Genomic DNA, 56,107 nt, shown 5'->3' with positions numbered 1-56,107 from the left:
GGATGCCGAGGGCCGCTACACCTTCTGCGGCCGCGCCGACGACATGTTCAAGGTCTCCGGCATCTGGGTCTCGCCGTTCGAGGTCGAGAGCGCGCTGATTACGCATCCAGCCGTGCTGGAAGCCGCGGTCGTGCCCGAAGCCGATCCGGAAGGTCTGCTGAAGCCGAAGGCCTTCGTCGTGCTGCGCCCCGGCGCGACGACGACGGGCCTGCAGGAGATGCTCAAGGACCACGTCAAGCAGAAGATCGGCCCATGGAAATATCCGCGCTGGATCGACGTGGTGGACTCGCTGCCGAAGACGGCGACGGGCAAGATCCAGCGGTTCAAGCTGCGGGACGGGACGAATTGACAACAGGTCGTCATGGCCGGGCAAAAGTGCGAAGCGCGTCTTGAGCAAAGCGTCCCGGCCATCCACGCGCGACCGCGATTGAGGAGCGACGTGGATGCCCGGGTCAAGCCCGGGCATGACGACGGAGAAGGACGGACGAAGAAATGACTCTCACTCCCACCGGCTTCCTCAGCATCGGCAACGCCAGCCTCGAATACAAATGGCTGGCGCCGCAATCCGCCGATGCACCCACCATCGTCATGCTGCACGAAGGCCTCGGCTCCGTCGGCCTCTGGGGCGACTTCCCCGAGAAGCTGCAGCAAGCCACCTCCGCCGGCATCTTCGCCTATTCTCGCGCGGGCTATGGCCAGTCGAGCAAGGTCGCGTTGCCGCGGCCGCTCGACTACATGCAGCGCGAGGCCCTGGACGTGCTGCCGAAGGTGCTCGATGCGATCGGCTTCAGGCGCGGCCTGCTGCTCGGCCATTCCGACGGCGCGTCGATCGCGACGATCTATGCCGGCGCGCATCAGGATCATCGCCTGAACGGCCTCATGCTGATCGCGCCGCATTTCATCGTCGAGGACATCTCGGTGAAGTCGATTGCGGACATCAAGACCACCTTCGAGACCACCGACCTGAAGGCAAAGCTCGCGCGCTGGCACAAGGACGTCGACAACGCCTTCTACGGCTGGAATGCCGCCTGGCTCGATCCGAAATTCCGCGACTGGGATATCTCGGAATATCTCGCCTATATCCGCGTCCCCGTCATGATCCTGCAGGGCGCGGACGACCAATATGGGACATTGCGTCAGGTCGAGATCGCGCAGCAAGAATGCTATTGCCCGGTCGATTTGAAAGTCATTTCAGGCGCGGCGCATTCTCCCCACCGCGAAGCTCCGGGACAGACGCTTGACGCGATTGAGCAATTTGCAGCAGCTTCGCTGCGCGAAGACATGAAACAAAATGCATGTTCGGTCGCTTAACGGGTAGACGCGCGCGAAAATGTGCATTATTGTGCATCTAACACGACAGCCAAAACGCGTAATCAAGCTCAAGGGTGGCCCATGGCCGGGGAAGATCGGCGCCTCGCAGGCGGCGCGACATTCATCGATTTCCAGACCGAGCCGTCCCGCTACCGGCACTGGAAGCTCGCGATCGACGGTGACGTCGCTACCCTGACCATGGACGTCGATGAGAACGGCGGCCTGTTCGAGGGCTATCTGCTCAAGCTCAATTCCTACGATCTCGGCGTCGACATCGAGCTTGCCGACGCGGTCCAGCGCCTGCGCTTCGAGCACCCCGAGGTGAAGGTCGTGGTGATGCGCTCGGCCAAGAACCGCGTGTTCTGCGCCGGCGCCAACATCCGCATGCTCGCGGGCTCGACGCATGCCCACAAGGTCAATTTCTGCAAGTTCACCAACGAGACCCGCAACGGCATGGAAGACTCGTCGGAGAATTCCGGCCAGCGCTTCATCACCGTCGTGAACGGCTCGGCCGCCGGCGGCGGCTATGAGCTCGCGCTCGCCACCGACTACATCATGCTCGCCGATGACGGCGCGTCCGCCGTCGCCTTGCCCGAAGTGCCGCTGCTCGCCGTGCTGCCGGGCACCGGCGGCCTCACGCGTGTGGTCGACAAGCGCAAGGTGCGCCGCGATCACGCCGATTTCTTCTGCACCATCGAAGAAGGCGTGAAGGGCAAGCGCGCCGTGCAATGGCGCCTGGTCGACGAGATCGCGCCGAACAGCAAGCTCGAAGGCAAGGTTGCCGAGCGCGCGAGGGAATTCGCCGAGGCCTCGAAGCGCAAGGGCAGCGGCAAGGGCATCGCGCTGACGCCGCTCAAGCGCATCATCGATGAGACCAGCATCCGCTATGGCTTTGTCAGCGTCGACATCGACCGCGCGGCACGCATCGCCACGATCTCGATCAAGGCGCCTGAAGCCGCGCCGCCCGCTGACATCGACGGCATGATGGCGCAGGGTGTCGCGTTCTGGCCGCTCCAGGTCGCGCGCGAACTCGATGACGCCATCCTGCATCTGCGCATCAACGAGCTCGAGATCGCCATGCTGGTGTTCAAGAGCCATGGCGACCGCGCCCATGTGCTCGCCTGCGACGCCTTCCTCGAAGCCAACAAGGCGCACTGGCTGGTCAACGAAATCAGGCATTACTGGAAGCGCGTCTTGAAGCGCATCGACGTCACCTCGCGCACGCTGGTGACGCTGGTCGAGCCCGGCTCCTGCTTCGCCGGCACGCTCGCCGAACTCGTCTTCGCCGCCGACCGCTCCTACATGCTGATCGGCACGCGCCAGGGCGACAACCGCCCGCCGCCGTCGATCGAACTGTCAGCGCTGAATTTTGGCCCTTATCCGATGAGCCATGGCCTGACGCGGCTTCAGTCGCGCTTCCAGGCCGATCCAGCCGATGTGGAACGCGCGGAAGCCACGATGGGCACCGCGTTGGACGCCGAGCAGGCCGAAGAGCTCGGTCTCGTCACCTTCGCGCTCGACGACATCGACTGGGACGACGAGGTCCGCGTATTCCTGGAGGAGCGCGCCAGCTTCTCGCCCGACAGCCTCACCGGCATGGAAGCGAACCTGCGCTTCGTCGGCCCCGAGACGATGGAATCGAAAATCTTCTCGCGCCTCACCGCGTGGCAGAACTGGATCTTCCAGCGCCCGAACGCGGTCGGTGAGGAAGGCGCGCTGCGCCGCTACGGCAGCGGCCAGAAGCCGAAATTCGATATGACGCGAGTCTAGCGAGTGGGGAGTGGCGAAGGGCGAATAGGGATTTCCATTCGCTACTCGCCACTCGCCATTCGCACCCTTTAAACGAGTAAGTCCCCCACGGGAGGTCCTCCATGAACATCATGAACGTCGACTACTCGACCAAGATTCCGAACAACGTCAATCTGGCCGAAGACCGCCAGGTGCTCAAGGCGCTGGAAGGCTGGCATCCCGGCTACATGGACTGGTGGAAAGACATGGGGCCGGAAGGCTTCCAGGAATCGCTGGTGTACTTGCGGACCGCCTATTCGGTCGATCCGCGCGGCTGGGCCAAGTTCGACTACGTGCGGATGCCCGAGTATCGCTGGGGCATTCTCCTTGCTCCCCAGGAAGAGAGCCGCGTCGTGCCGTTCGGCGAGCATTTTGGCGAGCCGGCCTGGCAGGAAGTCCCGGGTGAATATCGCGCCATGCTGCGCCGTCTGATCGTGATCCAGGGCGACACCGAGCCTGCCTCCGTGGAGCAGCAGCGCCACCTCGGCAAGACCGCGCCCTCGCTATACGACATGCGCAACCTGTTCCAGGTCAATGTCGAGGAAGGCCGTCACCTCTGGGCGATGGTGTACCTGCTGCAAAAGTACTTTGGCCGCGACGGACGTGAAGAGGCTGACGATTTGTTGCGCCGCCGCTCGGGTGACGCTGATTCGCCACGCATGCTGGGCGCCTTCAACGAGGCGACGCCGGACTGGCTGTCCTTCTTCATGTTCACCTATTTCACCGACCGCGACGGCAAGATGCAGCTGCACTCGCTAGCGCAGTCCGGCTTCGATCCCCTGTCGCGCACCTGCCGCTTCATGCTGACGGAAGAAGCGCACCACATGTTCGTCGGCGAGACCGGCATCACCCGCGTCGTGCAGCGCACCTGCGATGCGATGCGGGAAGCCGGCATCACCGATCCCACCGACATCGCGAAGGTCCGCGCGCTCGGCGTGATCGATCTGCCGACCATCCAGAAGAAGCTGAACCTGCACTATACGCTGTCGCTCGATCTGTTTGGCTCGGAAGTCTCGACCAACGCGGCGAACGCCTTTAACACCGGCATCAAGGGCCGCTATCACGAGACCCAGATCGACGACGATCATCAGCTCAAGAACGCGACCTATCCGGTGCTGAAGTTCATCGATGGCGAGATCAAGCTGGTGGACGAGCCGGCGCTGACCGCGCTCAACATGCGCCTGCGCGACGATTACAGCCAGGATTGCGTCAAGGGCATGCTGCGCTGGAACAAGGTGATCTCGACCTCCGGCTATCAATTCCAGCTCAAGCTGCCCAACGTCGCATTCCATCGCCATATCGGCGAGTTCAAGAGCATCCACGCGACGCCGGATGGTCTTCTGATCGACGACGCCACCTGGGCTAAGCGCAAGGACGAATGGCTGCCATCGACCGCCGACGGCGACTTCATCACCTCGCTGATGCAGCCCGTCACTGAGACCGGCCAGTTCGCCTCCTGGATCTCGCCGCCGAAAGTCGGCATCGACAACAAGCCCGGCGATTTCGAGTATGTGAGGATCGAGTCGTAAGGGCTGCCAGCGAGGCGCGACGGCCGCGCTACATACTCACCTGTCGTCCCGGCCTTGTGCGCAATTGCGCACTAGGCCGGGACGGCACTGGAGTGTGAGGTGAGGGCGTCGTGCTGACGCGCCCCCGCCTACCCCGCGATCTCCAGGCCCGCGTTCGCGTACACCACGCCGCCATCCACCGCGATGGTGTTGCCGACCACGTAGTCACCGGCGCGCGAGGCGAGATAGATCGCTACGCCGGCCATGTCCTCGTCGGTTCCGATCCGCCGCGCCGGAATGCGCTTGGCGACCTCGTCCGAATGGTCGCGCGCAGCCCGGTTCATGTCGGACTTGAACGCGCCGGGCGCGATCGCGGTGACGTTGATGTTGTCCTTGATCAGTTTCGTCGCCATGCGCCGCGTCAAATGGATCACCGCGGCCTTGCTCGCAGCATAGGAGTAGGTCTCGCCGGGATTGACGAAGATGCCGTCGACCGAGGCAATGTTGATGACCTTGGCGGGCCGCTCATGCGAAGCCGCCGCGCGCAGCGGCTTGGCCAGCGCCTTGGTCAGGAAGAACAGCGACTTGACGTTGAGATCCATCACCTTGTCCCAGCCGCTTTCGGGGAATTCATCGAACTCCGCGCCCCAGGCAGCCCCGGCATTGTTGACGAGGATGTCGAGCTTCGGCTCCAGCTTGATGATTTCGCCAGCGAGCCTGTCGCAGCCGTCGACGGTCGAGATGTCGATCGGCAGTGCGATGCACTCTCCGTCATACTGTGCGGAGAGCTCGTTCGCGGTCGCCTCGCAAGGCCCGGCCTTGCGCGCGGTGATGTAGACCTTCGCGGCCCCTGCGCTGAGAAATCCCGCCGCGATCATCTTGCCGATGCCGCGCGAACCGCCGGTCACCAGCGCGACGCGGCCTTTGAGCGAGAACAGATCGTTGAACATGGTGCCTCCCTTGGTTTGCGCCGGTTGTGAGCGGGGTGGGGAGGGGAGTCAAGGAAGGCGCCGCATCATCGTCCTGGCTTTCGCCAGGACCACGTCTGAGTTCGGGCAGCGAAGACGGAGAGATTTAAGCCGCCGCGATCCTGCGGAAGCCGTTCCACATCGCGGTCGCGGCGCCCGAGGTCAGCACCGGCAGAATCCGCGTGTCCTGGTAATTGCCGTTGAGCGAGACCCGTGGCAGCGCGGTCATGTGGCCGGCGTTTTCGGCGAACAGCATGCCGGGTCGCGTCGTCACCGCGGTCTTGAAACCGGCGGATGCAGCGAGCACGAATTCACGCTCGCCCGCCGCCTCGCGATCGCCATAGGGATAGGCAAGATGCTGGACATTGCGGCCGAGTGCCTGCTCGATCCGGGCGCGGCTCACGGCCATCTCCTGCGTGGCGATCGCTTCGCTTTGCTTGGCGAGATTGCAATGGCTGACAGAATGCGCGCCGATCGTGACCAGGGGATCGGCGGCAAATGTCTTCACCTCGTCCCAGGACAGGCAGAGGCTGCGGCACAGCGCGGCCATGTCGACGCCGTACTTCGTGCAGAGCGCCTCGATCTCGCGCTTGAGATCGTGCTCGCCGGGCAATGCGCGCAACCAGTCGTGCAGACGGTCGAACGCCGCCTGCTTGGCGGCTGGCGTCGTCGCATCGAGCCGCAGCGCGGCATTGCCGATTGTCACCTCGATCTGCTCGGTCTTGGCGATCACGGCCTCCAGCGCCTCCCACCACAGCCGACCCGTGCCCTCCGCGAAATCGCTGGCGACATAGACCGCCAGAGGCGCGTCAAATTCGCGCAGAACCGGCAGCGCAAAATCGAGATTGTCGCGATAGCCATCGTCGAGCGTGAAGGCGGCGAAGCGGCGGTCGAACCGGCGCTGCACCAGCCGCTCATGCAACTCGTCCATGCTGACGATGTCGATCTCACGCGAGCGCAGATGGCACAGGGTCGCGCGCAGGAATTCGGGGGTGACTTCGAGATGCCGGTTCGGCTGAAACGCTGCGACGCGGGCCGGCCGCACGTGATGCAGCATGAAAATGGCGCCGACGCCCGACAAAAGCGGGCGCAACAGGTGGTGGGCGCCGCTGAAATAGAGTGCTTCCAGTCCGGCGCGGATGACGTTGTTACGAAGTTGTTTCATGACCCGCTGGCGGACTTTGGCATTCCGCCTTCAACTTACGGAAGAACCCTTGAAGAAAAAGTTATTCCAATTGTCCACGCCCGGCCTTCGGAAGGGCGTCATTTCCGGTTTGACAGCCCGCCAAGGGTTTGTTTTGTCTCCGGTTCCAGAGTTCGGGTCGTCGAATGCAGAAGCTTTTCAGGTGGGCCAGCAAATGGTGGCCGGGGCTCATCCCCTTGGCCGTCATGTGGGGATTTGCGGCCTGGAATAACACTTTGCCGGTCGAGGCGGACCTTTCCGCCCGCAGCTCGGCGGCGCTAAAGGATACCGTTCTGGACAAGACCCGGATCGCGGTGGACGGCCGCGACGTCGGCCTGGCTGCGGAGGCCTTTTCCGAGGAGGGGCGCCGCGACGCTGTTGTGGCGGTCGAGACCGTGCCCGGCGTGCGCCTGGTCGACGACCGGACCCGCCTCGTGCCCGAGGCAAAGCCCTTCGTCTGGAACGCCGAACGCGATGTGGTGCGGGTCACGCTGTCGGGCTCCGCGCCCCTGCCGTCGATGAAGGGCCGCCTGACGGAAGCGGCCCGCAAGGAGGTCGCCGGTACCGAGGTGGCCGATCAGATGGGTTTGGCGCGCGGCGCACCGCTGCGGTTCGAGGCGGCTGCGATGCTGCTGCTCGACCAGATCGGCAAGCTCAAGGACGGCAAGATCACGATCACAGACACCAAAGTCACTCTGTCGGGCATGGCGCGCGATCTCGGCGGCCGCGAAGCGGTCGCAGCGGCGCTGAAAAACCTGCCCGAGGGCTTTTCGATCGCCGCCAACGACGTCAAGGCGCCGCCTTACGTCTTCCAGGCCTACAAGGATCCGGTGGCCGCGACGGTGACGCTGACCGGCTATGTGCCCGACAACAATGTCCACGCGGCCATCGCCACCAGCGCGTCGCGGAAATTCTTCAACGAAAAGGTCGTCGACAATCTCAAGGCCAGCGTCGGCGCGCCCGGCGCCTTCAGTCCCGCCGTGGTCGCAGCGCTCGGCGCGCTGTCGCGACTGTCGACCGGCACGCTCGTTGTGTCCGACCGCGAGGTGAAGCTGTCGGGCGATGCGCTCTATGAAGGTGCCGCCAACGACATCCGCGCAGGCCTCGGCAAGGACTTTCCGAAAAACTGGCAATACAAGCCGGAAATCACGGTGAAACCCGCAGCCGGTCCGGTCGACGGCACCGTGTGCCAGCAATTGTTCTCCGAGCTCTTGGCCAAGGCCAAGATTCGCTTCGGGGCGAAGCGCGCCGAGATCGATCCGGATTCCGCCGGCATTCTCGATCATCTGATCGAGACGGCATTGCGATGTCCTACCACCAATATCGAGGTCGCCGGGCATACCGATGCCGACGGCGAGGATTCCTTCAACCAGGCACTCTCGGAGAAGCGCGCGCAGGCGGTGATCGACTATCTGGTCAAGGCCGGCCTGCCTGCCAGCCGCTTCACCGCGGTCGGCTACGGCAGCACGCAGCCGGTTGCCGGCAATGACAGCGAAGACGCCAAGGCGCAGAACCGCCGCATCGAATTTCTGGTGAGGTGACGATGCCCTATCTCGTCTCGTTCCATCTGGGCTGGCTGATCAGCTCGCTGCTGCTCGGCTTCTGCATGGGCTGGATCTCGGTGGTCCAACGCGGCAACGGCACCTCGAAGGTGACCGCGCGCTGGCTCGCCGTGCTTGTTGCCGGCCTGGTCGCGGCATCACTCGCGCATGTGGTCCCCGGCCGCTTCGGCTACTGGCTCGACCTCGGCCTGATCATGTTCGCCTGCTACCTCGTCGGCGGCGCCATCGGCGCCTGGCTGCGCGACCGGGTGGTCTCGCGCACCGCGCCGCCTGCCGTTCTGTGATGTTGCCGTGCACACTGACTGCGGACGTCAGGAGCACGGCTGCGCGGCCTTCCCGGCCCATCGAAAACCGTGAACAAACGCTCCGGCCACCCCTCTTTCAACAGGCGGGGGCGGCCCATAGATTGACGTCGGCTTAAGCCGTGACGGAACATTGTGCGGTCGAAATCATCAAAACTTCATGGCCACTGCGCAGGATTGCCATGGAGATTCGCGTCACTCTTGCCGCCGAAAGCGCCAAACCGTGCATCAGGAGCCCGCAACCCTGCCTAAAATATTGAAGGCACGAGTTTTTGTTCGAATTGCCGAATTCCACTCCGCCCGGAAACGCGCTAGTGGAGGGATAGCGGGTATGCGCGATGCCGGGACCGGCAGCGAGGGTTCGTCGGGTGCCTGCGTGTCGCCCGCCTGTTCGCTGGCCACCCTGGCCGCTGAAGCGTTGTTCGAGGTCTAGATGCTGGAAGCCATACGCAGGGCGATGTCGTTTCTGCGCCAGAAGCAAATCCTGCATAAGCTTGGAGTTGTGATCAGCGTCGCGGTCATCGGCATCGCTTGCTATGTGCTCTACCACATGCTGCGCGGCATCGATGTCAACGAAGTCCTCGAGGCGATCAAGAGCACCGAGCCGAGCCAGATTGCGCTGGCGGCTTTGTTCGTCGCCGCGGGCTATTTCACGCTGACCTTCTACGACCTGTTCGCCGTGCGCGCGATCGGCCACCCCCACGTGCCCTATCGCATCAACGCGCTCGCCGCCTTCACCAGCTATTCGATCGGCCACAATGTCGGCGCCAGCGTCTTCACCGGCGGCGCGGTGCGCTACCGCATCTATTCCGCCTACGGCCTGAACGCGATCGATGTCGCAAAGATCTGCTTCCTCGCGGGCCTGACCTTCTGGCTCGGCAATGCCGCGGTGCTGGGCCTCGGCATCTCCTATCATCCGGAGGCCGCGGCCTCGATCGACATGCTTCCGCCCTGGCTGAACCGGATGCTGGCGATGATGATCATCGTCGGGCTGGTCGCTTACGTGGTCTGGGTCTGGACCCAGCCGCGGATGGTCGGCCGCGGGCCCTGGACCGTGATGCTGCCGGGCGGCCCGCTGACCCTGCTCCAGATCGCGATCGGCATCATCGATCTCGGCTTCTGCGCGCTCGCGATGTACGTGCTGGTCCCGGACGAGCCCAATCTCGGCTTCGTGGTGGTCGCGGTGATCTTCGTCTCGGCCACGCTGCTCGGCTTTGCCAGCCATTCGCCCGGAGGCCTTGGTGTGTTCGACGCGGCGATGCTGGTCGGGCTCTGGCAGATGGACCGGGAGGAGCTGCTGGGTGGGATGCTGCTGTTCCGCGTCCTCTATTATCTGTCCCCTTTCGTCATTTCTGTAATCTTGCTGACGTTTCGCGAAGTTATCATCGGCGCACGATCGAAACGCCTGCAGCAGGCGGCGCTCAAGCTCGACCCCGGCCCCGCACCTGAAGCCGCTTACGTGAGAAAGCGCAGCGACAGCGGCGCCTGACCGGCGCAAGGTCCTTTGGAGAAGCCCGCCCCGATGGCGATCGACGCCCCATCTTCTCCCTCCTCCCAGCCCTGGTCCGACCGGCTGCGGCACTCGACCGTCATCCTGATCGCCGCGGCGCTCGCGCTGTCGGTGGTGGTCTCGCTGGGCGAATTGTCGGCGCTGCATGCGATCGCGGTGTTGCTCTGCATCGCGGCCGCAGCGCTGATCCCGTGGCGCCTGCACGATACCGCCGCCTCGCGCGAAGAGACCCGCGGCGTCAACCCGGTTGAGAGCGCGGCGGTGGCCGCTGTTATCGCCGGCATGCCCGATCCCGCGGTGCTGCTCGACCGCGCCGGCCGCGTCATCCATCTCAACGCCGCAGCCGCCCAGCTCGCGCCGGCGCTGCGCCGGAATGAGCTCGCTCAGTTCGCGCTGCGCTCGCCCGAGATCATCACGGCGCTGCGCGAGTCGATCGCGACCACCGAGCCGCGGCGCGCCACCTATCTCGACCATGTCCCGGTCGATCGCTGGATGGAGCTGACCATCACGCCGGTGCCGGTGCCGACCGCCTTCGGCGGCGCCGACAAATGCATGCTGATGACCTTCCACGACCAGACGCCGCTGCGCCGGGTCGAGGAGATGCGGGCCGATTTCGTCGCCAATGCCAGTCACGAGCTGCGCACCCCGCTGGCCGCGCTGTCCGGCTTCATCGACACGCTCCAGGGCCAGGCCAAGGACGATCCCAAGGCGCGCGAGCGCTTCCTCGGCATCATGCACAACCAGGCCACCCGGATGGCGCGTCTGATCGACGATCTGCTGTCGCTGTCGCGGGTGGAGCTGTCGGCCCATGTGCGGCCCGACACCCTGGTCGACCTGCTGCCGATCATCTTGCAGGTCGCCGACGGGCTCGAGCCGCTGGCCCGGGAACGCCAGGTCGAGGTCGAGACCCAGCTGCCTGAGACCCCGGTGCTGATCGCGGGCGACCGTGAGGAGCTGCTCCGCCTGTTCGAGAATTTGATCGAGAACGCGCTCAAATACGGCGCCTCGGGCGGTCGTGTCATCGTGTCGCTGACGTCCAGTTCCGCCCCTGATGGAACTCAGGAAATCCGGGTCTTGGTCCGGGATTTCGGCCCCGGCATCGCGCCGGAACATTTGCCGCGGCTGACGGAGCGGTTCTACCGGGTCGATGTCGGCGACAGCCGCTCGCAGGGCGGCACCGGCCTCGGATTATCGCTGGTGAAACATATTCTTAACCGCCATCGCGGCCGGCTTTTGATCGAAAGCGTGCCCAAGCAGGGCGCCACTTTCGCTGCCTGTTTCCCCCAGAGCAAGCCTGCGGCTCTGAGCTAAATTCCAGCGATTTCAGCTGCTTAACACTGTCATCCGACTGTCACCAAACCTTCGTAAAAGCTCAGCTGTCCGCTCCTAAAGGGGCGGCACGGGGAGCGCGATCGGGCGCGGATGGCGCTTCGCTCCCCTGTATGGAGACCAGCATGAATTTCCTCAAAACACTCGTCGCTGCTGGCATGGTCGCCGCATCGACGACGGCGGCCTTTGCTGCCGACATCACCGGTGCCGGTGCGACGTTCCCGTTCCCGATCTATTCCAAATGGGCCGATGCCTACAAGAAGGAGACCGGCAACGGTCTGAACTACCAGTCGATCGGCTCCGGTGGCGGCATCAAGCAGATCCAGGCCAAGACCGTTACCTTCGGCGCGAGCGACGCGCCGCTCAAGGCCGAGCAGCTCGAGAAGGACGGCCTCGTCCAGTGGCCGATGGTGATGGGTGCCATCGTTCCCGTGGTCAACATCGAGGGCGTGAAGCCCGGTGAGATGGTGTTCGACGGCGAGACGCTGGCCAGCATCTATCTCGGCAAGATCACCAAATGGGACGACGCCGCGATCAAGAAGCTGAACCCGAACGTGAAGCTGCCCTCGGAGGCCATCACCGTGGTCCGCCGTTCGGACGGTTCGGGCACCACCTTCAACTTCACCAACTACCTCGCCAAGGCCAGCGCGGACTGGAAGAGCAAGGTCGGTGAGGGTACCGCCGTCGAGTGGCCGGTTGGCGTCGGCGCCAAGGGCAACGAAGGCGTGTCCGGCAACATCAGCCAGACCAAGAACTCGATCGGCTATGTCGAGTACGCCTATGCCAAGCAGAACAAGCTGACCTACACCGGTCTCGTCAACAAGGCCGGCAAGCCGGTGCAGCCGACCGTCGAAGCGTTCCAGGCGGCCGCCGCCAACGCCGACTGGGCCAAGGCTCCCGGCTACTACGTCATCCTGACCGACCAGCCCGGCGAGAAGTCGTGGCCGATCACGGCGGCAACCTTCATCCTCATGCACAAGGACGCCACCGACAAGGCGGCCTCGCAGGAAGCCATCAAGTTCTTCCGCTGGGCCTTCAAGAGCGGCGGCAAGGCGGCTGAAGAGCTCGACTACATCCCGATGCCGGACCCGGTCGTTCAGCTGATCGAGAAGACCTGGGCTGCCGACATCAAGAGCTAGGCTCGCGACGCTCGTGCCCCGGATGCGCTGCGCCGCATCCGGGGCACGGACCAACAAAAAACGTATACTATTTGGTACAGGGGACCGGCGTGGCAGAGATGGCCGTTCAGAGCGATGTAATCGACGACGCCGGACCGTATGATCGCGCCAAGGCCTTGAGCGCGTTCAAGCTCGGCGACGTCACCTTCTACTGGATCACGCGGCTCTCCGCGATCTCGGTGCTTCTGATCCTTGGCGGCATCATCATTTCGCTGATCGTCGGCGCCTTCCCGGCGATGAAGGAATTCGGGATCTCCTTCCTGTGGACGCAGCGCTGGGCGCCGTCCGCCGATCCGCCCGTGCTCGGCGCGCACGGGCCGATGTACGGCACGCTCGTCACCTCCTTCATCGCGATGCTGATCGCCATTCCCGTGGGTCTCGGCATTGCGATCTTCCTCACCGAGCTCTGCCCGCAATGGCTGCGCCGCCCGATCGGCATGGCGATCGAGCTGCTCGCCGGCATCCCCTCGATCATCTACGGCATGTGGGGCTTCTTCGTGTTGGGGCCGTTCCTCGCCAACACGTTCCAGCCCTTCATGATCAAGATTTTCGACGGCGTGCCCGTGCTGGGCGCGATCTTCGCGGGTCCCCCGTCCTATCTCAGCCTGTTCAATGCCGCGTTGATCCTCGCCATCATGGTGCTGCCCTTCATCACCTCGATTTCGGTCGACGTGTTCAAGACGGTGCCGCCGGTGCTGAAGGAAGCCGCCTACGGCGTCGGCTGCACCACCTGGGAGGTCGTCCGCAGCGTGGTGATCCCCTACACCCGCGTCGGCGTCATCGGCGGCGTCATGCTGGCGCTGGGCCGCGCGCTCGGCGAGACCATGGCGGTGACCTTCATTATCGGCAACTCGTTCCGGATCTCGTCGTCGATCTTCGCGCCGGGCACCACGATCTCGGCGGCGATCGCATCCGAGTTCGCCGAGAGCGACGGCCTGCACCAGTCCGGCCTGATCCTGCTCGGCCTCCTGCTGTTCGTGCTGACCTTCTTCGTGCTCGCGGCGGCGCGGCTGATGCTGATGCGGCTGGAAAAGAAGGCGGGGAACTGACGCCATGAATCCGATCTATTCACGCCGCCGCCGCAAGGACATCGTCGTCCGCGGGCTCTGCATCGCCGCAACCGCCTTCGGTGTCACCTGGCTCGCGCTGATCCTGATTACGCTGCTCTACAACGGACTGGCCGGACTCAATGTCCAGCTGTTCACCGAGAACACGCCGCCACCGGGATCGAACGAGGGCGGACTGCTCAACGCCATCGTCGGCTCTCTGATCATGACCGTGATCGGCGTCGGCATCGGCGCGCCGCTCGGCATGTTCGCCGGCACCTATCTCGCCGAATACGGCCGCAATGACCGGCTGACCTCGGTGATCCGCTTCATCAACGACATCCTGCTCTCGGCACCCTCGATCATCATCGGCCTGTTCATCTACGGCGCGGTGGTGGTGCCGATGCGCGGCTTCTCGGCGATCGCGGGCTCGCTCGCGCTCGCGGTCATCGTGATCCCGGTGGTGCTGCGTACGACCGAGGACATGCTGCTGCTGGTGCCGAACGCGTTGCGCGAGGCGGCCTCGGCGCTCGGCCTGCCGCGTTCGCTGGTGATCAAGCGGATCGCTTATCGCGCTGCCCGTTCGGGCCTCATCACCGGCGTGCTGCTCGCGACCGCCCGCGTCGCCGGTGAAACCGCGCCGCTGCTGTTCACCGCGCTGTCGAACCAGTTCTTCAGCCTCGGCCTGAACAAGACGATGGCGAACCTGCCGGTGACCATCAACAACTTCGTGCAGAGCCCCTATGCCTATTGGAAGCAGCTGGCCTGGAGCGGCGCGCTGCTCATCACCCTGACCGTTCTTGCCCTTAATATTTTCGCGCGCATCCTTGGCGCCGAGAGGACCGCAAAATGAGTGATCTTTCCGTATCGATGAGCGCGTCAGGTGGACTGCCGCACGCGGCAGTGCTGCCGGAGGCGCCCCCCAAGGTGACCGTGCGCAACCTGAACTTCTATTACGGCGAGCACCATGCGCTGAAGAACATCAACCTGACGCTCGGCGCCAACCGTGTCACGGCGTTCATCGGTCCGTCAGGCTGCGGCAAGTCGACCCTGCTGCGCATCTTCAACCGGATGTACGACCTCTATCCCGGTCAGCGCGCCACCGGTCAGCTCATGCTCGACCAGACCAACATCCTCGACGGCAAGCTGGACCTCAATCTGCTGCGCGCCCGCGTCGGCATGGTATTCCAGAAGCCCACGCCGTTCCCGATGACGATCTACGAGAACATCGCGTTCGGCATCCGTCTCTATGAGAAGATCTCGAAGTCCGAGATGGACGGCCGCGTCGAGAAGGCGCTGCGCGGCGGCGCGCTGTGGAACGAGGTCAAGGACAAGCTCAACGCCTCCGGCCTGTCGCTCTCCGGCGGCCAGCAGCAGCGCCTCTGCATCGCCCGCACCGTCGCGGTGCGGCCCGAGGTGATCCTGTTCGACGAACCCTGTTCGGCGCTCGACCCGATCTCGACCGCCAAGGTCGAGGAGCTGATCCAGGAGCTGTCCGAGGATTACACGATCGCGATCGTCACCCACAACATGCAGCAGGCGGCGCGCGTCTCCGACAAGACCGCCTTCATGTATCTCGGCGAGTTGATCGAGTTCGACGACACCAGCAAGATCTTCACGTCGCCGTCCGACCGGCGCACGCAGGATTACATCACCGGCCGGTTCGGCTAGGAGACGCGACATGGGTTCTGAACATACCGCAAAGGCCTTCGACACCGACCTCCAGGAACTCACGCGCCTGGTCGCCGAGATGGGGGGTATCGCCGAGCGCATGATCGTCGAGTCCGTCGACGCATTGATCCGCCGCGACGTCCCGCTCGGCCAGCGCGTCGTCGCCATCGACACCGAGCTCGACGCGCTGCAGAAGCGCATCGAGGAGCGCGCGGTGTTGACCATCGCCCGCCGCCAGCCGATGGCGGTCGATCTGCGCGAGATCGTCGGCGCCATGCGCGTCGCGACCGATCTCGAGCGCATCGGCGACCTCGCCAAGAACATGGGCAAGCGCGTCGCAGCGCTGGAGACGGACTTCCATCCACTCAAGCTGTTCCGTGGCCTCGAGCACATGACCGACCTCGTGCAGCAGCAGGTCAAGTCGGTGCTGGACGCTTATGCCGCGCATGATTTGCCAGCGGCGATGGCGGTGTGGAAGGGTGACGAGGAAGTCGACGCCATCTGCACCTCGCTGTTCCGCGAGCTCCTCACCTACATGATGGAGGATCCGCGCAACATCTCGTTCTGTATTCACCTGATGTTCTGCGCCAAGAACATCGAGCGGATCGGCGACCACGCCACCAACATCGCCGAGACCGTGTTCTACATGATCGAGGGCCAGGCGATCACCGACAAGCGGCCGAAGGGCGACATGACGACCTTCGCCAACACGGTACCGAACACCTGAAGACTTAAGGGAGCGACGACCCGATGGGCGCACGCATTATGGTGGTTGAGGACGAGGAAGCCCTGACCGAGCTTCTCCGCTACAACCTCGAAGGCGACGGCTATGACGTCGAGACGGTGATGCGCGGCGACGACGCCGACACCCGCCTCAAGGAGCACATCCCCGATCTGATCGTGCTCGACTGGATGCTGCCGGGCCTGTCAGGCATCGAATTGTGCCGGCGGCTTCGCACCCGTCCCGAGACCAAGCAGCTCCCGATTATCATGCTCACCGCGCGCGGCGAGGAGAGCGAGCGGGTGCGGGGTCTTGCGACCGGCGCCGACGATTACATCGTCAAGCCATTCTCGGTGCCGGAGCTACTGGCGCGCGTGAAAGGCCTGCTGCGGCGCGCAAGCCCGGAGCGGCTCGCCACCGTCCTCGCTTTTGGCGACATCGAACTCGACCGCGACAAGCGCCGCGTGGCGCGCTCGGGCCGGCCGATCGATCTCGGTCCGACCGAATATCGCCTGCTGGAGTTCTTCCTGGAGCACCCGGGACGGGTGTTCTCGCGCGAGCAACTGCTCGACAGCGTCTGGGGCCGCGACATCTATATCGACGAGCGCACCGTCGACGTGCATATCGGCCGCCTGCGCAAGCTGCTCAATCTCGGCCGCGAGCAGGACCCGATCCGCACCGTCCGCGGGGCCGGTTACGCGCTGGATGATCGGTTTGCGAAGGCGGAGCAGGTGTAGGGTTGCAGCTTTGTTTCTTGGCAAGCTGTCCCCGAATTCTTCGACGTCGTCCCGGACGAGCGAGCGAAGCGAGCGCTGATCCGGGACCCATAACCACCGAACGTGGTTTGGCGAAGACTCGGAGTGACCCCTTTCGCGCAACAACCGCGCGCTCCGAGTATGGGTCCCGGCCCCCGTGCGCATTGCGCACTAGGCCGGGACGACACGGAAATTGAACCTTCTTCGCGCGACGACTTGCCGTAATTACCGCGGGCCCGGCTTCACCGGTGCGCGGCGCCGATCCGACGCCGGCTGGTAAGCGACGCGCGAGTGCTGGGCGCAATAGGGCAGGCCGGACAGCGCCCGTCCACCGCAGAAGAAGAAGTCCGGGCTCGAGGGATCGCCGACCGGCCAGTGGCAGGTCGCCTCGTTCAATTCCAGCAGCGACAGCCGCTGGCTCATCGGCACCACGTTGTCATAGGTGACCGGATCCGGCTCAGCCTCGACCTCGAAGGCCTGCGCCAGCGCGGTGTTGCCGCGCGAGATCGGGCGGCTCACCCGCATCATGTGCTGCGCGGGGCGCGCCTTGCGCGGCCGCGGCGCTGCCGACGAAGGGCTCTTGGCGCGGCCCGAAAGGCCGAGCCTGTGCACTTTGCCGATCACGGCATTGCGGGTCACATTGCCGAGCTCCGCCGCGATCTGGCTGGCCGAAAGTCCGGCCTCCCAGAGCTTTTTCAGCTGCTCGACGCGATCATCGGACCAGGTCAAAACCGTCATTGCACCCTTTCCCTCGCTGCGCGCCCGCCATCCTGGGGCCTCGCAGCGAATGCCTAAGCCTTCAAAAACCCGTGCCGCCAGAATCCCTTAAGGCTCGCCGGGCGCGTCTTGAACGCCCGAACGTTTACGCCGGTACATAAGGACTTAAAGATCAGAACCACTGCACGAGATGTCGTATCTGACAATCCAAACGCTACAATATGGCGTGACTCCCGCGCAAGAGTCCGCCGACTCGCTTCCACATGTTCCGTGACTAAATCCCGCAAAATCGGCACCGCAAGACTACGGATTCAGCGTTTCGCGAGGCTTTCCGGGCGGCATTGACACCCGTTTCACCAGGCCTAAGATAGTCGCGCGTGCCGCCCTCAAGAGGCGGCACGTTTCGTTTTCCGGGCCGGTCGATGGTGCGTTGCGCAATGCACGCTCACACCGTCCGCAACATTCAAGTGACCGTCATGACTAACAGCGCAGCGCCGCATTTGCTCCCCGTTTTCGCCAGGTCCGACCTCGGTTTCGAGCGTGGCGAAGGCTGCTGGCTGATCGCGACCAATGGCGAGCGCTATCTGGACTTCACCTCCGGCGTTGCGGTGAATGCGCTCGGCCATGCCCATCCGGCGCTGGTCGCGGCGTTGCAGGAGCAGGCCACGAAGCTCTGGCACATGTCGAACCTGTTCCAGAGCCCGGACGGCGAAAAGCTCGCCGCGCGCCTGTGCAATGAAAGTTTCGCGGAGTTCGTGTTCTTCTGCAATTCCGGCGCCGAAGCGCTGGAATGCGTGATCAAGGTCGTGCGCCGTTATCACGCCGCGAAGGGCCATCCCGACCGCTATCGCATGATCACCTTCGAAGGCGCCTTCCATGGCCGCACGCTGGCGACACTTGCCGCGACGGGTTCGGCAAAATATCTCGAAGGTTTCGGCCCCCCGATGGAGGGCTTCGACCAAGTTGCGCATGGCGATCTCGACGCGGTGAAAAAGGCGATCGGTCCGCAGACCGCCGGAATCCTGATCGAGCCGATCCAGGGCGAGGGCGGTGTGCGTTCGGCAACGCCCGCCTTCCTGAGGGCGTTGCGCCAGCTCTGCGACGAGAAGGGTCTGTTGCTCGCCTTCGACGAGGTGCAAACCGGCATGGGCCGCACCGGCGATCTGTTCGCGTACCGCCGCCTTGGCGTCGAACCCGACGTGATGTCGCTGGCCAAGGCGCTCGGCGGCGGCTTCCCGATCGGCGCCTGCCTTGCGACCGCGGAAGCGGCATCCGGCATGACGCCGGGCTCGCACGGCTCGACCTTCGGCGGCAATCCGCTCGCGATCTCGGCTGCGAATGCCGTGCTCGACGTCATGCTCAAGCCCGGCTTCTTCGATCACGTGCAGAGGATGTCGCTGCTGCTCAAGCAGAAGCTCGCCTCCGTGATCGACCGTCATGGCGATGTCGTCAGCGAAGTGCGCGGCGAGGGCCTCCTGATCGGCATCAAGGCCGTGGTGCCTTCCGGCGATCTCGTTGCCGCCTTGCGCGCAGAAAAGCTGCTCACCGTCGGTGCCGGCGACAATGTCGTGCGTTTCCTGCCGCCTTTGATCGTCACCGAAGCCGAGATCGAGGACAGCGTCGGGCGGCTCGAGCGCGCCTGCACCGCGTTATCCGGCAACAAGCGGGCGGCAAGCTGATGAGCAAGTCGCCCGATAATACACACGAGAAAACACCGAAGCACTTCCTCGATATCAACGAGCTGCCGCTGTCGGAGCTCAAGCGCATGCTCGCCGCGTCCACCGCGATGAAGGCGAAGCAGAAGGCGCATCAGCCGGTCAGGCCGCTCGAAGGCAAGACGCTGGCGATGATCTTCGAGCGCCCCTCGACGCGGACGCGGGTGTCTTTCGATGTTGCCATGCGCCAGCTCGGCGGCGAGCCCATCATGCTCACCGGTGCCGAGATGCAGCTCGGCCGCGGCGAGACCATCGCCGACACCGCGCGGGTGCTGTCGCGCTATGTCGACGCGATCATGATCCGCATCCTCAATCACGACGCCCTTCTGGAGCTTGCGGCGAACGCCACCGTGCCCGTCATCAACGGCCTGACGCGGCGTTCGCATCCCTGCCAGGTGATGGCCGACCTCATGACCTACGAGGAACATCGCGGCCCGATCGAGGGCAAGACGGTGGCCTGGACCGGAGACGACAACAACGTGCTGGCGTCCTGGGCGCACGCCGCCGAGCGCTTCAAGTTCCAGCTCAATGTCGCGACACCTCCGGAGCTCGCCCCGAAAAAAGCCATGCGCGACTTCATCAAGGCAACCGGCGCGCCGATCATGCTCGGCACCGATGCCGAAGCCGCCGTGCGTGGGGCCGATTGTGTCGTGACCGACACCTGGGTGTCGATGGGGGACAAGGAAGGCGAGCACCGCCATAACGTGCTCAAGCCCTATCAGGTCAATGCCCAGCTGATGTCGCTGGCCCAGCCCGATGCATTGTTCATGCACTGCCTGCCCGCCCATCGCGGCGAGGAGGTCACCGACGAGGTGATCGACGGTCCGCAATCCGTCGTGTTCGACGAGGCCGAAAACCGCCTGCACGCGCAGAAGGGCATTCTGGCCTGGTGCTTCGACGCGGTGAAGTAGATCGACGCGGCGAGCTAACTTTCCGTCGTCCCGGCGAAGGCCGGGACCCATACCGCGGAATCTCTCTTGTGGCAGATCGGCGGAGGCAACGAGTTTTCGCCAAACCAATATTCGTGGTTATGGGTCCCGGCCTTCGCCGGGACGACACCGAAGTTGCCGTATCATGATCAAACCAGTGTCCAGATGAGCTGCTCCGAACCCCTTCCAATTCCGCCTTCCGACCCCAGATAAAGCGCCATGGTTTCCCAATCCCCTGACATGAAAACCGGGCCCGAAGGCCCGGTTCGCGCGCCATCCGCGGTTCCGATCGATGACGCCGTGCTGCCTTACGAGGTCGACGCGCTCGATGTGCGCGGTCGGCTGGTGCGGCTTGGTCCGGCGCTCGACGAGATCCTGACCAAGCACGATTATCCGGCGCCGGTCGGCAAGCTGCTCGGCGAGGCCATCGTGCTGACCACGCTGCTCGGCTCGGCGCTGAAGTTCGAGGGCCGCTTCATCCTCCAGGCCCAGACCGACGGTCCGGTGTCGTTCCTGGTCGTGGACTATCAGGCGCCGGATCGTCTGCGCGCCTATGCGCGCTACGACGCCGCGCGCCTCGGCGATGCAAAGGATTCCGGCGCGCTGCTGGGGCACGGTCATCTCGCCATGACCATCGACCAGGGCCCCGACATGAGCCGCTACCAGGGCCTGGTCGCGCTCGACGGCGGCAGCCTGGAAGACGCCGCTCACGAATATTTCCTGCGCTCCGAGCAGATCCCGACCCGCGTGCGTCTCGCCGTCGGCGAGGAATGGCGCTCGAACGACGGCGGCAAGCATCGCTGGCGCGCCGGCGGCATGCTGATGCAGTTCCTGCCGAAGGCGCCCGAGCGCGCGCGGCAGGCCGATCTGCATCCCGGCGATGCGCCCGAAGGCGTCGAGGTGCATGCCGTCGCTGAAGACGATGCCTGGGTCGAGGCGCGCTCGCTGATCGAGACCGTCGAAGATGTCGAGCTGATCGATCCGGAGCTGTCCGGCGAGCGGCTGCTCTACCGTCTGTTCCACGAACGCGGCGTGCGCGTGTTCAATCCGCTGCCCTTGAAGGCGCAATGCTCCTGCTCGCGCGACGCGGTGGCATCGATGCTGAAGAGCTTTTCGTCCGACGATCGTGCCGCGATGGTCAAGGACGACAAGGTCGTCGTGACCTGCGAGTTCTGCAGCTCGGTGTACGAGTTCACACCGGACGAGGCGGGCGTCGAGGACGCGTAGCGCGGTGCTGTAGTGCCGGAGGGCGGGTAAAGCGAAGCGTGCCCACCATCTCAGACCCTAATTCAACACCCGCTTGTTGTCCGGGCTGTCCAGCGAGAACGTCGGCACGTCGATCTCGAAGCGCTCGCCGGTTGCGCTGACCATCTGGTAGCGGCCGGTCATGAAGCCCGAGGCGGTCGTGAGCGGCACGCCGGAGGTGTATTCGAAGCGTTCGCCGGGGGCGAGCGTCGGCTGCTCGCCGACGACGCCCTCGCCCTTCACCTCCTGCTGCCGGCCGGTGGCGTCGGTGATGATCCAGTGCCGCGTCTTGAGCTGCACGGTCTCGTCGCCGGAATTGGTGATGACGATGGTGTAGGACCAGAAATAGCGGGAGCGGTCGGCCGACGACTGCTCCGGAACAAAGTTCGGCTCGACGGTCACTTCGATCTGGCGGGTCACGGCGCGGTACATGATTGCCATCATACCGAAATCTGCTCGGGAACCAAACGCCGGAGGCGGTTCTGGCGACATCGTCCCGCCAGAATTCGCAGGGAAGTACACGTCCAAGTGTCTTTGCATGTGATCCGGGCGCTTTGCGAGATGACGGCCGGACCGGTACACTCCTTGCCACGTCGCGATTTGCGGAAGGGTTTTTAGCCCCCGATGACCATTGCCGACCAAGTGACGGGATCGACGATCGCGGGAACCGCCAAACCTGTGGAGGTCAAATCCGCGGGTGCAAAGCCGCGCGCGGCATCGCCGGCCATTTCGCTGCCCGCCATCGGCGAGCGCGAGCTCCGGCTCGACCTGTTCCGCGGCCTGGCACTGTGGCTGATCTTCATCGACCATTTGCCGCCGAGCCTTCTGACCTGGTTCACGATCCGCAATTACGGCTTCAGCGACGCCACCGAGATCTTCATCTTCATCTCCGGCTATACCGCCGCCTTCGTCTACGGTCGGGCGATGCTGGAGTCCGGCATCGTCGTCGCCACCGCGCGCATCCTGCGGCGCGTCTGGCAGATCTATGTCGCCCACGTCTTCCTGTTCACGATCTTCCTTGCCGAAATCTCCTACGTCGCGACCAGGTTCGAGAACCCGCTCTACACCGAAGAGATGGGCATCATGGATTTCCTCAAGCAGCCCGACGTCACGATCGTGCAGGCGCTGCTGCTGCGCTTCCGTCCCGTCAACATGGACGTGCTGCCGCTCTACATCGTGCTGATGCTGGCGCTGCCCTTGATCCTGTGGCTGATGAAATGGCGCCCCGACGTGACGCTCGGCCTCTCCGTCGCGCTCTACGCGGTGACCTGGGAATACGATCTCTATCTGTCGGCCTATCCAAACGGCTTCTGGGCCTTCAATCCCTTCGCCTGGCAATTGCTGTTCGTGTTCGGGGCATGGTGCGCGCTCGGGGGTGCGCGACGGATGTCGCACATTCTCGCTTCGCGGGTGACGATGTGGATCGCGATCGCCTATCTGGTCGCGGCATTCTACGTGACGCTGACCTGGTATGTGCCGCAGCTCTCCCACTTCATGCCGAAGCGGCTCGAGCAGTGGATGTATCCGATCGACAAGGCCGACCTCGACGTGCTGCGCTTCACGCATTTCCTGGCGCTGGCCGCGCTCACCGTGCGCGTCCTGCCCCGGGACTGGCCGGGCCTGAAATCGCCCTGGCTGCGGCCGCTGATCCTGTGCGGCTCGCATTCCCTGGAGATATTCTGTCTTGGCGTCTTCCTAGCCTTTGCCGGCCATTTCATCCTGGCCGAAGTCTCGGGCGGCCCGGTGATGCATGCGCTAATTAGTCTCTCCGGAATCCTGATCATGTGGGCCATGGCCTGGCTGATTTCGTGGTACAAGCGGGTGGCTGACAAGAGCGGTTCGAAAACCAAAAGCGCCGTCGGCAGCGCCGATATGGCGGGAGGGGGCTGATGAAGGCGAAGGTTTTCCTGAGCCTGATCCTGCTGTGCGGTGGTCTCGCCGCGCCTCCGGCGCGTGCGGACGATGCTGCGCCTGCTTCTTCGGCCGCGCCTGCTGCTTCGGCGGCACCTGCTGCTTCAGCCGCGCCCGCAGCCTGCGAATTGCCGTCCTATCTGCTCACCAGCGAAAGCCAGCTTCCCAAGGTCGCCGATGCCATCAAGGCCGGCAAGCCGCTCGAAATCCTGGTCATCGGCAGCCGCTCGACCACGATTCCGGCCTCCGAGGACGCTTCTTATCCGGCGCGGATGCAGGCCATCCTGAAGGAGAAGCTGCCGCCGACCGAGACTGTGCACGTCTCCGTAGAAATACAGAGCAAGAAAACGGCCGAGGAGGCGGCCGCCAGCTTCGTTAAGCTGATGGAAGCAAAAGCGCCTACTTTGGTCATCTGGCAGACCGGGACCGTGGATGCTATTCGAGCCATTGATCCCGACGATTTTCGTGGCGCGGTGACCGAAGGGGTTGTTGCGTTGCAAAAGGCAGGGGCTGACGTCGTCTTGATGAATCTGCAGTACAGTCCGCGTACCGAAACCATGATCTCGGTGCCGCCATACCTCGACAATATGCGGGTGGTGGCGCAGGAGCACGACATTCCGCTGTTCGATCGTTTTGCGATCATGCGGCAGTGGAATGATCAGGGGCAGTTCGACCTGTTCAGCCCGTCGCGCGGGCCCGAGCTGGCGAAACAGGTCCATGATTGCCTTGGCCGGGCGTTGGCACAGTTCGTGATCGACGCTGCCCATCTGGAGCCGGCCCAGCAGCAAAATTGAGGTCTAGCGTTAATGAGTTCTCTCCGCCCTTTTTGCCTGACGGCATGGCTGGCTGTGCCCGCAGCAGCGCTGCTGCTGTTGCTGAGTCCGGCCTCGCAGTCGCACGCGCAGACGCAGGCCGCGCAGGCAACGCCGGCCCCGCAGCAGTCGGCTGATCCGGCTCCCGCTTCGCCGCCCCAGACCGCCGTCGCAGCGACATCCCCCGAGCAGCGCGGCATCACCGCGCGCGCCATCGACAAGGTGAAGCAGGTCGCGAAATCCGCCGGCGACGTCTTCAGCCGCGTGCCCTGCCTGTCGCCGAAGGGCGGCGCGAAGGCAATGGGCTCGCTGCCGCATGTCGCGGGCAAGCTCGTCGCCGGCCAGCCCGTCGTCATCGTCGCATTCGGCTCGTCGTCGACCGCGGGATTCGGCGCGAGCTCGCCGGAGTTCAACTATCCCAATCGCCTTGCCGCGCAGCTGCACCGGCACTATCCGACTGCCGACATCACCGTCGTCAATGCCGGCGTCGGCGGCGAGGACGCACCCGAGATGATGAAGCGCCTCCAGAAAGAGGTGATCGACGTGCATCCGGATCTGGTGATCTGGCAGGTCGGCACCAATGCCGTGCTGCGCAATCTCGATCCCGGCGATACCGCCAAACTGGTCGAGGACGGCATCAGCCGCATCCAGGCTGCCGGCGGCACCGACGTCGTGCTGGTCGATCCGCAATATTCGCCCGCCGTCAACCAGCGCGCGGACAGCGCCGGCAAGATGGTGAAGTTGCTCGGCAAGGTCGCCGAGCTTCGTCATGTCGGCATCTTCCCGCGCTTCGAGGTGATGCGCGACTGGCACGAGAAGCAGTCGATTCCGGTCGAGAGCTTCGTGATCGCCGACGGCCTGCACATGAACGATTGGGGCTACGCCTGCTTCGCCCAGCTCCTCGGCGACGACATCATCCGCTCTGTCGGCCAGATCAAGCTCGGCGTCAACGTGCCCGCGGACGTGCGGACCTATCGGCCGATGTAAGCATCGGTGCTTAGGGTGGGCGAAGGCGCGCTCTTCGCGCGCCGTGCCCACCATCCATCGGCGCTGCCATCGTGAATGCTGGGCACGCTTCGCTTTGACCACCCCACGATGTCGATGCGTGGCTACGCCTTCTCCAGCGCCGCGGTCAGATCCTCGATCAGATCGTCCGCATGCTCAAGCCCCGCCGAGAAGCGGATGAAGCCCTCGCTGATGCCGAGCGCGGCGCGGTCCTCCGGCTTGAGGCGCTGATGCGTCGTCGTTGCCGGATGCGTGACGAGGCTCTTGGCGTCGCCGAGGTTGTTCGAGATCTTGGCGAGCTTGAGCTCGTTGAGCACGCGGAATGCCGCCTGCTTGCCGCCCTTGACCTCGAGGCCGACCAGCGTCGAGCCGCCGCGCATCTGCTTCTTCACCAATGCGGCCTGCGGATGATCGGCGCGGCCGGGAAACACCAGCCGTGAAATCTTCGGATGGCTCGCCAGCACGTCTGCGATGCGCGCCGCCGTCTCGGTCTGCGCGCGCACGCGCACGGCGAGCGTCTCCAGGCCCTTGAGCAGAACCCAGGCGTTGAACGGCGAGATCGACGGGCCGGTCTGGCGCATGAAATTGTGGATGTGCTCGGCGATGAACGCTTCCGAGGACAGGATGATGCCGCCGAGACAGCGGCCCTGGCCATCGATGTGCTTGGTCGCGGAATAGACCACCACGTCGGCGCCGAGCGCGAGCGGGCTCTGCCAGATCGGAGTGGCGAACACGTTGTCGACGACGAGCCGCGCGCCGCCGCTGTGCGCGATCTCTGCGATGCCGGGAATGTCGAGTACATCCAGCGTCGGGTTGGTCGGGCTCTCCAGGAAAAACGTCTTGGTGTTCGGCTTCATGGCGCGCTGCCACTGGTCGAGATCGAGGCCGTCGACCAGCGTGGTCTCGATGCCGTAGCGCGGCAGCAAATCCTGCACGACGTAGAGACACGAGCCGAACAGCGCGCGCGAGGCCACGACGTGATCGCCGGCCTTGAGCGGCGCCAGGATCGCGGTCGTCACCGCGGCCATGCCGGTCGCCGCCGAACGTGCCGCTTCGGCGCCTTCGAGCTCGATCATGCGCCGCTCGAACATCGAGATGGTCGGATTGGAGTAGCGTGAATAGATGAAGCCGGGGTCCTCGCCCTTGAACCGCGCCTCGCACTCCTCGGCGCTGTTGTAGACGTAGCCTTGGGTCAGGAACAGCGACTCCGACGTCTCGCCATATTGCGAGCGCAGGGTGCCGGAATGGACCAGGCGGGTTTCGGGACGGTAGGACGCGGTGGACGCCGGGGACTTCGACATAGGACCTCCTGAAGTGACCATCGAAAATGGTCACAAAAAAACCGGCCTGGAATATCTCCACGGGCCGGGATCACAGAGGTCCCCGGCCTGTTTAGCGACTTATTTAACGTGGCTGCAAGCCGGCCGGCTCAAATCACCACGGGATAAGTCATGCTCATATTCCGCAATGCCCTTTCCGTCAAGACGTCCATCGGATAGCCGTAAAACGCTCATATTTCCCGCATGTCGGGATGTGTTTGATCCCTGATGAGGACCCCGGGTTGACGTTCACGGTCGCCGCCGACGCCAATGGTATCCTGCCCGACCGCATGATCGCGGCGATGGCGGAGGGCGGTCTCATCCTGCCCGCTTACGACTTCGTCGAAAGCCAGATCCAGCCGGCGAGCCTCGATTTGCGCCTCGGCGACATCGCCTATCGCGTTCGCGCCAGCTTCCTGCCCGGTCCCGGCGCCACTGTCGCCGAGCGCATCGACGAGTTGAAGCTGCACGAGTTCAGCCTCGCCGACGGCGCCGTGCTGGAGACCAACTGCGTCTACATCGTGCCGCTGCTCGAAAGCCTCGCGCTGCCGCCGGAGATCGTCGCGGCCGCCAACCCGAAAAGCTCGACCGGCCGGCTCGACGTCTTCACCCGCGTGATCGCCGACGGCACCCGCCGCTTCGACATGATTGGTGCCGGCTATCACGGTCCGCTCTATGCCGAGATCAGTCCGAAGACGTTCCCGGTGCTGGTCAGCGAGGGCTCGCGCCTGAGCCAGGTGCGCTTCCGCACCGGCGATGCCATCCTCAACATCGACGACCTTGAGGCGCTGCATGCGACCGAGCGTCTCGTCGATATCGACGATGCCGATCTCACCGGCGGCGTCGCCGTCTCGGTTGATCTTTCCGGCGAAAAGAGCGGTGGCTTCGTCGGCTACCGCGCCAAGCGCCACACCGGCGTTATCGACGTCGATCGCCGCGCTGGCTATTCCGTCGAGGAGTTCTGGGAGCCGATCTCGGCCCGCCCCGACGGCAGCCTGATCCTCGATCCCGGCGAGTTCTATATCCTCGCGTCGAAAGAGGCCGTGCAGGTGCCGCCCGATTACGCCGCGGAGATGGTGCCGTTCGATCCGTTGGTCGGTGAGTTCCGCGTGCATTATGCCGGATTCTTCGATCCCGGCTTCGGTTATGCCGGCGCCGGCGGGTTGGGGTCGCGCGCCGTGCTCGAAGTGCGCTCGCGCGAGGTGCCGTTCATCCTCGAGCACGGCCAGATCGTCGGCCGCCTCGTCTACGAGAAGATGCTGGCCCGTCCCGACGCGATGTACGGCCAGCGCATCGGCTCCAACTACCAGGCGCAGGGCCTGAAGCTGAGCAAGCATTTCCGGGTGTAGCGATCACCCGTCGCCCGGATGGAGCGCAAGCGTCATCCGGGAAAGTCTCACTTGTGGCACGATCCCGGCTTACGCTGTGCTCCATCCGGGCCACCAGGTGCTGACATGACCAATCCATCCCAACTCGACGCATACATCCTCGACGACGTCGCCGATGCGCTGATCTATTCGGATCGCTCCGGCACCATCATGCGCTGGAATCGCGCATCGTCCGCACTGTTCGGCTTCTCCGCGGACGAAGCGCTGGGCCAGAATCTCGACCTGATCATTCCCGAACATCTGCGCGCCGCGCACTGGAAGGGTTTCGAGGCCGCGCTAGCCAGCGGCGCGATGAAGCTTGCGGGCAAACCGACACTGACCCGCGCGCTGCACAAGGACGGACGCAAGCTCTACATCGAGATGACCTTTGCGCTTGTGCGGGACGCCGCTGGAGTGGTGCAGGGATCGGTGGCGATGGCACGCGACGTCACCGACCGCGTCGAGCGCGAGCGTGCCGCCAAAGTTGCTCAAAATTAAGCCTGCGCAAAATTCGTGATGCGGAATTGGCGAGCCCGCGTGCAGGGCGCCCTGCATGCGGCTCAGCTTGTCCGTCGCCGGCTGCGGTGACACACTCGATCAAAACAACGATCGGGAGCGAACATGGCCGCTGCATCTGACCCCGCGCAGGAAGCTCAATGGAAACGCTGGCGCGCGGTTGCCGATCTCTATCACGCCTATTTCACCGGCTTGATCCTCACCGTGGTCACACGTCGCGGCACGGCAGATGCCGCGGAGTTCGTCTTTCGCGTGTTCCGCCGCCAGCAGCAGGAGCGCTTCCTGCCGGGGCTGGAGAAGCTCGGGCTGAGCCATCTGCCGCCAGCAGTCGCCGCCGCGCAATATCACTACCTCTCGAACTGGATCGGCGGCGTGCACGTCGAATACATGTATGAGAGCGACCGCAAAGCCTGGGTCCGCTATCCGCCACCGCGCTGGATCTGGAAAGGCACTGCCATCTGCGGCGTGCCGGGCGAAGTCTCGCGCGCGATGCTGCGCGGCTGGCACGCCAACAACGGCGTGGCGCTCGGCGATACCAGATTGGGGTTCGTCTGCACCAAGCAGAGCGTCGACGGCCAGGATGGGCTCGAAGGCTACTATTACCAATATGACCACCCGCTCGAGCTCGACCAGCGCCTCGTGTTCGCGCGGCATCTCGAAGCGCCACTGTTCGATGCAGCCGCGGCTCCGGCCTTGCCGGTCGCAAGCTGGCCAAGACCGCGACTGGAAAAAGCCTACCGCAACTACGCGATGGAATATGTGCGCACCGCCGCGCCCGTGATGGTGCAGCTGTTCGGCCCCGAGGATGCCGGCTATCTCCTGCACCTCACGGGCAAGCTGATCGGGATGCAATATTTTGACGAGATCGCTGCGGCGCTGTCGATGGGCCGCGGCGGTGCGGGCGAGTTCGCGACGTTCCTCAACGCGCTGTTTGTCGCGCAGGACGATGTGGCTGAGACAACGCAATCCGAAGGCACGTTCGAAATCCGTCAGCAGAGCTGGAAGTTGATGGACGGCGTCGCCGATTGCCACCCCGCTTGCGCCAAGGTGCTGGCGGGGCTGTTCGAAGGGCTCGCGGCCGGATGCGGGCGGCACATCGGCGTGCACATGCGCCCGGCCGCGGGGGGCCGGCCGCCGCTGATCTGGACGGTCGGCTGATGTCACCGACCGAAATGCGCTGCCGCAGGGCACGCCTGCATCAGGCGCAGAAGGAATCGGCAATTGCCGTGCTAACAAGCTGAACCCCGCGCCTTTTGCGCGAACAAATTCATTGGCACACCCAGTCATTGCCGCGCCGCAACTGGCGCTCGCGCCCGGGAGAGGACATGTCCGACATCGCCGAGATTCCGGTCGATGAACAAGAGCGACCGCTACCTCCGCCGCCACCCCCGGTGAAGAATGCACTGACCGACGGGCCGATCCTGCGCACGCTGCTCGGGCTGGCCTGGCCCAACGTCGTCGCGCTTTCAGCCGGCACCTGCACAGTGATTGCGGAGACCTCCTATATCGGACGCCTTGGCGTGGAAGCGCTGGCCGCGATGGCGCTGGTGTTTCCGACAGTGATCCTGACCATGACCATGTCGGGCGGTGCGATGGGCGGCGCGGTGGCCTCCGCCATCGCGCGGGCACTCGGCGCCGGCGATCGCGAGCGTGCCGGGACGCTCGCCGCGCACGCGCTCTTGATCGGCATCAGCTTCGGCCTTGTCTTCATGCTGGGCATGCTGATCTTCGGGCCGCGCGTTCTGGAAATGCTCGGCGGCCGCGGCGACGTGTTGACGCATGCGATCGCCTACACCCAGGTGTTTTTCGGCGGCGCCGTGCTGCCCTGGCTGCTCAACACCATGGCCGGGGTCCTGCGCGGCACCGGCAACATGAAGCTGCCCTCGCTGTTGATCCTCAATTCCGCGGCCTGGCAGATCGTGCTCGGCGGCACGCTCGGTCTCGGCCTCGGTCCGGTGCCGCAATTCGGCATGCGCGGCGTCGCCGCCGGCGCGCTGATTGCCTATTGCATGAATATCGGTGTGATGGGCTGGTACCTGTTCTCCGGCCGCGCCCGCGTGACGCCGAAGCTGCGCGGGCTGCGCATCCAATGGGCGATGTTTTTCGACATCCTGAAGGTCGGCGCCATCGCCTGCTTCTCGCCGCTGCAATCGGTGCTGACGATCTCGATCTTCACTCACATGCTTGCGAAATTCGGCACCGCGATCCTCGCCGGCTACGGCATCGGTGCGCGGCTGGAATTCCTGCTGACCTCGATCGCGTTCTCGTTCGGCATCGCCTCGGTGCCGATGATCGGCATGGCGGTCGGCGCCGGCCGCATCGCCCGTGCCCGGCGCATTGCCTGGATCGCGGCGGCGAGCGCCTTCGTTGCCGTCGGTGCACCGGCGTGCCTGGTCGCGGCCTTCCCCGATCTCTGGGTCAACATTTTCACCGACAGCGCGACCGTGCGCGCCACCAGCCATCAATATTTGTCGACGGTGGCGCCGTTCTACGCCTTCATCGGCCTCGCCTCGACGATGTATTTCTCGTCGCAGGGCGCAGCCAAGGTGATCGGACCGGTGCTGGCGCAGACCGCGCGGCTGATCTACATCTCGGCGGTCGGCTGGTGGCTGTCGACGCATGATGCCACCGCGCAAAGCTTCTTCTGGCTGGCGGCGAGCTCGATGGTCGTGCTCGGCCTGCTCTCGTGCTCCAGCGTGGTGCTGACGCGCTGGGGACCGCGCCAAACCAAACCGGCGATCAGGCCGGCTCTGTCGGCCGCTTCGGACTAGCGATGCCTGTGGCGGCGATGGCCGCCACTGCCGCCGACATTGGCGAGCCGTATTAGTTGCGGAATCATCGCCATCATGTCGCCGCCGCCGGCGCCGCCGAGCATGCCCATGATATCGCCGCCGCCCATGCCGCCCATGCCCGTCGGCATGGTGCCGCCTCCGGCCATCGGCGCGTAGCCGCCGTAATTGGGCGCACCGAAACCGCCGCCGAGATTGCCGCCGCCGAGGCCGCCAATTCCGCCGCCGCCCATCATGCCACCAAGACCACCACCGCCATTCTCCATCATGCGGCTCATCATCGGGCCCATGGTCTGCATCATCATGCCGAAGCGGCGCTTGCCCATCTTGGCCTTCATCATCTCCAGCATCGGCGCCATCTGGGTCATCATGTCCTCGCCGCCGGCACCTCCGCCGCCGAGGAACTGGGCCTTTGCCGGTCCGCTCGAAATCGAAAACATCAGCAGCACGGCGGCCGCCTGGCAGATCACCTTGTCCGCACCTCTCATGGCCTGCTCCTCGCGTGCGGGGCGCCGCCGGGAGAGCGGAGCCAACCGGACGCACGCCGCCATGGTTAGTGCGGACGAGGGCTGGGCTCTGTGAGAAAGATCACGCAGCTGCGGCTGGAAACGCTCGGTGTATGGCGGCGACGGCGTCCTTGGTCTGTCCCTGCACATAGGGCGCGAGCTCGTTCGGCAGCATGTCGATGATCCAGACCAGGCGGCATCTCGCCTCGCCCTCGGCGATCACCTGCACCGAGGCGCTGTAATGCTTTAGACGCTCGTTGTTGATCGCGTAGACCAGCCGCCGCCCGGCATCGTCGCAATCGACCAACACCTCGCGCGCCACCGATCCGTTGGCGAAGGTGACGATGCGCGCGTCGCCGTTGAGCGTGCAGGCCGTGACGAAGCCCGGCGCCAGCCGCTGATGCAGCGCGCCGAAATCGCGAACCGCATCCCAGACGTCGTGCGCCGGGGCGGGGAGGGGAATGTCGTTGTGGATGGAGGCCATGAAGGTGTCCTTGGTTGCGTTAGATTTTGGTCGAGGACCCCGTCATTGCGAGCGCAGCGAAGCAATCCAGAGATGTTTCCGCGGTTGGAGTCTGGATTGCTTCGTCGCAAGTGCTCCTCGCAATGACGGAGCGAGCTCACGTGCAGACCGCCTCGACATTGTTACCATCGGGATCGATCAAGAACGCCGCGTAGTAAGTCGGGCTGTAATCCTTGCGCGGGCCGGCACCGCCATTGTCGCGACCGCCGCTCTTCAGGCCCTCGCTATGGAATGCCTTGACCGAATCATGATCCCCAGCGCGAAACGCGATATGCGCGCCATCCGCCTTGCGCCCCTTGTTCAGGTGCAGCCACAGCGCCGGCTCGCCCTTCGGCCCGAAGCCGGCATAACCATCGCCGCTCGAGCACAAGACATAGCCGAGCGGCGCCAGCACCGCGGTGTAGAAGCGCTTGGCGGTGTCGAGGTCGGCAACGCGCAATCCGATATGATCGTACATGGTCGTCTCCATTTCCAAAGCGCGCCGCAATCGGCGCGCGCCGGAGACGAACCTAGTCAGTTGAGCGCAAGCTGCTCTTGGAGAATCTTGCGCTCCCCCTTCGAGGCCTGACGGAACTTGGTTGGCGAGACGCCGGCGGCGCGGTGGAAGGTGCGGACGAAGTTGGAGAGATCGCCGAAGCCGACGTCATAGGCGATGTCGGTGACTGCGATGTCGTCGTCGGTCAGCAGCCGCGCCGCATGCCGCAGCCGCGAGCGCACCAGATATTGATGCGGGGTGACGCCGAGCACGGCGGAGAACAGCCGCAGGAAGTGGAAGGGGCTGAGGCCTGCCTGCCGCGCCGCCTGTTCGAGGTCGACCTCGGCATGCGAGTTGGCGTCGATCCACAGCGCGGCTTCCACGGCGCGGCGGCGATCACGCGCCGTCGGTGTCGTCGGCTTGCGCGTCTTGCCCGACACGACATCGACGAAACGGCCGGCGAGGATCTGCCCGAGCTCGTCGAGACCGAGGTCGCTGTTGCCATCTGCCGCCGTCTGGGCGAGTTCGCCCAGCACCATCAGCTCGGGCAGCGGCGGCGTCGCACCGACCTGCCAGACGTCGCGCCGGCCGCCGAGCGCGTCGACCAGATCGTCGCTGAGGAAAAAGGACAGGCAGACGTCGCCGGCGACATGCTCATGCGTGCAGGTGTATTCCTCGCCCGGTGCGCCGACCAGCATCGAGCCGGCCACCAGCTCGAAGAAGCCGGCGCGGCAATGACAGCCAAAGCTGCCCGCGCGGACATAGGCGATGGAATGGCCGGTGCGGCACTCCGCAAACGGGCTGTCGTCCGGTCCCGCGTCGCAGCGAAACTCGGAGACCGTCATCGAGGGTGTGGTCAGCAGCGTCGTTGCATCCATGCCACCTATCTAGGTGGAGGGTCTCGGCGGGGCAACGGGCAGCAGGACGTCGAACAGCGTCTTGCTGGCGATCGGATGGGCGCCCTCGAGCGACAGCAGCCGCCGCTTGGAGATCACGCCGCCATAGGGCGAGAGCCGGTCGGTGTAATTGCCGGCCTCCAGCACCCGGTGGCAGGGCACGATCAGCATGTAGGGATTTCTCGCGATCGCCTGTGCCACCGAATGCGCGGCGCCGGAGGCGCCCAGCGTCTTGGCGATCTCGTGATAAGTGCGCGTCTCCCCGCGCGGGATGGCGCAGGCGGCTTCGTAGACCCGCCGGTTGAAGCCGGGCACCCCGCTCGCGTCCAGGCTAACCTCGGAAAAATCAGCATCGCTGCCTTGCAGCAAGCCCACGATGCCCTCGATCGCGAACGCGGCGTTCGCGGAAGGCCGCTGCTCGCGCGCCTCGGGATGGACCTGGAAAATCCGGCGGCGGGTGTCGATCTCCCGCGCCTCCGGCAATTGCACGGCGACGATACCGGTGCTGCTCCAGATGATGCCGCAGCGCCCTATGGTCGTGTCGAATATCGCGTAGCCACGCCCCACCATGCACACGCCCCACTCAGTGCACGTCTCCCCAGACAGGCGATCATAACACCGCCACAATCCGGCGCATCCAAAATCTTGACGGAAACTTAAGAAGGGTCAGGCGGGCTGCGCCAAAGCGCTTGGCGAGATGCGCCGTCTCGGCTAATCAGAGCGGGCGCAGGCTGCGCATCCGCGGGCGTAGTTCAATGGTAGAACGGCAGCTTCCCAAGCTGCATACGAGGGTTCGATTCCCTTCGCCCGCTCCATCCTGCTTCGCGTCAAGGCGCTTCGCAGGACTTTGATATCTCGGCAACGCGAAGCAGGATGCCCTTCGAAGCCTTGGCGAAGAAGGGCCGATGTTCTCTCGCGTGCGCCAGACCAAGTTTCCAATATATTAGCTCGTCGTGACCGGCACCCGGCGCGCTCTCGGTTAAGCTCTCTCGCCTGGTGGCTTGCGGTCACCGCGCCGGGCCATGTTCGGATGAAAGTCAGGACCTACAAGCAATGGACCAGCAAAAGCTCGATCGCGCGATCGGTCGTCGCTTGAAGACGCTTCGGACGCAGGCCGGCATGACGCTGAATGAGCTCGCAGGCCGCTCCGGCGTCAGCCGTGCGATGATCGGACGGGTAGAGCGGGCGCAGAGCAGTGCGACGGCTGCGCTGCTGGGTAAACTTTGCGCCGCGCTCGACGTGTCGCTCAGCGACGTCGTCGCGTTGGCCGAAAAGCCGCCGGAGCGGATGGTGCGGCTCGCCGACCAGCCGCACTGGCGCGATCCCGACAGCAGCTATCGCCGCCGCCACGCTTCGCCGACGGACGCGGCGAGCGGCATCGAGATCATCGTCGTCGATTTGCCGGCGGGTGCGCGGGTGCCGTACAGCCCCTGGGGGCGCAATGCCTTCACCCAGCAACTGCTGATGCTGGAGGGTGCGATCGCGGTGCACATCGACGCCAAGGCGGTTCGCCTGCGCGAAGGCGACTGTCTCGATTTCGACGTGATGCGCGCGGTGATCTTCGAGAACGAGACCAGACAGGATGCGCGCTACGTCATCATCACGCGCCGCGGCGCGTCCTACGGCAAGATGTGAGCCCTGACGATGCAGATCCGCACCGGCGACACCTTTGATCCACGCGTCATCGCGCTGCTCGACCATCACGTTGCGGCGGCGCGAGCACAGACCGCGCCGGGCAGTGCGCATGCGCTTGATCTCGCCGGGCTTCGTGCCCCGGAAGTCGCGTTCTGGACCGGCTGGGACGGCGACACGCTGGTCGCCACCGGTGCGCTGAAGTCGCTGTCGGGAGCGCATGGCGAGGTGAAGTCGATGCACACGCTCCGGACCACGCGCCGGCGCGGCTTTGGCGGTGAGATGCTCCGCCACATCATCACGGAAGCCCGCGCGCGCGGCATGGCGCGGCTCAGCCTCGAGACCGGCTCGTGGGACTATTTCAAGCCGGCGCACGCGCTCTACCGGGCGCATGGCTTTGTCCTCTGCGGCCCGTTCCAAGGCTATGTCGATGATCCCAACAGCCTGTTCCTGACTTTGGATCTGTCGGCGAGCCGATAGCTCAGGAACGCGTCTGCTCGATCCTATCGAGCACGCGCTCGGGGGCGATGTCGCGGCTTGCCTCCTCCAGATCCCGCTTCGAGTCGGGCTGGACGTCCAGCCGCTCGGCGATCTGCGTGAGGAGGCGGGCAACCTTGGTCAATTCGTGCTCGGCGAGCAGGCTGATCTGGAGATCGAGATCGGCGCGCTTGTCCGCGGCTGCGCTCATGCGGTTCTGCGAGATCAGCACGAATGTCGACAGGAAGATCGCCTCGACCGAAGCAATCATCGCCAGCACCACGAAGCTCTCGTCCCAGGCCGGAATTCCCGGCAGCCAGTGCAGATTGGCGATGATCCAGAAGCCGAACACCGCGACATGGAGGTAGACGAACGCCATGCTGCCGGTGAACGCCGTAATCGCATCGGCGACCTTTTCCTGACCCTTGGCCGCGCGCTGCTCGCGGCGGCGGCGCGCGACCAACGCCTGGATGTTGCGCTCGAGGGTCGGGCTCAATCCCTCGCCGGGATCATGGGTGATATCGTTACGCACGGGGCAGCAACGGCGGACGGGAAAGGCTGTTCCTAGGCCCAACTGCCGGAAAATGCCTGCCGCCCCTCAAAATGAGTTGCGTACCTCAAAATACCTCTGCTAGCCTTCAGCCATGGCCGAGACGCTCACCACGACCGCGCTGACGCTGAAGGACATCGCCCGCCAGGCCGGCGTCAGCCTCGCGACGGTGGACCGCGTCCTGCACAATCGTCCGGGCGTGCGGCCGGATACGGTCCGGCGCGTAAAAGAGGCGATCGAGCGCAATTCGTTCCAGCCTCACGTGGCCGCCGCCGAGCTCGCCCGCGGCCGCGCCCGCCGTTTCGCCTTCGTGATGCCGTCGGGACCGAACCCGTTCATGCAGCAGATCCAGGATTATCTCGGCGAGATGTCGGGCTGGTTGTCGTCCCGCCGCCTCGGCGTCGAGACCGTCGCAACCGACGTGTTCGATCCGTCCGTGCTCGCGGCTTCCCTGGAAGGGCTCTCCGACGATTACGACGGCATCGCCGTGGTGGCGCTGGACCATCCCGGCGTCCGCGCCGCCATCGACGATCTCGTCGATGCCGGCACCAGTGTCGTGACGCTGGTCTCCGACGTGCCGTCGTCGCGCCGGCACCATTATGTTGGCATCGACAACATTGCCGCGGGGCGCACCGCCGGCGCGTTGGTCGGACGGCTGGTCGGCCAAAAGTCCGGCAAGGTTGCGATCGTCGCGGGCTCGCAGGGCCTGCGCGATCATGCCGAGCGCATTTTTGGCTTCAACCAGGTGATGGCCTCTGAATTCCCCGGCCTCAGCGTGCTGCCGGTGCTCGAAGGACGCGACGAGGACGTGCGTTCGGAACAATTGTTGGCGCGGCTGTTGAGCAGGCATGCCGACATCGTGGGTCTTTATAATGTCGGCGCCGGTACGCAAGGCGTCGCCAACGCGTTGAATGAAAAGTCCTTGGGCGATGCCAGCCGCGACAAGCAGGTGGTGTTTGTCGGACACGACGTCACTGCGCTGACGCGCCGGCTGCTGCTGCAGGGCGTGATGCATGCCGCGATCTCGCAGAACCCCGGACACGAAGCGCGCGCGGCCGTGCGCGTGCTGCTCGCGCTCGCCCGTGGCGAGCCGATCTTGCGCGAACAGGAGAAGATCAGGATCGACATCGTGATGCGGGACAATCTGCCTTAGCGGCAGGTGGAATTCAAAACGACCCGTTGCGGATAAGGCGACTTTGAGTTCGCGCACCGCAACAGGCGAAAGGGAGGACGGCGTGTATCTCGGAATCGACATCGGCACATCAGGTGTGAAAGCGGTGCTCGTCAGCGAAGCCGGCGCGGTTGTCGCGACGGCGGCGCGCGAGCTTGCGCTATCGCATCCCGCGCCGCTGTGGTCCGAGCAGGATCCCGATGGCTGGGTCGATGCGGCGGTCGGCGCGGTCGACAATCTTGCCGCCCGCCATCCGCGCGAGGTCGCGCGGGTGCGCGGCATCGGGCTGTCGGGCCAGATGCACGGCGCGACGCTGCTGGACGAGGACGGACGGCCGCTGCGTCCCGCGATCCTATGGAACGACGGCCGCTCGCACGCCGAATGCGTCGCGCTGGAGCGGCGCTGCCCGTCGCTGCACACGATCGCCGGCAATCTGGCCATGCCCGGCTTCACCGCGCCGAAGCTGCTCTGGGTCGCCAAGCACGAGCCAAAAATCTTCGCGCGTGTCGCAAAGGTGCTGCTGCCGAAGGCCTACGTCCGCTATCGCCTGACCGGCGAGATGGTCGAGGACATGTCGGACGCGGCCGGCACCCTGTGGCTCGACGTCGGTCTGCGCCGCTGGTCGCCCCTGCTGCTGCATGCCTCCGGGCTCGATCTCCATCACATGCCACGCCTCGTCGAGGGCAGCGAGGTCAGCGCGACGCTCGCGCCGGACTACGCGCAACGCTGGGGCATGGCTAGGAATGTCGTGGTCGCCGGCGGCGCCGGCGATAATGCCGCGAGCGCGATTGGGCTCGGCGCCATCGCGCCGGGCGATGCTTTCCTGTCGCTTGGCACATCCGGTGTAGTGTTCCGCGTCACTGATCGGTTTGCACCGGCTCCGGCCTCGGCGGTCCATGCGTTCTGTCACGCACTGCCCGGTCGCTGGCATCAGATGGGCGTGATGCTGTCGGCTGCGGCTTCGCTGGCCTGGCTCGCGGGCGTGATGGAGGTTCCGGCCGCAGCGCTGCTGGCTCCACTCGGCGAGCGCGTCGATGGACCGAGCCCGGTCAAATTCCTGCCCTATCTCGACGGCGAGCGCACGCCGCACAACGATGCCGCGGCCAGCGGCGCCTTCGTCGGCCTGCGCGGTGCGACCGGCCGCTCCCAGATCGTTCAGGCCGTGCTCGAAGGCGTCGCCTTCGCCGCGCGCGACAATCTGGCGGTGCTGAGCGCGGCCGGCGGACCGCTTCCCGAGGTCGATCTCGTCGGCGGCGGCTCGCGCTCGCCGCTGTGGGCGCAGATCTGCGCCGATGTGCTCGGCATTCCCGTCCACCGCGTCGAGGAGGGCGAGGTCGGGGCGGCGCTCGGCGCCTCCAGGCTCGGACGGCTCGCCGCCACCGGCGAAGACGCCGCTGCGGTTTGCACCCGTCCGCGCCGGCTCGCGAGTTTTACGCCTCGCGCATCGGTCAGCGCGGCCTATGACGAGGTCTATCGCCGCTGGCGCGAACTTTATCCCGCGTTGAAGGAGTGTGCCTGAGTGACTGCGTCAGTGAAATTCTTTGATACAACCGCACCTGTCGCTTTCGCCGGCAAGGATGCGGGCAACACGCCGGCCTTCCGCTGGTACGACAAGGACCGCCTCGTCCATGGCCGCAGGATGGAAGACCATCTGCGCTTTGCGGTCTGCTATTGGCACTCGTTGTGCTGGCCCGGCGGCGATCCCTTTGGCGGCGAGACGTTCCTGCGACCCTGGCACCACGGCACCGATGCGATGGCGCAAGCGCGCGCCAAGGCCGACGTTGCCTTCGAGCTGTTTCGCCTGCTCGACGTGCCCTTCTTCACCTTCCACGACGTCGATGCGGCGCCGGAAGGGAACTCACTCGCGGAATCCGTCGCGAACCTCAATGCCATCGCCGATCTGTTCGAAGCGAAGATGGCCTCGAGCAAAGTGCGCCTGCTCTGGGGCACCGCCAATCTGTTCACGCATCGGCGCTACATGGCGGGCGCGGCCACCAATCCGGACCCCGAGATATTCACCTATGCCGCCGGCCAGGTCCGCGCCGCGCTGGAAGTGACGCACCGTCTCGGCGGCCAGAACTATGTGCTGTGGGGCGGGCGCGAGGGCTATGAGACGCTGCTCAACACCGATCTCAAGCGTGAGCTCGACCAGCTCGGCCGCTTCGTCTCGCTCGTCGTCGAGCACAAGCACAAGATCGGCTTCAAGGGGCCGATCCTGATCGAACCGAAGCCGAAGGAGCCGACCAAGCATCAATACGACTTCGACGTCGCCACCTGCTACGGCTTCCTCGCGCGCTACGACCTGCTGAAGGACGTCAAGCTCAACATCGAGCAGAACCATGCCATCCTCGCCGGCCACTCCTTCCATCACGAGGTCGCGCTCGCGGAGGCGCTGGGTGTGTTCGGCTCGCTCGACATCAACCGCGGCGACGATCTGCTCGGCTGGGACACCGACCAGTTCGCGATGAACGTGCCCGAGCTCGCCCTGGTGTTCCACGAGCTCCTGAGCCGCGGCGGCTTCAGCTCCGGCGGGCTGAATTTCGACGCCAAGATCCGCCGCCAGTCGATCGATCCCGACGATCTGATCCATGCCCATGTCGGCTCGATGGATGCCTGCGCGCGGGCGTTGCTCGCCGCCGCGGACATGCTCGACGCCGGCGTGTTCACTGCGCCGCTTGCGAAACGTTACGAGGGATGGGCCGGGCCCGAGGGCCGCGCCATTCTCGGCGGGCAGCGCTCGCTTGCCGAACTTGCCGACCGCGCGCACGGCCCGGGCTTTGACCCGCAGCCGCGCTCGGGCCGGCAGGAATATCTGGAATCCCTCGTCAACCGCTACGTCTGAGGAAGGCCGCTGATGACAAATGCACAAGCGACACCGGTCCTCGAGCTGACCGGCATAGGCAAGGAGTTCGGCGCGATCCGCGCGCTGCATGATGTCGACATGCAGGTCCTTCCCGGCGAGGTCGTCGGCCTGATGGGCGACAACGGCGCGGGCAAGTCGACGCTGGTCAAGATCATCGCCGGGAATTTCCGCCCAAGCCACGGCGAAATCCGCTTCGCCGACAGCGCGGTTCATTTCAACCGGCCCGTCGATGCCCGCGGCGTCGGCATCGAGGTGGTCTATCAGGACCTTGCGCTCGCCGACAATCTCACCGCAGCGGCCAACGTCTTTCTCGGCCGCGAGCTGAAGCGCAGGATCGGGCCGTTCGCGTTGCTCGACCACAAGGCAATGGCGGCGCGTGCGCTGGAGCTGTTCGGCGAGCTGCGCTCGGAGACGCGCCCCGACGATCTCGTCAAGCAGATGTCGGGCGGGCAGCGCCAGGCGGTTGCGATCGCGCGGACGCGGCTCTCCAACGCGAAGCTGGTCATGATGGACGAGCCCACGGCCGCGATCTCGGTCCGCCAGGTCGAGCAGGTGCTCGGCCTGATCCACCGGCTGAAAGAGCAGGGCGTTGCCGTGATGCTGATCTCGCATCGCATGCCCGACGTGTTCGCGGTGTGCGATCGCGTCATCGTCATGCGCCGCGGCGAAAAGCGGGCCGACAAGCCCATCCACCAGACCTCCCCCGAGGAGGTCACCGCCCTGATCACCGGCGCGAAGGAGGCGGCGTGATGGCCATGCCCATGGAATCCCCGATCACCTTTTCGAACATCGGCAAGATCAGATGGTGGCAGCGCGGCATCTTCGCGTCCCAGACTGGCTATGTCCTGCTCGCGCTGGCGGTGCTGCTGGTGGTCATGCATTTCGCCAGCCCGTACTTCTTCACCGAAGGCAACATGCAGAACGTGGCGAAGAATTTCTCCTTCATCGCCATTGCGACGCTCGGCGTCACCTTCGTGATCATCACCGGCGGCATCGATCTGTCGGTGGGCTCGATGATGTGCTTCTCCGCCATGGTCACCTCGATGGTGATGACCGAGCTGTCGGCGCCCGGCTCGTCGGCGGGCTCCCTGTTCGTGCACATGGCGGCCGACGGCAAGACCGTGCTTGCCAATGTCCCCGGCCTGATCCTGGTGGTCTCGCTTCTCGCCGGCCTCGGCGTCGCGCTGCTCGCCGGCCTCGTCAACGGGTTCTGTATCGCGGTGCTCGGCCTGTCGCCGTTCGTCACCACGCTCGGCATGCTCTCGATCGTACGCGGGCTCGGCTATGTCGTCTCGAACGGACGCGGCAGCTTCCCAGGTGGGCCGGATGCCGATTATTTCTACGCGCTCACCTCGGGCGACGTGCTCGGCGTGCCCGTGCCGTTCATTTATCTGATCGTCCTCGCGCTGGCGATGGCCGTGGTGCTGCACCACAGCTCGTTCGGCCGTCACGTGTTCGCGCTCGGCGGCAACGAGAAGGCGGCCGAACTCACCGGCATCCCGGTCGTGCGGGTGAAGATCGAGGTCTATGTGATCTGCGCGCTCGCCGCAGGCCTCCAGGGCATCATCATCTCGGGCTGGCTTGGGTCGGCGCCGGCCAACATGGCGACGTCCTACGAGCTCAACGTGATCGCTGCGGCCGTCATCGGCGGAGCCAATCTCGCCGGCGGCATCGGCGGTCCGCTCGGCGCCATCGTCGGCTGCGTGCTGCTCGAAGTGATCCGCAACGGCCTCGTGCTCGCCCAGGTCAGCTCCTACTGGCAGCAGACGCTGGTGGGCGTGATCATCATCCTGGCCGTATTGGTCGACCGCATCCGCTCGCGGATGATCTGAAACGACGTCGTTCCGGGACGGCAACGAAAATGCCGCCTGTCCGCTTCCCGGACGATCTTGAGAGGACAGGCGCCAAAGAAGGGTGGAGGAGACGATGAGGAAATATCTACTTGCCGGCATCGCGGTCGCGATGATGGCTACGCCGGCGTTTGCCGCAAACTACCGGTTCGTGATCGTGCCCAAGGCGATGAACAATCCGTTCTTCGACTTCGCGCGCGACGGCTGCCTGAAGCGTGCCAAGGAGCTCGGCAACATCGAGTGCATCTACAAGGGGCCGGTCGAGCACGAGCCGGCGACGCAGGCCCAGATCATCCAGGACTTCGTCACTCAGAAGGTCGACGGCCTCGCCATTTCGGTTGCCGACGTCGCGGCAATGACCAAGTCGATCGACGCGGCGACCGCGGCCGGCATCCCCGTCATCACCTTCGACGCCGATGCGCCCGGCGCCAAGCGCATCGCTTATATCGGCACCAACAACAAGGAGTTCGGCGTCGCCCTCGGCAAGCAGCTCCTGAAGCTGCGGCCCGACGGCGGCAAATATGCCATGGTCTCGGGTGGTCCCGGCGCCAAGAATCTCGCCGAGCGCGTCGACGGCGTCCGCGAGGCGCTGAAGGGCTCGAAATGGACCGAGGTCGCGGGCTCGCCGACGTTCTGCAACGACGATCCCGCGCTGGCGGTTCAGCAGATGACTGACATGCGTACCGCGACGCCCGACCTCGCCGCGATCGTTCCCATCGGCGGCTGGCCGATGTTCGCCCCCGAAGGCTTCAAGGCCTTCGCGTCCAGGTACAAGAAGGATATCGATTCCGGCAAGTTCACGCTTGTCGTGGCCGATACGCTGAAGATGCAGCTCGAGCTGTTGCGCGATGGCTATGCCAATGCGCTGGTCGGCCAGCGTCCGTTCGAGATGGGCGAGAAGGCGATGGACACGCTGCTCGCCATCAAGAAGGGCGAGAAGGTGCCGGAGATCGTTTATACCGGCCTCGATCTCGTGACCAAGGACAACGTTGCGCAGATGTTGAAGTAGGAGCGTCGCCAGCCCCGCGCTCCTGCGTGCCTCTCCCGCTTGCGCTTTTCGCAAGCGGGAGAGATGATTTGGCTGTTGGGGAAGACTGTTGAGGCAATGGGAATGAAAAGGTCGCGGCTCGGCTCTCTCGATGTCACCTCACTCGGCCTCGGTTCCGCCCCGCTCGGCGGATTGTTCACCCCCGTCAGCGACGCCGATGCGGAGGCGACGATCGCCCGCGCCTGGTCGCTCGGAATCCGCTTCTTCGATACCGCGCCGCTCTACGGCTTTGGCCTCGCGGAGCGACGCCTTGGGGCATTCCTGCGGCAACAGCCCCGTGACTCCTACGCCATCTCGACCAAGGTTGGCCGCCTGCTGCGCGTGCCCGATGGCGCGGCCGCCGAGGACGAGCATTACAAGGGCACGTCTCGCGAGCGGCCGGTGTTCGATTTCAGTTATGACGGGGTGATGCGTTCGGTGGAGGAAAGCCTAGCGCGGCTTGGGCTCGATCGCGTCGATGTCCTGCTCGTGCATGATCCCGACGATCATTACGACGACGCCGTCGCCGGCGCCTTCCGCGCGCTGCAGCGCCTGCGCACTGAGGGCACCGTCAAGGCGATCGGTGCCGGCATGAACCAGTCAGACATGCTGGTCCGGTTCGCAGAGGCCGTTCCGGTCGACTGCTTCCTGCTCGCCGGCCGCTACACGTTGCTCGATCAGGGCGCGCTGGATGCGCTGTTACCGCTCTGCGCGTCGAAGAATATCGGCATCCTGCTCGGCGGCATCTACAACAGCGGCATCCTGGCCAGTCCGCACACCGGCGCGAAGTTCAACTATCAGGACGCCGATGCGGCACTCGTCGCCCGCGCGCTCGCGCTGGACGAGCTTTGCCGCAAGCACGGCACCGAACTGAAAGCCGCCGCGCTGCAGTTCTGCATGGCCCATCCGGCAGTCACGGTCGCCGTGATGGGTGCGCGCAACGCCGCGGAAGTTGCTGACAACATCGCGATGTCGGAGACGGCGGTGCCGGCGGCGTTCTGGCAGGAGCTGCGTGGGCGAGAACTCGTCGACGCCCGCGCGCCATTGCCGGACGGAGCGTAAGGCATGATCATCGACGCTCACCAGCATTTCTGGGATCCCGCGCGCGCCGATTATCCCTGGATGGATGCGCCCGAGCTCACGCCGATCCGGCGTGCCTTCGGTCCGGCCGATCTCGCGCCCCTTTTGAGCGCGAACGGCATCGACGCGAGCATCCTGGTGCAGTGCCGCTCCGCCCTGGCGGAGACCGAGGAATTCCTGCGGATCGCGCATGCGACGCCCTCGGTGATCGGCGTCGTCGGCTGGGCCGATCTGACCGACGCTGCACTTGGTGAGACGCTGGACCGGCTGCGCGCTTCGCCCGGCGGTGACAAGCTGATCGGCATCCGCCACCAGGTCCATGACGAGGCCGATCCGGATTGGTTGTTGCGCGAGGACGTCCAGCGCGGCCTCACGGCCGTGTTCGCGCACGATCTCGCCTACGATTTCCTGGTCCGCACCCGCGAGCTGCCGGCCGCGATCGCAACCGCACAAGCGTTCCCGCAGGCGCGCTTCGTGCTCGACCACGCGGCCAAGCCGCCGATTGCCGACGGTGGAAGCACTGAATGGTCCAATGGCATCGCGGCACTCGCGGCCTGCGGCAATGTCTGGTGCAAGGTCTCGGGGCTGGCGACAGAAGCGGTTTGGAGCGACTGGAATGCGGAGCTGCTGTTTCCGTTCGTCGCGCACGCCGCGACATGCTTTGGCGAAGATCGCCTGATCTTCGGCTCGGACTGGCCGGTATGCTTGCTCGCGGGGAGCTATGGTGAGATCAAGGGCGCGCTGGAGGCCTGCCTGATGAAGCTCGGTCCGCAGGCGCGTGAGAAGGCGTTTGGCGTGAACGCGAAGGCTGCGTATCGGTTGGCGGTCGGTTGAAGCCGACAGCGCGCGTGTTGCTCAGCGTTCCCCAAACACCCGATCCAGCGCTGCATCGTACGTCGTCTGCACCAGCGCCGGATGCAGCTTCGCCAGCGCCTCCATCATCACGCCGGAATTGATCTCGAGCACGCGCCAGACGCCGTCGACGTGCACGAGGTCGATCGAGGCGAAGGTGATGCCGATGGCCTTGGCGGCGTCGATGGCGAGCTCCGCGCAGGCTGCGCGAAGATCGCCGGCCTGCATCAGCACGGGCTTTGCACCCGCATCGAGATTGTGCCGCCAATCCGAGCCGCGCTGCTTGCTGTAGACGACGAGTGGCACATCATCGAGCAGCACCACGCGAACTTCATCCTCGATCACGACATAGGGCGAAATAACGAGTCCGGCGCTCATCGAAAAGGCTTCGCCAACCGCATGATCGAGTTCTGTTTCCGTCGTGACCCTGAAGACGGATCGTCCCGACGTCCCCTCGTTCGGCTTCACCACCACGCCTTGCGGATTGTCGTGAAGCAGCGCCAGCATTGCCTCTCGCCAGGCGACGCCGACAACCTTCTCGCCCAACTTCGGATTGAGGAACAGGCGATGGGGAATGCAAGGCACGCCCTCGAGCGCCAGCACCTCGGCGGTGGCCGATTTGTCGTTGGCCAGGCGGTGCGCGATGGCGCTGTTGAGGCCGATGTCGTAGCCGAACGCGAAGCGGCGCTGCTCGCCCCGGCGCATCGCGAGCAGCCAGCCATCGGCGCGGACTTCGAGCGCGATGCCATGGGTCGCGCAATAGCGCCTGATCGCCTGGACGAAGATCCGCTCGCCGTTCACCATGTGTCTTGTCGCCACTCGCAGCCGTCAGTTCCAGTCGAGCTTGGCGCCAAAAGCCGCAAAAAAGCGGGAAACGGCGCCAGACGAGAGTGAAATCAGAGCTATTCTTAATGAAATTCTCGCGAGCGCCACGGAAATTAAGTGCTGTATTCAGTCCCCGGAGGGAAAAGAAATTGCCCTCCGCGCGCGCCGGACAGCAGATCCATTAATGATGCGACCATTTCCGCCGCAAATGCCGGTTTGACCGGCATCAATTGCATCCGGAACGAGGTTGATTATTGGTCTCAATGGCGTAGATCACACACGCGAAATCCTCCGCCATGGCAATGGTGTCCGCTCCGCTTTCAGGGGCCGGGCAACGCTTTTGCCCTAAAAACGCAATTATTCGGAATATCGAAAATCATGAGCGCGTTTTACCGAGAGAAGGTTCTTTCCGTCCAGCACTGGACCGACACCCTGTTCAGCTTTCGCGCAACCCGCGATTCCGGCTTCCGCTTCCAGAACGGCCAGTTCGCGATGATCGGCCTCGAGGTTGAGGGCCGCCCGCTGCTCCGCGCCTACAGCATGGCCAGCGCCAACCACGAGGAAGAGCTCGAGTTCTTCTCGATCAAGGTTCAGGACGGCCCGCTGACGTCGCGGCTCCAGAAGATCAAGGAAGGCGACACCATCCTGGTCGGCCGCAAGGCGACCGGCACGCTGATCACCGACAATCTCATTCCTGGCAAGCGGCTGATGCTGCTCTCGACCGGCACGGGCCTGGCGCCCTTCGCCAGCCTGATCAAGGACCCCGAGGTTTACGACCAATTCGACAGCATCGTGCTGGTGCATGGCTGCCGTCAGGTCTCCGAGCTCGCCTATGGCGAGAAGCTCGTCGCCGGTCTTCGCGAGGACGAACTGTTCGGCGAGTTGCTCGCGGACAAGCTCATCTACTACCCGACCGTGACCCGCGAGCCGTTCAAGAACCGCGGCCGCATCACCGATCTCATCAGCTCCGAGCAGATCTTCAACGACATCGGCCAGGGCCCGCTCGACATCGCGACCGACCGCATCATGATGTGCGGCAGCCCGGCGATGCTCGAAGAGCTGAAACTGATGTTCGAGGGCCGCGACTTCGTCGAGGGCTCCGGCAACAAGCCCGGCCATTTCGTGATCGAAAAGGCGTTCGTCGAGCGGTAGGCCCTCTCGTGTCGTCCTGGCAAAAGCCAGGACGCTTGCCTGGGTAAAGCGCCTTGACCGGTTAATTCCGTCCCTCCCGAGCCCTGCTGCACCGCAGCAGCCCGCCCATCGGGCTGATTGATTTGTCCCCGCCGAATTCGCTAGCGTGAAACAACCGCCGCGTCATATCCGTATGACAGGCGCGGGCGTATCGTACCGCCTCATGCTGGCGAGAGGATGGGAATCGTGGCCGACGAGAACAAAACGCAGGAATCGCCCAACCCATCGGCCAAACGGCTGCCGCTGGCGGAAGAGGGGATCATGGAAACCCTGCTGCTGCCATTCTCTCCGCGCTTCATCGTCCTGACGATCTGCGCGGTGGTCACGGCGCTGCTGACCGGCATCGGCTTCGCCGATGGCAAGATCTTCGACATCCTGCTGATCCCGATCCTGATCTTCGGCGCGCTGACGGCGCTTGGCGTCCGCGACCTCATGCAGAAGGGCCACGCCGTTCTGCGCAACTACCCGATCTCGGCCCATATCCGTTTTTTGCTCGAAGAGATACGCCCGGAGATGCGGCAGTACTTCTTCGAGAGCGAGAAGGACGGCATGCCGTTCTCGCGCGACATCCGTGCGGTGGTCTATCAGCGCGCCAAGATGCAGCTCGACAAGCGTCCGTTCGGCACCCAGGAGGACGTCTACCGCCAGGGTTATGAGTGGATGCATCACTCGGTCTCGCCGAAGACGCATGCCGAGGAGAAATTCCGCGTCACCATCGGCGGACCGGATTGCGCCAAGCCGTATTCGGCTTCGGTGTTCAACATTTCCGCCATGAGTTTTGGCGCGCTCAGCCCGAATGCCGTGCGCGCGCTGAATGCCGGTGCCAGGAAGGGCGGCTTCGCGCACGACACCGGCGAGGGCGGCTTCAGCCCCTATCACGCGGAGATGGGCGGCGACATCATCTGGGAGATAGGTTCGGGCTATTTCGGCTGCCGCCATCTCGACGGCACCTTCGATCCCGAAGCCTTCGCGCGCGTCGCGCGCCAGGACCAGATCAAGATGGTCGAGCTCAAGATCAGCCAGGGCGCCAAGCCCGGTCATGGCGGCGTGCTGCCGGCGGCGAAAGTCTCGGAGGAGATTTCCAAGATCCGCGGAGTCGCCATGGGCGAGGATTGCATCTCGCCGGCCTCGCATCGCGCCTTCTCGACGCCTGTTGGCATGATGCAGTTCATCGGCGAGATGCGAAAGCTCTCCGGCGGCAAGCCGACCGGCTTCAAGCTGTGCATCGGCCACCCCTGGGAATTTTTGGCGATCTGCAAGGCGATGATCGAGACCGGCATCTATCCCGACTTCATCGTCGTCGACGGCAACGAGGGCGGCACCGGCGCCGCGCCGCTGGAGTTCATGGACCATCTGGGCATGCCGATGCGCGAGGGCGTCAGTTTCGTCCACAACGCGCTGATCGGCATCAACGCGCGCGACCGCATCAAGATCGGCGCCTCCGGCAAGATCGCCACCGCCTTCGACATGGCGCGGGCCATGTCGATCGGCGCGGACTACTGTAATTCGGCGCGCGGCTTCATGTTCTCGCTCGGCTGCATCCAGTCGCTGAGCTGCCACACCGACCGCTGCCCGACCGGCGTCGCGACCCAGGATCCGACGCGGGCGCGCGCACTCTACGTGCCGCTCAAGATTGACCGCGTGCACAATTATCACCTTGCGACGCTGCACTCGCTGACCGAGCTGGTCGCCGCGGCCGGTCTCGAACATCCGCAGCAGCTGCGCCCGATCCACTTCTCCCAGCGTACCTCGACGACGGACGTGAAATCCTTCGCGCAGCTCTATCCCTCGCTGCGTCCGGGCGAGCTGCTCGAAGGTACCGAAGACGCACGCTTCCGTGATGCTTGGCGGATGGCGCGGACGGAGACGTTCCAGCCGGCGCCGTAGGGCAAGGCCGCAGGTCCTGCGCAAAGGCATCACGACATGGGCTGCGTTTAACGTTTTGTTCAACTTTGGGTATAGATTGTCCCCATGGACGAGCGGCGCGACAAGGCAAGGCATCGCGTGCTGAAGGCCGGAACGATCGAGTTCGGCGGCGGCGGCGCGATCGACTGCACTATCCGCAACCTGTCCGATACCGGCGCCGCGCTCGACGTCAGCAGTCCCGTCGGCATCCCCGACCATTTCAGCCTGTTCGTCCAGGCCGGCGGAACACATCTCGCCTGCACCGTGATCTGGCGCAAGGAGAAGCGGATCGGGGTGAGGTTCGGGTGAGGGTCTAGCGCAACAAATTCCGCTGTCGTGTTGAGAGTATCGCGAGCGCTCGCTCACCCCGTCTCTACTTCGCTCCGCCGGCTCGCGAGAATCTTGTCGATCCTCCGTCCGTCGAGATCGACCACCTCGATGTGCCAGTCGCCGAAGTCGAAGGCGTCGCCGACATCAGGCAGCACGTTGAACTGTTGCAGCACAAGGCCGGCGACCGTGTTGTAGCGGTGCGGCGGCAGTTCGACGCCGATCAGCTCGCCGAATTCGTCGACTGGCATCCAGCCTGAGACCAGCAGCGAATCATCCGCGCGCTTGACGTAGGCCGGTTCCGGCGGGCCTTCCTCGGAATGGAAGGCGCCGACGATCGATTCCAGAATGTCAGCCGTCGTCACGATGCCTTCGAAGGCGCCGTATTCGTCGTAGACGAGGCCGACATGCACCGGCGCCGCCTTGAGGATCGCCAGCACGTCGCGGGCATCAGCTGAGGCGGGAATGCCGGGCGCCTCGCGGACCAGCACGCGCAAATCCGGCGTACGCTCGTTCATGAAGGCGACCAGCAGGTCCTTGGCCTGGAGCACGCCGATCGGCTTGTCGCGGTCGCCGTCGGACACGGGAAAGCGAGAATGCGGACTCTTGGCGATGGTCGCTTGAATGCTCTCCGGCGTATCGTTGAGGTCGATCTCGTTGACCTCCGTGCGCGGCGTCATGATCGCGCCGACCGGCCGGTCGCCGAGCCGCATCACGCCCGCGATCATCTCCTTTTCACCTGACTCGAGCACGCCCGCGCTTTCCGCCTCGCTGACGAGATGATGGATCTCGTCTTCCGAGACCTTCTCTTCGGACTTGCCGCCGTGGCCGAGCAGCGTGAGGATCAGCTTGCCGGAGAGATCGAGCAGGAAGACCAGGGGCAGCGAGACCTTCGCAAGCACGTGCATCGCGGGTGCAACCCTGACCGCGATGCTCTCGGGGTCGCGCAGCGCCACCTGCTTAGGCACCAGCTCGCCGACGATCAGGGTGGCGTAGGTGATGAGCGTGACGACCAGGCCCACTCCGACGATGTCGGCAATTCCTGCGGACAGGCCGAGCTCGAGCAGCCATTGCGTCAGCCGCTGTCCGAGCGTCGCGCCCGAGAACGCGCCGGAGAGCACGCCGACCAGCGTGATCCCGATCTGCACCGTCGAGAGGAATTTGCCCGGGTCGGCCGCGAGCGTCAGCGCCCGCTCGGCGCCGCGGACGCCCTTGGCGGCGAGCATCGACAGCCGGGCCGGGCGTGACGAGACCACGGCGAGCTCGGACATGGACAGCAAGCCGTTGATGACGATCAGGACGACGACGATGGCGAGTTCGGCGGAGAGCATTGACGTTCCGAGGTAAGGGAGTGTGGCCGAATGGCGGCCCAGGCATTGATATAGGTATTCGGGGAAGAAATGCCGATGATTCTGTCGCATCCGGCATCGCGAAGGAACTTCGGCGACACCGTCCCGGAAGGCACTCGAAGCCCAATACCCCGCGGAACTACGGGCATGCCGTTGCTTAACGGGCTCTTAGCGGCCAGCGGCTAGGTTCTCGACATTTGCAGGAATATATTCGGGGGATCAGAATGCGGATCGGGAAACTCTTTGCGCTGTCGATGCTGACGGTGACGGTGTTTGCAGTCATCCTTGGCGCCGAGGTGCTCGTACCCCAGGCGCGCATCTTCACGAACCGCTCCGACGCGATCAAGACGGTCGACGCCTTTGGTGCGACCTTGATGGTCAGTCAGCACGTTGCCGGCCTTCGTGCCCCCTACATTTCGCCGATTTTCCAGGAGAACCCTGCGACGCAGGCCCAGATCGAAGGCGCCGCGAAGGCCGCGAAAGCAGCCGATGCCGCATTTGAGGGGGCGAGGCGCGCCATCCTTGTGCTGGATGATTCCGGACCGATGATCGAAAACCTGGACCGTACCGCCCGGCGGCTCAAGGATATCTACACCGCTGCAGACCGCGCGATGAGCGTTCCCTTGGCGGCGCGCGACAGCGCTGTGGTCAAGGGCTTCCTACCGGGCGTTGCAGAGGTCATCGGCAATATCGAGCCGATCATGAACCGGCTCGAAGCGAAGGTCATCAATGCCGATTCTTCGCTTGCGGCGCTGTTGAGCTTGGCGCGAACGGCGCAGGACCTGCGCGTCTCGGCCGGCAGCCGCGCCGCCACGCTGTCGCCGGCGCTGAGCGCGCGCCGCCCGCTCACGGCTCCCGAATTCTCGCTGATGGATCGTATGCAGGGGCGTGTCGAGGCCGACCGCGAGCGCATCGAGGCCGGCATCGACCAGCTCGGAAGCCCGCCCCGCATCGCCACCGCGCTGAAGGCGGCGACGGATTCCTATTTCGGAAAAGCAGCCGCTGCCGTGGACAAAGAGATGCCCGCGGCTAGTGGCGACGGCAAATACGGCATCAACGCCGAAGAGCTGGCCACCGTCATTGTCCCCGCCATCCAGATGTTCTACGGCGTGCGCGATGCCGCGCTGACGGAAGCTGCCGAGCGCGCCTCGGCCGCGCGCGATGGCGCGCTTGCGATGCTCGCGCTCGCGGGCGTGGCGGTGCTGGCGCTGCTGGGGACACTCGGTGGTGTGACCATGATGCTGCGCCGGCGCGTGGTGACGCCGCTGAGCCGGCTCGCGGACGTGATCGCAACGCTTGCCGCCGGACAGCACGAGGTCGAGATTCCCGTGACGGGCCGCAACGACGAGATCAGCCAGGTGGCGGGCTCGCTCCAGCACTTCAAGGATTCGCTCTCCGCCAAGAAGGCTGCCGACGAGGCCGCCGCGGTGGAAGCCGAGGCGAAACTCCGGCGCAGCCAGCGCATGGACCAGATCGCGCGCGATTTCGAAGCGTTGATCGGCGACGTCATCAACACCGTGTCGTCGGCATCGTCGGAGCTGGAAGTGTCGGCGGGAACGCTGACGAGCACCGCCGATCAATCGGAAAAGGTCACCGCGACGGTGGCGGCCGCCTCCGAGCAGGCCTCCAGCAACGTGCAGACCGTTGCCGCGGCCGCGGAGGAAATGGCGTCTTCGGTCGACGAGATCGGTCGACAGGTCCAGGACTCCGCGCGGGTCGCCAGCGAAGCGGTGCAGCAGGCGGCGCGGACCAACGACTATGTCGGCGAGCTCGCCAAGGCTGCCGGCCGGATCGGCGACGTGGTCGAGCTCATCAGCCAGATCGCGGGCCAGACCAATCTTCTGGCGCTCAATGCAACGATCGAGGCGGCGCGCGCCGGCGAGGCCGGGCGCGGCTTCGCCGTGGTCGCCTCCGAAGTCAAGGCGCTCGCCGAGCAGACCGCCAAGGCCACCGGCGAGATCAGCCAGCAGATCACGGGAATCCAGAGCGCGACGGAGGATTCGGTCGGCGCCATCAAGTCGATCGGCGACACCATCACCCGGATGTCCGAGATCGCATCGGCGATCGCCTCCGCAGTCGAGGAGCAGGGCGCCGCGACGCGGGAGATTTCGCGCAACGTGCAGCAGGCGGCGCGCGGCACCCAACAGGTCTCCGCCAGCATCGTCGACGTGCAGCGCGGCGCGCGCCAGACCGGATCGGCCTCCTCCACCGTGCTTGCGTCAGCGAAGTCGCTGTCCGGCGAGAGCAGCCGCCTCAAGGTCGAGGTCGGGAAGTTCCTGGACGCGATCCGGGCCGCGTAACATCGTCATTGTGGAAGGAAGCGGCTTCACCTAGGCTTGCAGCCTTGGGGGTGTCGCAGCCTCCCCATGAAGTGGGTGATCCCACGCAAGCGCTGCTCGCTGATGTTTGGAGCGAGCAATGGACGGGATCACAATCGAGCTTACCCTTTTCCTGACGGCCACCTTCGCCGGCGCGTTCGTCGCCGGCCTCTCCGGCTTTGCCTTCGGCCTGGTGGCGGCATCGCTGTGGCTTTACGTGCTGACGCCACTTCAAAGCGCCAGCCTGATCGTCGGCTTCGGCCTCCTGGTGCAGGGCTACTCGGTCTGGAAGCTGCGCAGCGCGCTCGACTGGCGCCGGCTATGGCCCTTCATGATCGGTGCCGTCGTGGGCGTGCCGGTCGGCGTGTCACTCCTGACCTCGGCCGATCCCAAGAGCGTCCGCATCGCGGTTGGGGCGATCCTGATCGTCTATAGCCTCTACGCGTTCTTCAGGCCGCAGCTCAAGGTCGCGACAATCGTGCCCCCGGCCGCAGACATGACAATTGGTTTCGTCAACGGTCTGCTTGGTGGGCTGACCGGCCTCGCCGGCATCATCGTCACCATCTGGTGCAATCTGCGCGGCCTGCCGAAGGATGTTCAGCGCGCCACGTTCCAGCCCGTCGCGGTTGTGGTGTTTGCCATTGCGGCACTGCTGCTGGGCGCCAAGGGGGCGCTCACGTTCGACACCGCAAAGCTGTTCGCGCTCGGCCTGCCGTTTCTCTTTGCGGGAACGTGGCTCGGGCTAAAACTGTTCGGCCGGATCGATGAGGCGATGTTCCGTAAGATCGTGCTCGCGTTGCTGTTCGTCTCCGGCGTCGCGCTGCTGTTCTGAGCCGCGGTCAGAACTCCCCGTGCAGCCGACCTGAGAACACCGACACCGGGCCGCGATCAGCGTTGTAGGCGGGGTTGACGATGAGCTGGTAGTCCGCGGTGAAGGTCAGCGCCTTGTTGAGCGCGTAGGCGTAATAGGTCTCCAGCACGCGTTCCCTGCGGTAGTTGAGCTGGCCGTCACCGATCAGCGGACCGAGACCGCCGGCGGCGATGAAGTCGCGATGGTCCTGCGAGAGGCCGTTGATCGCGCCGGCAATGGCGACGACGTCGTCGGGCCGGCCCCATGTCGCTCCCTTGACCGAGACACCGCCGGACAGGCTACGGTCGATGTCGGTGAAGGCCATGATCTCGTTGCGGCCATCGTTCCAGCTCCAGCGGCCGAACACGCCGATATCGTCGGTGATCGCCTGTTCGACATTCAAAGCGTAGCCGTATTTGAGCCGGCCGCGGCGGGTCTGGCTGATGTCGAGGTTGAGCAGCGGATTATCCAGCGTCTCGCGATAGCTGCCGGAATAGGCGCTGTTGACGAAGCCGAGCGTGCGCAGCTTGCCGGGCTGGCCGAACAGCGAGTAGCGCATCTCGAGCTCCGCGACATATTCGCCGCGGCGGCCGATATTCATGTCGAAATTGTTCGAGTTGGACTGGGCGTCCATCAGGAAGTAGCCGGCGCGCAGCGCCCATTGCTTCTGATTCAATTCGGCCGTTGCACCATAGCCGAGGCCGAGCTTGTCGGCGGCGTAGTCGAAGGCGCCGGATGCCCAGATCGACCAGTTCATGAAATCCTTGCGCGGATCGTGCGCGTAGGAATTGCCGTCGAAGACGTCGACCACGGAGAGCTTTCCGACCTGCAAAGTCAAACGCGACACGTCGGCCTTGCCAGCAAGCTGAAACTGGCCGCTGGCAAGCTCCTCCTGCTCGCCGCCGAAGCCGAAGGTGTGGCGCACGAACAGCCGCGAGGCGTTGAAGTGCGGATAGGGAAAGCCGGACTTCTGCGCTTCGCCGTTGGGGAAGCCCCCCGCGCCGGTCGTGTTGTTGAAGCCAAAGCCCTGCAGCAGCTCGGGATTGAAATAGACCTCGCCGCCGTCCCACAGCCGCGCATTCAGATAGAGCGAATTGCTCCAGGTCTGCTGCAGATCCGGCGAGGGGGTGAAGCTGTTCGGCCCGGTATAGGGCGCTCTGAACGAGGGATGTCCCTGGGCCAGCGCTGTCGACTGGCCGTGGATCTCCCAGCGGCTGGACTCGGTATCGGTGATGTCAGACTTCGGATTGTAGGTCGGCAGGCCCGGCCAGTCGATCTTGCGATTGAGGCCGATCCGCAGGCTCTGGAAATCCATCGAGGACGAATATTGCGCGCCCGAGGGGAAGGTGACGCGGGCGTTCTCGAACTTGCTGTAGAGATATTCGAGCCGCGCGCTCCAGTGCGGCGCGAAGGCATATTCGACGCCGCCGCCGGCGGTCCAGCCGAACCGCGTGTTCAACACCTTCTCCTCATTGCCGCCTGCCGGTGTCGAGAGAAAGCGCTCGCCGGCAAAAGCGGCGCCGCCAGTCGCGTAGAACAGGAATGCGCCCGTGGTGTAGCCGAGCCGCGCGCGCAGGCTCGCGACGTAATCCCAGCGCTCCTCCGCGCTCGATAGCGCGGTGGTCGTCGACGACACCACGTGGTTGGAGGACAGATAGTTCGGAAAGGAGATGTCGCCTTCGACGCCGAGCAGAAGCCCTGAGTTGAGGCGCCAATTGTAGCCGGCCTGCACGCCGCCGGTCGCGCCGGTGAAGACATGATTATCGGTCGCGACCGCGGGATCGGTCAGCATGGCCGAGGACGTGCCGCGGGTGAAACCGGCGTGTGCACCGATATAGAGGCCCGTCCAGTCGTAGACGGCCCTGAGCGCAGGTGCCTTCAGCGGCAGATCAGCCGCGCGGCTGCTGGCGGGCAAAGCCAAGACGCCCGAGGCAATCGCCGCGGCCGTCCGCAAATACCTGTAACGGTGACCCCTCAACGTCAAAACGCACGCCCCCAAAAGCGAGTGTGTCCACTCGCCGCACTATCCCTGCCGATTCGCGGCGACCCTGTCATCAGGCTTAGGTGCTCCGCGATCGGACCTGATGATCTCAGTCCGGCGCGACTTCTTCCCAAGCCCCTGAGCCTGTTGCAAACCGTATTGCGATTAATTCGCAATAGCAACTAGTGCAGATTGCCGCAGGGGATGGTTCGCACCGCTGTGTGACGGGGCTGCAACAAAATCCCGAGGCCCCAAAACAGTTGACCCCGCCCGGGGGGACATCCGGGCGGGGTCAACTGTTT

The 56,107-nt window shown here is 64.9% G+C and carries 53 protein-coding genes, 1 tRNA gene and 1 riboswitch (1 of these 55 cut by a window edge); of the genes, 40 read left to right on the top strand and 14 right to left on the bottom strand.

The window, feature by feature from the left end; translation table 11 throughout:
- The 4 genes from IVB48_RS26675 to boxB form a co-directional block, all read left to right on the top strand.
- Positions 1-349, top strand: the 3' end of a protein-coding gene (locus IVB48_RS26675) for a benzoate-CoA ligase family protein (RefSeq protein WP_247404475.1). It extends 1,193 nt beyond the left edge of the window; 349 of the gene's 1,542 nt are visible here — the last part of the coding sequence; its start codon lies beyond the left edge, outside the window; its stop codon occupies positions 347-349.
- Between the two features lie 143 nt (positions 350-492).
- Entirely contained in the window at positions 493-1,311 is an 819-nt protein-coding gene (locus IVB48_RS26670; protein WP_247404472.1) for an alpha/beta hydrolase, read from the top strand.
- Between the two features lie 81 nt (positions 1,312-1,392).
- Positions 1,393-3,081 carry a 2,3-epoxybenzoyl-CoA dihydrolase gene (gene boxC / locus IVB48_RS26665; RefSeq protein WP_247404469.1) on the top strand — a complete coding sequence of 563 codons (1,689 nt, stop codon included), beginning with the start codon at positions 1,393-1,395 and terminating at the stop codon, positions 3,079-3,081.
- A 110-nt stretch (positions 3,082-3,191) separates the two neighbouring features.
- Positions 3,192-4,628 carry a benzoyl-CoA 2,3-epoxidase subunit BoxB gene (boxB, locus tag IVB48_RS26660; RefSeq protein ID WP_247405436.1) on the top strand — a complete coding sequence of 479 codons (1,437 nt, stop codon included), beginning with the start codon at positions 3,192-3,194 and terminating at the stop codon, positions 4,626-4,628.
- A 128-nt stretch (positions 4,629-4,756) separates the two neighbouring features.
- On the opposite strand, the gene IVB48_RS26655 is transcribed toward boxB, so the two are convergent.
- Positions 4,757-5,557 (bottom strand): SDR family oxidoreductase, encoded by an 801-nt coding sequence (locus IVB48_RS26655; protein WP_247404466.1) that lies wholly within the window; start codon positions 5,555-5,557, stop codon positions 4,757-4,759.
- Between the two features lie 124 nt (positions 5,558-5,681).
- Entirely contained in the window at positions 5,682-6,740 is a 1,059-nt protein-coding gene (locus tag IVB48_RS26650) for a polysaccharide deacetylase family protein (RefSeq protein WP_247404461.1), read from the bottom strand.
- Positions 6,741-6,904: 164 nt separating this feature from the next.
- Here IVB48_RS26650 and IVB48_RS26645 point away from each other — a divergent pair, with 164 nt between their 5' ends.
- The 10 genes from IVB48_RS26645 (at position 6,905) to phoB (ending at position 16,814) form a co-directional block, all read left to right on the top strand.
- Entirely contained in the window at positions 6,905-8,299 is a 1,395-nt protein-coding gene (locus tag IVB48_RS26645; protein WP_247404458.1) for an OmpA family protein, read from the top strand.
- 2 nt (positions 8,300-8,301) lie between these two features.
- Positions 8,302-8,604 (top strand): hypothetical protein, encoded by a 303-nt coding sequence (locus IVB48_RS26640; RefSeq protein WP_247404454.1) that lies wholly within the window; start codon positions 8,302-8,304, stop codon positions 8,602-8,604.
- A 451-nt stretch (positions 8,605-9,055) separates the two neighbouring features.
- Positions 9,056-10,111, top strand: a complete 1,056-nt coding sequence (locus tag IVB48_RS26635) for a lysylphosphatidylglycerol synthase domain-containing protein (RefSeq protein WP_247404451.1) — start codon at positions 9,056-9,058, stop codon at positions 10,109-10,111.
- Positions 10,112-10,144: 33 nt separating this feature from the next.
- Positions 10,145-11,443 carry an ATP-binding protein gene (locus tag IVB48_RS26630; protein WP_247404448.1) on the top strand — a complete coding sequence of 433 codons (1,299 nt, stop codon included), beginning with the start codon at positions 10,145-10,147 and terminating at the stop codon, positions 11,441-11,443.
- A 143-nt stretch (positions 11,444-11,586) separates the two neighbouring features.
- On the top strand, positions 11,587-12,600 hold the full coding sequence (gene pstS / locus IVB48_RS26625) for a phosphate ABC transporter substrate-binding protein PstS (RefSeq protein ID WP_106941486.1): 1,014 nt from the start codon (positions 11,587-11,589) through the stop codon (positions 12,598-12,600).
- 98 nt (positions 12,601-12,698) lie between these two features.
- A complete protein-coding gene (pstC, locus tag IVB48_RS26620) occupies positions 12,699-13,688 on the top strand; it encodes a phosphate ABC transporter permease subunit PstC (RefSeq protein WP_247405433.1) in 990 nt (329 codons plus the stop codon).
- A gap of 4 nt (positions 13,689-13,692) precedes the next feature.
- Positions 13,693-14,538: a phosphate ABC transporter permease PstA gene (gene pstA / locus IVB48_RS26615; protein ID WP_018456065.1), complete on the top strand. Its 846-nt coding sequence runs from the start codon at positions 13,693-13,695 to the stop codon at positions 14,536-14,538.
- Positions 14,535-15,356, top strand: a complete 822-nt coding sequence (gene pstB / locus IVB48_RS26610) for a phosphate ABC transporter ATP-binding protein PstB (RefSeq protein ID WP_027565896.1) — start codon at positions 14,535-14,537, stop codon at positions 15,354-15,356. The genes pstA and pstB overlap by 4 nt, the downstream gene beginning before the upstream one ends.
- Before the next feature lie 10 nt (positions 15,357-15,366).
- Entirely contained in the window at positions 15,367-16,083 is a 717-nt protein-coding gene (phoU, locus tag IVB48_RS26605; protein ID WP_018456067.1) for a phosphate signaling complex protein PhoU, read from the top strand.
- Positions 16,084-16,106: 23 nt separating this feature from the next.
- The gene (gene phoB / locus IVB48_RS26600) at positions 16,107-16,814 is read left to right on the top strand and encodes a phosphate regulon transcriptional regulator PhoB (protein ID WP_007597871.1); all 708 of its coding nucleotides are present in this window, start codon (positions 16,107-16,109) and stop codon (positions 16,812-16,814) included.
- A gap of 243 nt (positions 16,815-17,057) precedes the next feature.
- On the opposite strand, the gene IVB48_RS26595 is transcribed toward phoB, so the two are convergent.
- On the bottom strand, positions 17,058-17,570 hold the full coding sequence (locus IVB48_RS26595) for a GcrA family cell cycle regulator (protein ID WP_007597869.1): 513 nt from the start codon (positions 17,568-17,570) through the stop codon (positions 17,058-17,060).
- Between the two features lie 455 nt (positions 17,571-18,025).
- Between IVB48_RS26595 and IVB48_RS26590 the strand changes: the two genes are divergently transcribed.
- The 3 genes from IVB48_RS26590 (at position 18,026) to IVB48_RS26580 (ending at position 21,420) form a co-directional block, all read left to right on the top strand.
- The gene (locus IVB48_RS26590) at positions 18,026-19,228 is read left to right on the top strand and encodes an aspartate aminotransferase family protein (RefSeq protein WP_247404445.1); all 1,203 of its coding nucleotides are present in this window, start codon (positions 18,026-18,028) and stop codon (positions 19,226-19,228) included.
- The gene (gene argF / locus IVB48_RS26585) at positions 19,228-20,175 is read left to right on the top strand and encodes an ornithine carbamoyltransferase (protein WP_247404443.1); all 948 of its coding nucleotides are present in this window, start codon (positions 19,228-19,230) and stop codon (positions 20,173-20,175) included. Before IVB48_RS26590 ends, argF begins: the two co-directional genes overlap by 1 nt.
- A gap of 237 nt (positions 20,176-20,412) precedes the next feature.
- Entirely contained in the window at positions 20,413-21,420 is a 1,008-nt protein-coding gene (locus tag IVB48_RS26580) for an Hsp33 family molecular chaperone (protein ID WP_027514423.1), read from the top strand.
- A gap of 57 nt (positions 21,421-21,477) precedes the next feature.
- On the opposite strand, the gene apaG is transcribed toward IVB48_RS26580, so the two are convergent.
- Positions 21,478-21,882, bottom strand: a complete 405-nt coding sequence (apaG, locus tag IVB48_RS26575; protein WP_106941285.1) for a Co2+/Mg2+ efflux protein ApaG — start codon at positions 21,880-21,882, stop codon at positions 21,478-21,480.
- Positions 21,883-22,062: 180 nt separating this feature from the next.
- On the opposite strand from apaG, the gene IVB48_RS26570 reads away from it, so the two are divergent.
- The 3 genes from IVB48_RS26570 to IVB48_RS26560 are packed head-to-tail and all read left to right on the top strand — an operon-like array spanning position 22,063 to position 25,148.
- Positions 22,063-23,328: an OpgC domain-containing protein gene (locus IVB48_RS26570; RefSeq protein ID WP_247285326.1), complete on the top strand. Its 1,266-nt coding sequence runs from the start codon at positions 22,063-22,065 to the stop codon at positions 23,326-23,328.
- On the top strand, positions 23,328-24,143 hold the full coding sequence (locus IVB48_RS26565) for an SGNH/GDSL hydrolase family protein (protein WP_247404441.1): 816 nt from the start codon (positions 23,328-23,330) through the stop codon (positions 24,141-24,143). The genes IVB48_RS26570 and IVB48_RS26565 overlap by 1 nt, the downstream gene beginning before the upstream one ends.
- A gap of 12 nt (positions 24,144-24,155) precedes the next feature.
- A complete protein-coding gene (locus IVB48_RS26560; RefSeq protein ID WP_247404438.1) occupies positions 24,156-25,148 on the top strand; it encodes an SGNH/GDSL hydrolase family protein in 993 nt (330 codons plus the stop codon).
- Between the two features lie 122 nt (positions 25,149-25,270).
- Here the strand turns inward: IVB48_RS26560 and IVB48_RS26555 are convergent, their stop codons facing one another.
- Positions 25,271-26,467, bottom strand: a complete 1,197-nt coding sequence (locus tag IVB48_RS26555) for an O-succinylhomoserine sulfhydrylase (protein WP_247357614.1) — start codon at positions 26,465-26,467, stop codon at positions 25,271-25,273.
- A 70-nt stretch (positions 26,468-26,537) separates the two neighbouring features.
- Positions 26,538-26,617, bottom strand: a riboswitch (SAM riboswitch).
- A gap of 110 nt (positions 26,618-26,727) precedes the next feature.
- Between IVB48_RS26555 and IVB48_RS26550 the strand changes: the two genes are divergently transcribed.
- The 4 genes from IVB48_RS26550 to IVB48_RS26535 all read left to right on the top strand — a co-directional run bounded on the left by IVB48_RS26550 (position 26,728) and on the right by IVB48_RS26535 (position 31,139).
- A complete protein-coding gene (locus IVB48_RS26550; RefSeq protein ID WP_027565888.1) occupies positions 26,728-27,834 on the top strand; it encodes a 2'-deoxycytidine 5'-triphosphate deaminase in 1,107 nt (368 codons plus the stop codon).
- A gap of 105 nt (positions 27,835-27,939) precedes the next feature.
- The gene (locus tag IVB48_RS26545) at positions 27,940-28,350 is read left to right on the top strand and encodes a PAS domain S-box protein (RefSeq protein WP_247404436.1); all 411 of its coding nucleotides are present in this window, start codon (positions 27,940-27,942) and stop codon (positions 28,348-28,350) included.
- Between the two features lie 123 nt (positions 28,351-28,473).
- Complete coding sequence (locus IVB48_RS26540; RefSeq protein WP_247404434.1) at positions 28,474-29,526, top strand: hypothetical protein; 1,053 nt, start codon at positions 28,474-28,476, stop codon at positions 29,524-29,526.
- Between the two features lie 167 nt (positions 29,527-29,693).
- On the top strand, positions 29,694-31,139 hold the full coding sequence (locus tag IVB48_RS26535; protein ID WP_247404430.1) for an MATE family efflux transporter: 1,446 nt from the start codon (positions 29,694-29,696) through the stop codon (positions 31,137-31,139).
- On the opposite strand, the gene IVB48_RS26530 is transcribed toward IVB48_RS26535, so the two are convergent.
- The 5 genes from IVB48_RS26530 to IVB48_RS26510 all read right to left on the bottom strand — a co-directional run bounded on the left by IVB48_RS26530 (position 31,136) and on the right by IVB48_RS26510 (position 34,127).
- Positions 31,136-31,645 carry a hypothetical protein gene (locus IVB48_RS26530; protein WP_247404427.1) on the bottom strand — a complete coding sequence of 170 codons (510 nt, stop codon included), beginning with the start codon at positions 31,643-31,645 and terminating at the stop codon, positions 31,136-31,138. The genes IVB48_RS26535 and IVB48_RS26530 overlap by 4 nt on opposite strands.
- 100 nt (positions 31,646-31,745) lie before the next feature.
- Positions 31,746-32,147 carry an SRPBCC family protein gene (locus IVB48_RS26525; protein ID WP_247404423.1) on the bottom strand — a complete coding sequence of 134 codons (402 nt, stop codon included), beginning with the start codon at positions 32,145-32,147 and terminating at the stop codon, positions 31,746-31,748.
- A gap of 136 nt (positions 32,148-32,283) precedes the next feature.
- Complete coding sequence (locus IVB48_RS26520; RefSeq protein WP_247357619.1) at positions 32,284-32,643, bottom strand: VOC family protein; 360 nt, start codon at positions 32,641-32,643, stop codon at positions 32,284-32,286.
- 56 nt (positions 32,644-32,699) lie between these two features.
- On the bottom strand, positions 32,700-33,539 hold the full coding sequence (locus IVB48_RS26515; protein ID WP_247357620.1) for an AraC family transcriptional regulator: 840 nt from the start codon (positions 33,537-33,539) through the stop codon (positions 32,700-32,702).
- A gap of 9 nt (positions 33,540-33,548) precedes the next feature.
- The gene (locus IVB48_RS26510; protein WP_247404420.1) at positions 33,549-34,127 is read right to left on the bottom strand and encodes a methylated-DNA--[protein]-cysteine S-methyltransferase; all 579 of its coding nucleotides are present in this window, start codon (positions 34,125-34,127) and stop codon (positions 33,549-33,551) included.
- A 171-nt stretch (positions 34,128-34,298) separates the two neighbouring features.
- Between IVB48_RS26510 and IVB48_RS26505 the strand changes: the two genes are divergently transcribed.
- From IVB48_RS26505 to IVB48_RS26495, 3 genes are all read left to right on the top strand, one after another.
- Positions 34,299-34,372, top strand: a tRNA-Gly gene (locus IVB48_RS26505).
- 238 nt (positions 34,373-34,610) lie between these two features.
- Positions 34,611-35,192 carry an XRE family transcriptional regulator gene (locus IVB48_RS26500; RefSeq protein ID WP_247404417.1) on the top strand — a complete coding sequence of 194 codons (582 nt, stop codon included), beginning with the start codon at positions 34,611-34,613 and terminating at the stop codon, positions 35,190-35,192.
- A 9-nt stretch (positions 35,193-35,201) separates the two neighbouring features.
- Positions 35,202-35,669 (top strand): GNAT family N-acetyltransferase, encoded by a 468-nt coding sequence (locus IVB48_RS26495; RefSeq protein WP_247404414.1) that lies wholly within the window; start codon positions 35,202-35,204, stop codon positions 35,667-35,669.
- A 1-nt stretch (position 35,670) separates the two neighbouring features.
- On the opposite strand, the gene IVB48_RS26490 is transcribed toward IVB48_RS26495, so the two are convergent.
- Entirely contained in the window at positions 35,671-36,198 is a 528-nt protein-coding gene (locus IVB48_RS26490) for a DUF1003 domain-containing protein (RefSeq protein ID WP_247404411.1), read from the bottom strand.
- Positions 36,199-36,310: 112 nt separating this feature from the next.
- Here IVB48_RS26490 and IVB48_RS26485 point away from each other — a divergent pair, with 112 nt between their 5' ends.
- From IVB48_RS26485 to IVB48_RS26450, 8 genes are all read left to right on the top strand, one after another.
- On the top strand, positions 36,311-37,369 hold the full coding sequence (locus IVB48_RS26485; RefSeq protein WP_247404408.1) for a LacI family DNA-binding transcriptional regulator: 1,059 nt from the start codon (positions 36,311-36,313) through the stop codon (positions 37,367-37,369).
- An 82-nt stretch (positions 37,370-37,451) separates the two neighbouring features.
- Complete coding sequence (xylB, locus tag IVB48_RS26480; RefSeq protein ID WP_247404405.1) at positions 37,452-38,906, top strand: xylulokinase; 1,455 nt, start codon at positions 37,452-37,454, stop codon at positions 38,904-38,906.
- The gene (gene xylA / locus IVB48_RS26475) at positions 38,907-40,229 is read left to right on the top strand and encodes a xylose isomerase (protein WP_247404401.1); all 1,323 of its coding nucleotides are present in this window, start codon (positions 38,907-38,909) and stop codon (positions 40,227-40,229) included.
- A gap of 12 nt (positions 40,230-40,241) precedes the next feature.
- On the top strand, positions 40,242-41,000 hold the full coding sequence (locus IVB48_RS26470; protein ID WP_247404396.1) for an ATP-binding cassette domain-containing protein: 759 nt from the start codon (positions 40,242-40,244) through the stop codon (positions 40,998-41,000).
- Positions 41,000-42,082, top strand: coding sequence for an ABC transporter permease (locus IVB48_RS26465; protein ID WP_247404393.1), 1,083 nt, complete (start codon positions 41,000-41,002; stop codon positions 42,080-42,082). The genes IVB48_RS26470 and IVB48_RS26465 overlap by 1 nt, the downstream gene beginning before the upstream one ends.
- Before the next feature lie 94 nt (positions 42,083-42,176).
- A complete protein-coding gene (locus IVB48_RS26460; protein ID WP_027514400.1) occupies positions 42,177-43,109 on the top strand; it encodes a sugar-binding protein in 933 nt (310 codons plus the stop codon).
- A gap of 102 nt (positions 43,110-43,211) precedes the next feature.
- Positions 43,212-44,189, top strand: coding sequence for an aldo/keto reductase (locus IVB48_RS26455; RefSeq protein ID WP_247404390.1), 978 nt, complete (start codon positions 43,212-43,214; stop codon positions 44,187-44,189).
- A 3-nt stretch (positions 44,190-44,192) separates the two neighbouring features.
- Complete coding sequence (locus tag IVB48_RS26450) at positions 44,193-45,041, top strand: amidohydrolase family protein (protein ID WP_247404387.1); 849 nt, start codon at positions 44,193-44,195, stop codon at positions 45,039-45,041.
- A gap of 21 nt (positions 45,042-45,062) precedes the next feature.
- Here IVB48_RS26450 and IVB48_RS26445 read toward each other — a convergent pair whose 3' ends face one another.
- Positions 45,063-45,863: a RimK-like protein gene (locus tag IVB48_RS26445; RefSeq protein ID WP_247404385.1), complete on the bottom strand. Its 801-nt coding sequence runs from the start codon at positions 45,861-45,863 to the stop codon at positions 45,063-45,065.
- Positions 45,864-46,262: 399 nt separating this feature from the next.
- Here IVB48_RS26445 and IVB48_RS26440 point away from each other — a divergent pair, with 399 nt between their 5' ends.
- The 3 genes from IVB48_RS26440 to IVB48_RS26430 all read left to right on the top strand — a co-directional run bounded on the left by IVB48_RS26440 (position 46,263) and on the right by IVB48_RS26430 (position 49,289).
- Positions 46,263-47,036, top strand: a complete 774-nt coding sequence (locus tag IVB48_RS26440) for a ferredoxin--NADP reductase (RefSeq protein ID WP_007597827.1) — start codon at positions 46,263-46,265, stop codon at positions 47,034-47,036.
- A gap of 216 nt (positions 47,037-47,252) precedes the next feature.
- On the top strand, positions 47,253-48,962 hold the full coding sequence (locus IVB48_RS26435; protein WP_247404382.1) for an FMN-binding glutamate synthase family protein: 1,710 nt from the start codon (positions 47,253-47,255) through the stop codon (positions 48,960-48,962).
- A gap of 84 nt (positions 48,963-49,046) precedes the next feature.
- Positions 49,047-49,289 carry a PilZ domain-containing protein gene (locus IVB48_RS26430; RefSeq protein WP_247285369.1) on the top strand — a complete coding sequence of 81 codons (243 nt, stop codon included), beginning with the start codon at positions 49,047-49,049 and terminating at the stop codon, positions 49,287-49,289.
- 53 nt (positions 49,290-49,342) lie between these two features.
- Here IVB48_RS26430 and IVB48_RS26425 read toward each other — a convergent pair whose 3' ends face one another.
- Entirely contained in the window at positions 49,343-50,638 is a 1,296-nt protein-coding gene (locus tag IVB48_RS26425) for a hemolysin family protein (RefSeq protein ID WP_027565867.1), read from the bottom strand.
- Positions 50,639-50,880: 242 nt separating this feature from the next.
- Here IVB48_RS26425 and IVB48_RS26420 point away from each other — a divergent pair, with 242 nt between their 5' ends.
- Positions 50,881-52,956, top strand: coding sequence for a HAMP domain-containing methyl-accepting chemotaxis protein (locus tag IVB48_RS26420; protein ID WP_247404379.1), 2,076 nt, complete (start codon positions 50,881-50,883; stop codon positions 52,954-52,956).
- 118 nt (positions 52,957-53,074) lie between these two features.
- A complete protein-coding gene (locus tag IVB48_RS26415) occupies positions 53,075-53,806 on the top strand; it encodes a sulfite exporter TauE/SafE family protein (protein ID WP_247357633.1) in 732 nt (243 codons plus the stop codon).
- A 7-nt stretch (positions 53,807-53,813) separates the two neighbouring features.
- On the opposite strand, the gene IVB48_RS26410 is transcribed toward IVB48_RS26415, so the two are convergent.
- Positions 53,814-55,778, bottom strand: coding sequence for a carbohydrate porin (locus IVB48_RS26410; RefSeq protein WP_247405430.1), 1,965 nt, complete (start codon positions 55,776-55,778; stop codon positions 53,814-53,816).
- Positions 55,779-56,107 lie beyond the last annotated feature (329 nt).

Origin of the sequence: Bradyrhizobium sp. 76, from assembly GCF_023073025.1 — a bacterium.
Lineage (GTDB): Bacteria > Pseudomonadota > Alphaproteobacteria > Rhizobiales > Xanthobacteraceae > Bradyrhizobium.
Note: the sequence above shows the minus strand (reverse complement) of the source record. Positions and strands in the feature narration are given on the sequence as shown.

Coding starts and splice junctions, on each gene's coding strand:
- apaG (WP_106941285.1), bottom strand. CDS start 21,882: ATGATGGCAATCATGTACCGCGCCGTGACCCGCCAGATCGAAGTGACC.
- IVB48_RS26470 (WP_247404396.1), top strand. CDS start 40,242: ATGACAAATGCACAAGCGACACCGGTCCTCGAGCTGACCGGCATAGGC.
- IVB48_RS26570 (WP_247285326.1), top strand. CDS start 22,063: ATGACCATTGCCGACCAAGTGACGGGATCGACGATCGCGGGAACCGCC.
- pstA (WP_018456065.1), top strand. CDS start 13,693: ATGAATCCGATCTATTCACGCCGCCGCCGCAAGGACATCGTCGTCCGC.
- IVB48_RS26485 (WP_247404408.1), top strand. CDS start 36,311: ATGGCCGAGACGCTCACCACGACCGCGCTGACGCTGAAGGACATCGCC.
- IVB48_RS26555 (WP_247357614.1), bottom strand. CDS start 26,467: ATGTCGAAGTCCCCGGCGTCCACCGCGTCCTACCGTCCCGAAACCCGC.
- argF (WP_247404443.1), top strand. CDS start 19,228: ATGAGCAAGTCGCCCGATAATACACACGAGAAAACACCGAAGCACTTC.
- IVB48_RS26515 (WP_247357620.1), bottom strand. CDS start 33,539: ATGGATGCAACGACGCTGCTGACCACACCCTCGATGACGGTCTCCGAG.
- IVB48_RS26525 (WP_247404423.1), bottom strand. CDS start 32,147: ATGGCCTCCATCCACAACGACATTCCCCTCCCCGCCCCGGCGCACGAC.
- IVB48_RS26645 (WP_247404458.1), top strand. CDS start 6,905: ATGCAGAAGCTTTTCAGGTGGGCCAGCAAATGGTGGCCGGGGCTCATC.
- IVB48_RS26560 (WP_247404438.1), top strand. CDS start 24,156: ATGAGTTCTCTCCGCCCTTTTTGCCTGACGGCATGGCTGGCTGTGCCC.
- IVB48_RS26430 (WP_247285369.1), top strand. CDS start 49,047: ATGGACGAGCGGCGCGACAAGGCAAGGCATCGCGTGCTGAAGGCCGGA.
- IVB48_RS26520 (WP_247357619.1), bottom strand. CDS start 32,643: ATGTACGATCATATCGGATTGCGCGTTGCCGACCTCGACACCGCCAAG.
- IVB48_RS26415 (WP_247357633.1), top strand. CDS start 53,075: ATGGACGGGATCACAATCGAGCTTACCCTTTTCCTGACGGCCACCTTC.
- IVB48_RS26455 (WP_247404390.1), top strand. CDS start 43,212: ATGAAAAGGTCGCGGCTCGGCTCTCTCGATGTCACCTCACTCGGCCTC.
- boxB (WP_247405436.1), top strand. CDS start 3,192: ATGAACGTCGACTACTCGACCAAGATTCCGAACAACGTCAATCTGGCC.
- IVB48_RS26655 (WP_247404466.1), bottom strand. CDS start 5,557: ATGTTCAACGATCTGTTCTCGCTCAAAGGCCGCGTCGCGCTGGTGACC.
- IVB48_RS26635 (WP_247404451.1), top strand. CDS start 9,056: ATGCTGGAAGCCATACGCAGGGCGATGTCGTTTCTGCGCCAGAAGCAA.
- IVB48_RS26595 (WP_007597869.1), bottom strand. CDS start 17,570: ATGACGGTTTTGACCTGGTCCGATGATCGCGTCGAGCAGCTGAAAAAG.
- phoB (WP_007597871.1), top strand. CDS start 16,107: ATGGGCGCACGCATTATGGTGGTTGAGGACGAGGAAGCCCTGACCGAG.
- IVB48_RS26435 (WP_247404382.1), top strand. CDS start 47,253: ATGGGAATCGTGGCCGACGAGAACAAAACGCAGGAATCGCCCAACCCA.
- IVB48_RS26420 (WP_247404379.1), top strand. CDS start 50,881: ATGCGGATCGGGAAACTCTTTGCGCTGTCGATGCTGACGGTGACGGTG.
- IVB48_RS26425 (WP_027565867.1), bottom strand. CDS start 50,638: ATGCTCTCCGCCGAACTCGCCATCGTCGTCGTCCTGATCGTCATCAAC.
- IVB48_RS26540 (WP_247404434.1), top strand. CDS start 28,474: ATGGCCGCTGCATCTGACCCCGCGCAGGAAGCTCAATGGAAACGCTGG.
- IVB48_RS26495 (WP_247404414.1), top strand. CDS start 35,202: ATGCAGATCCGCACCGGCGACACCTTTGATCCACGCGTCATCGCGCTG.
- IVB48_RS26640 (WP_247404454.1), top strand. CDS start 8,302: ATGCCCTATCTCGTCTCGTTCCATCTGGGCTGGCTGATCAGCTCGCTG.
- IVB48_RS26445 (WP_247404385.1), bottom strand. CDS start 45,863: ATGGTGAACGGCGAGCGGATCTTCGTCCAGGCGATCAGGCGCTATTGC.
- phoU (WP_018456067.1), top strand. CDS start 15,367: ATGGGTTCTGAACATACCGCAAAGGCCTTCGACACCGACCTCCAGGAA.
- IVB48_RS26535 (WP_247404430.1), top strand. CDS start 29,694: ATGTCCGACATCGCCGAGATTCCGGTCGATGAACAAGAGCGACCGCTA.
- IVB48_RS26630 (WP_247404448.1), top strand. CDS start 10,145: ATGGCGATCGACGCCCCATCTTCTCCCTCCTCCCAGCCCTGGTCCGAC.
- IVB48_RS26565 (WP_247404441.1), top strand. CDS start 23,328: ATGAAGGCGAAGGTTTTCCTGAGCCTGATCCTGCTGTGCGGTGGTCTC.
- IVB48_RS26580 (WP_027514423.1), top strand. CDS start 20,413: ATGGTTTCCCAATCCCCTGACATGAAAACCGGGCCCGAAGGCCCGGTT.
- IVB48_RS26590 (WP_247404445.1), top strand. CDS start 18,026: ATGACTAACAGCGCAGCGCCGCATTTGCTCCCCGTTTTCGCCAGGTCC.
- IVB48_RS26460 (WP_027514400.1), top strand. CDS start 42,177: ATGAGGAAATATCTACTTGCCGGCATCGCGGTCGCGATGATGGCTACG.
- pstB (WP_027565896.1), top strand. CDS start 14,535: ATGAGTGATCTTTCCGTATCGATGAGCGCGTCAGGTGGACTGCCGCAC.
- IVB48_RS26500 (WP_247404417.1), top strand. CDS start 34,611: ATGGACCAGCAAAAGCTCGATCGCGCGATCGGTCGTCGCTTGAAGACG.
- IVB48_RS26440 (WP_007597827.1), top strand. CDS start 46,263: ATGAGCGCGTTTTACCGAGAGAAGGTTCTTTCCGTCCAGCACTGGACC.
- pstS (WP_106941486.1), top strand. CDS start 11,587: ATGAATTTCCTCAAAACACTCGTCGCTGCTGGCATGGTCGCCGCATCG.
- IVB48_RS26450 (WP_247404387.1), top strand. CDS start 44,193: ATGATCATCGACGCTCACCAGCATTTCTGGGATCCCGCGCGCGCCGAT.
- IVB48_RS26530 (WP_247404427.1), bottom strand. CDS start 31,645: ATGAGAGGTGCGGACAAGGTGATCTGCCAGGCGGCCGCCGTGCTGCTG.
- IVB48_RS26465 (WP_247404393.1), top strand. CDS start 41,000: ATGGCCATGCCCATGGAATCCCCGATCACCTTTTCGAACATCGGCAAG.
- IVB48_RS26650 (WP_247404461.1), bottom strand. CDS start 6,740: ATGAAACAACTTCGTAACAACGTCATCCGCGCCGGACTGGAAGCACTC.
- boxC (WP_247404469.1), top strand. CDS start 1,393: ATGGCCGGGGAAGATCGGCGCCTCGCAGGCGGCGCGACATTCATCGAT.
- pstC (WP_247405433.1), top strand. CDS start 12,699: ATGGCCGTTCAGAGCGATGTAATCGACGACGCCGGACCGTATGATCGC.
- IVB48_RS26670 (WP_247404472.1), top strand. CDS start 493: ATGACTCTCACTCCCACCGGCTTCCTCAGCATCGGCAACGCCAGCCTC.
- IVB48_RS26510 (WP_247404420.1), bottom strand. CDS start 34,127: ATGGTGGGGCGTGGCTACGCGATATTCGACACGACCATAGGGCGCTGC.
- IVB48_RS26545 (WP_247404436.1), top strand. CDS start 27,940: ATGACCAATCCATCCCAACTCGACGCATACATCCTCGACGACGTCGCC.